This is a genomic window from Occultella aeris (genome assembly GCF_902703175.1).
Classification (GTDB): domain Bacteria; phylum Actinomycetota; class Actinomycetes; order Actinomycetales; family Beutenbergiaceae; genus Occultella; species Occultella aeris.
Genome location: NZ_CACRYJ010000069.1, coordinates 1 through 56669 on the forward strand (window position 1 = coordinate 1; position 56669 = coordinate 56669).

Annotated in this window: 51 protein-coding genes (1 of these 51 running past the window's edge); 30 read left to right on the forward strand and 21 right to left on the reverse strand. The window is 71.1% G+C overall.

Going from position 1 to position 56669, the window contains the following annotated elements; all coding sequences use genetic code 11:
• Positions 1-57: 57 nt before the first annotated feature.
• On the forward strand, positions 58-1083 hold the full coding sequence (locus HALOF300_RS25120; protein WP_156743628.1) for a quinone-dependent dihydroorotate dehydrogenase: 1026 nt from the start codon (positions 58-60) through the stop codon (positions 1081-1083).
• 115 nt (positions 1084-1198) lie between these two features.
• Here the strand turns inward: HALOF300_RS25120 and HALOF300_RS25125 are convergent, their stop codons facing one another.
• Positions 1199-1336: a hypothetical protein gene (locus HALOF300_RS25125; RefSeq protein ID WP_156743629.1), complete on the reverse strand. Its 138-nt coding sequence runs from the start codon at positions 1334-1336 to the stop codon at positions 1199-1201.
• A 334-nt stretch (positions 1337-1670) separates the two neighbouring features.
• On the opposite strand from HALOF300_RS25125, the gene sigJ reads away from it, so the two are divergent.
• Positions 1671-2624 carry an RNA polymerase sigma factor SigJ gene (gene sigJ / locus HALOF300_RS25130; protein ID WP_156743630.1) on the forward strand — a complete coding sequence of 318 codons (954 nt, stop codon included), beginning with the start codon at positions 1671-1673 and terminating at the stop codon, positions 2622-2624.
• Between the two features lie 84 nt (positions 2625-2708).
• Complete coding sequence (locus tag HALOF300_RS25135) at positions 2709-3953, forward strand: NAD(P)/FAD-dependent oxidoreductase (protein WP_231955762.1); 1245 nt, start codon at positions 2709-2711, stop codon at positions 3951-3953.
• Here HALOF300_RS25135 and HALOF300_RS25140 read toward each other — a convergent pair.
• From HALOF300_RS25140 to HALOF300_RS25150, 3 genes are read right to left on the reverse strand one after another with little or no spacing between them, the layout of a single operon-like run.
• On the reverse strand, positions 3920-4933 hold the full coding sequence (locus HALOF300_RS25140) for an aldo/keto reductase family protein (RefSeq protein WP_156743631.1): 1014 nt from the start codon (positions 4931-4933) through the stop codon (positions 3920-3922). The genes HALOF300_RS25135 and HALOF300_RS25140 overlap by 34 nt on opposite strands.
• 20 nt (positions 4934-4953) lie before the next feature.
• A complete protein-coding gene (locus tag HALOF300_RS25145; RefSeq protein ID WP_231955763.1) occupies positions 4954-5547 on the reverse strand; it encodes a DUF3043 domain-containing protein in 594 nt (197 codons plus the stop codon).
• Between the two features lie 39 nt (positions 5548-5586).
• Entirely contained in the window at positions 5587-6180 is a 594-nt protein-coding gene (locus tag HALOF300_RS25150; protein ID WP_156743632.1) for a DJ-1/PfpI family protein, read from the reverse strand.
• A 45-nt stretch (positions 6181-6225) separates the two neighbouring features.
• Between HALOF300_RS25150 and HALOF300_RS25155 the strand changes: the two genes are divergently transcribed.
• From HALOF300_RS25155 to HALOF300_RS25180, 6 genes are all read left to right on the forward strand, one after another.
• Positions 6226-7491: a glycerate kinase gene (locus HALOF300_RS25155; RefSeq protein WP_156743633.1), complete on the forward strand. Its 1266-nt coding sequence runs from the start codon at positions 6226-6228 to the stop codon at positions 7489-7491.
• A 118-nt stretch (positions 7492-7609) separates the two neighbouring features.
• A complete protein-coding gene (erpA, locus tag HALOF300_RS25160; protein WP_156743634.1) occupies positions 7610-7963 on the forward strand; it encodes an iron-sulfur cluster insertion protein ErpA in 354 nt (117 codons plus the stop codon).
• A 101-nt stretch (positions 7964-8064) separates the two neighbouring features.
• The gene (locus HALOF300_RS27650; RefSeq protein ID WP_156743635.1) at positions 8065-9036 is read left to right on the forward strand and encodes an FKBP-type peptidyl-prolyl cis-trans isomerase; all 972 of its coding nucleotides are present in this window, start codon (positions 8065-8067) and stop codon (positions 9034-9036) included.
• A gap of 255 nt (positions 9037-9291) precedes the next feature.
• A complete protein-coding gene (gene ctaC / locus HALOF300_RS25170) occupies positions 9292-10122 on the forward strand; it encodes an aa3-type cytochrome oxidase subunit II (protein ID WP_456299653.1) in 831 nt (276 codons plus the stop codon).
• Positions 10122-11909 carry an aa3-type cytochrome oxidase subunit I gene (gene ctaD, locus HALOF300_RS25175; protein ID WP_156743637.1) on the forward strand — a complete coding sequence of 596 codons (1788 nt, stop codon included), beginning with the start codon at positions 10122-10124 and terminating at the stop codon, positions 11907-11909. The genes ctaC and ctaD overlap by 1 nt, the downstream gene beginning before the upstream one ends.
• The gene (locus tag HALOF300_RS25180) at positions 11906-12346 is read left to right on the forward strand and encodes a cytochrome c oxidase subunit 4 (RefSeq protein ID WP_156743638.1); all 441 of its coding nucleotides are present in this window, start codon (positions 11906-11908) and stop codon (positions 12344-12346) included. Before ctaD ends, HALOF300_RS25180 begins: the two co-directional genes overlap by 4 nt.
• A 187-nt stretch (positions 12347-12533) precedes the next feature.
• On the opposite strand, the gene HALOF300_RS25185 is transcribed toward HALOF300_RS25180, so the two are convergent.
• From HALOF300_RS25185 to ctaE, 5 genes are all read right to left on the reverse strand, one after another.
• On the reverse strand, positions 12534-13157 hold the full coding sequence (locus HALOF300_RS25185) for a superoxide dismutase (RefSeq protein ID WP_156743639.1): 624 nt from the start codon (positions 13155-13157) through the stop codon (positions 12534-12536).
• Between the two features lie 135 nt (positions 13158-13292).
• Positions 13293-14978, reverse strand: a complete 1686-nt coding sequence (qcrB, locus tag HALOF300_RS25190) for a cytochrome bc1 complex cytochrome b subunit (RefSeq protein WP_156743640.1) — start codon at positions 14976-14978, stop codon at positions 13293-13295.
• On the reverse strand, positions 14975-16015 hold the full coding sequence (gene qcrA / locus HALOF300_RS25195; protein ID WP_156743641.1) for a cytochrome bc1 complex Rieske iron-sulfur subunit: 1041 nt from the start codon (positions 16013-16015) through the stop codon (positions 14975-14977). The genes qcrB and qcrA overlap by 4 nt, the downstream gene beginning before the upstream one ends.
• On the reverse strand, positions 16012-16791 hold the full coding sequence (qcrC, locus tag HALOF300_RS25200; protein ID WP_156743642.1) for a cytochrome bc1 complex diheme cytochrome c subunit: 780 nt from the start codon (positions 16789-16791) through the stop codon (positions 16012-16014). The genes qcrA and qcrC overlap by 4 nt, the downstream gene beginning before the upstream one ends.
• Before the next feature lie 49 nt (positions 16792-16840).
• Positions 16841-17479, reverse strand: coding sequence for an aa3-type cytochrome oxidase subunit III (gene ctaE, locus HALOF300_RS25205; protein WP_231955765.1), 639 nt, complete (start codon positions 17477-17479; stop codon positions 16841-16843).
• 297 nt (positions 17480-17776) lie between these two features.
• On the opposite strand from ctaE, the gene HALOF300_RS25210 reads away from it, so the two are divergent.
• Positions 17777-18211: a response regulator transcription factor gene (locus tag HALOF300_RS25210; protein WP_156743644.1), complete on the forward strand. Its 435-nt coding sequence runs from the start codon at positions 17777-17779 to the stop codon at positions 18209-18211.
• 4 nt (positions 18212-18215) lie between these two features.
• Positions 18216-19280, forward strand: a complete 1065-nt coding sequence (trpD, locus tag HALOF300_RS25215) for an anthranilate phosphoribosyltransferase (protein WP_156743645.1) — start codon at positions 18216-18218, stop codon at positions 19278-19280.
• A 12-nt stretch (positions 19281-19292) separates the two neighbouring features.
• Here trpD and HALOF300_RS25220 read toward each other — a convergent pair whose 3' ends face one another.
• The 4 genes from HALOF300_RS25220 to HALOF300_RS25235 form a co-directional block, all read right to left on the reverse strand.
• On the reverse strand, positions 19293-19574 hold the full coding sequence (locus HALOF300_RS25220; RefSeq protein ID WP_154794366.1) for an Lrp/AsnC family transcriptional regulator: 282 nt from the start codon (positions 19572-19574) through the stop codon (positions 19293-19295).
• 133 nt (positions 19575-19707) lie between these two features.
• Positions 19708-21666, reverse strand: a complete 1959-nt coding sequence (locus HALOF300_RS25225) for a DEDD exonuclease domain-containing protein (RefSeq protein ID WP_156743646.1) — start codon at positions 21664-21666, stop codon at positions 19708-19710.
• Between the two features lie 99 nt (positions 21667-21765).
• Positions 21766-23601 (reverse strand): AMP-dependent synthetase/ligase, encoded by a 1836-nt coding sequence (locus HALOF300_RS25230; protein ID WP_156743647.1) that lies wholly within the window; start codon positions 23599-23601, stop codon positions 21766-21768.
• A gap of 114 nt (positions 23602-23715) precedes the next feature.
• Entirely contained in the window at positions 23716-24267 is a 552-nt protein-coding gene (locus HALOF300_RS25235; protein ID WP_156743648.1) for a hypothetical protein, read from the reverse strand.
• A gap of 87 nt (positions 24268-24354) precedes the next feature.
• Between HALOF300_RS25235 and HALOF300_RS25240 the strand changes: the two genes are divergently transcribed.
• From HALOF300_RS25240 to HALOF300_RS25255, 4 genes are all read left to right on the forward strand, one after another.
• Positions 24355-25104 (forward strand): lysophospholipid acyltransferase family protein, encoded by a 750-nt coding sequence (locus HALOF300_RS25240; protein WP_156743649.1) that lies wholly within the window; start codon positions 24355-24357, stop codon positions 25102-25104.
• A gap of 81 nt (positions 25105-25185) precedes the next feature.
• A complete protein-coding gene (locus tag HALOF300_RS25245) occupies positions 25186-26424 on the forward strand; it encodes a pyrophosphate--fructose-6-phosphate 1-phosphotransferase (RefSeq protein WP_156743650.1) in 1239 nt (412 codons plus the stop codon).
• 84 nt (positions 26425-26508) lie between these two features.
• A complete protein-coding gene (locus tag HALOF300_RS25250) occupies positions 26509-27861 on the forward strand; it encodes a class II 3-deoxy-7-phosphoheptulonate synthase (RefSeq protein ID WP_156743651.1) in 1353 nt (450 codons plus the stop codon).
• 3 nt (positions 27862-27864) lie between these two features.
• Positions 27865-28512 carry a molybdopterin-dependent oxidoreductase gene (locus HALOF300_RS25255; protein WP_231955766.1) on the forward strand — a complete coding sequence of 216 codons (648 nt, stop codon included), beginning with the start codon at positions 27865-27867 and terminating at the stop codon, positions 28510-28512.
• On the opposite strand, the gene pknB is transcribed toward HALOF300_RS25255, so the two are convergent.
• Positions 28490-30421 carry a Stk1 family PASTA domain-containing Ser/Thr kinase gene (gene pknB / locus HALOF300_RS25260; RefSeq protein ID WP_156743652.1) on the reverse strand — a complete coding sequence of 644 codons (1932 nt, stop codon included), beginning with the start codon at positions 30419-30421 and terminating at the stop codon, positions 28490-28492. The genes HALOF300_RS25255 and pknB overlap by 23 nt on opposite strands.
• A gap of 89 nt (positions 30422-30510) precedes the next feature.
• Positions 30511-31845, reverse strand: coding sequence for a lytic transglycosylase domain-containing protein (locus HALOF300_RS25265; RefSeq protein WP_231955767.1), 1335 nt, complete (start codon positions 31843-31845; stop codon positions 30511-30513).
• A gap of 139 nt (positions 31846-31984) precedes the next feature.
• Here HALOF300_RS25265 and HALOF300_RS25270 point away from each other — a divergent pair, with 139 nt between their 5' ends.
• The gene (locus HALOF300_RS25270; protein WP_231955768.1) at positions 31985-32368 is read left to right on the forward strand and encodes an Rv2175c family DNA-binding protein; all 384 of its coding nucleotides are present in this window, start codon (positions 31985-31987) and stop codon (positions 32366-32368) included.
• Between the two features lie 30 nt (positions 32369-32398).
• Here HALOF300_RS25270 and HALOF300_RS25275 read toward each other — a convergent pair whose 3' ends face one another.
• Positions 32399-33511 (reverse strand): polyprenyl synthetase family protein, encoded by a 1113-nt coding sequence (locus HALOF300_RS25275; protein ID WP_197522835.1) that lies wholly within the window; start codon positions 33509-33511, stop codon positions 32399-32401.
• 160 nt (positions 33512-33671) lie between these two features.
• Here HALOF300_RS25275 and HALOF300_RS25280 point away from each other — a divergent pair, with 160 nt between their 5' ends.
• Complete coding sequence (locus tag HALOF300_RS25280) at positions 33672-34841, forward strand: DUF4192 domain-containing protein (protein WP_197522836.1); 1170 nt, start codon at positions 33672-33674, stop codon at positions 34839-34841.
• Between the two features lie 56 nt (positions 34842-34897).
• On the opposite strand, the gene HALOF300_RS25285 is transcribed toward HALOF300_RS25280, so the two are convergent.
• On the reverse strand, positions 34898-35641 hold the full coding sequence (locus HALOF300_RS25285) for a hypothetical protein (protein WP_231955769.1): 744 nt from the start codon (positions 35639-35641) through the stop codon (positions 34898-34900).
• 145 nt (positions 35642-35786) lie between these two features.
• Between HALOF300_RS25285 and HALOF300_RS25290 the strand changes: the two genes are divergently transcribed.
• The 5 genes from HALOF300_RS25290 (at position 35787) to HALOF300_RS25310 (ending at position 42354) form a co-directional block, all read left to right on the forward strand.
• Positions 35787-36176 (forward strand): universal stress protein, encoded by a 390-nt coding sequence (locus HALOF300_RS25290; RefSeq protein WP_154794355.1) that lies wholly within the window; start codon positions 35787-35789, stop codon positions 36174-36176.
• Between the two features lie 39 nt (positions 36177-36215).
• Positions 36216-37358 carry a glycine cleavage system aminomethyltransferase GcvT gene (gcvT, locus tag HALOF300_RS25295; RefSeq protein ID WP_231955770.1) on the forward strand — a complete coding sequence of 381 codons (1143 nt, stop codon included), beginning with the start codon at positions 36216-36218 and terminating at the stop codon, positions 37356-37358.
• A gap of 43 nt (positions 37359-37401) precedes the next feature.
• A complete protein-coding gene (gene gcvH, locus HALOF300_RS25300; protein ID WP_156743655.1) occupies positions 37402-37773 on the forward strand; it encodes a glycine cleavage system protein GcvH in 372 nt (123 codons plus the stop codon).
• A gap of 10 nt (positions 37774-37783) precedes the next feature.
• Positions 37784-40681, forward strand: a complete 2898-nt coding sequence (gene gcvP / locus HALOF300_RS25305; RefSeq protein WP_156743656.1) for an aminomethyl-transferring glycine dehydrogenase — start codon at positions 37784-37786, stop codon at positions 40679-40681.
• Positions 40682-40893: 212 nt separating this feature from the next.
• Entirely contained in the window at positions 40894-42354 is a 1461-nt protein-coding gene (locus HALOF300_RS25310; RefSeq protein WP_408637038.1) for an RNA polymerase sigma factor, read from the forward strand.
• 79 nt (positions 42355-42433) lie between these two features.
• On the opposite strand, the gene HALOF300_RS25315 is transcribed toward HALOF300_RS25310, so the two are convergent.
• From HALOF300_RS25315 to HALOF300_RS25325, 3 genes are all read right to left on the reverse strand, one after another.
• Positions 42434-42976 carry a ferritin gene (locus HALOF300_RS25315; RefSeq protein ID WP_156743658.1) on the reverse strand — a complete coding sequence of 181 codons (543 nt, stop codon included), beginning with the start codon at positions 42974-42976 and terminating at the stop codon, positions 42434-42436.
• 51 nt (positions 42977-43027) lie between these two features.
• Positions 43028-43252: a class I SAM-dependent methyltransferase gene (locus tag HALOF300_RS25320; RefSeq protein ID WP_156743659.1), complete on the reverse strand. Its 225-nt coding sequence runs from the start codon at positions 43250-43252 to the stop codon at positions 43028-43030.
• A gap of 386 nt (positions 43253-43638) precedes the next feature.
• Positions 43639-43863: a DUF7455 domain-containing protein gene (locus tag HALOF300_RS25325; protein WP_231955771.1), complete on the reverse strand. Its 225-nt coding sequence runs from the start codon at positions 43861-43863 to the stop codon at positions 43639-43641.
• A gap of 119 nt (positions 43864-43982) precedes the next feature.
• Here HALOF300_RS25325 and HALOF300_RS25330 point away from each other — a divergent pair, with 119 nt between their 5' ends.
• The 4 genes from HALOF300_RS25330 to HALOF300_RS25345 all read left to right on the forward strand — a co-directional run bounded on the left by HALOF300_RS25330 (position 43983) and on the right by HALOF300_RS25345 (position 49045).
• A complete protein-coding gene (locus HALOF300_RS25330; RefSeq protein ID WP_408637036.1) occupies positions 43983-46154 on the forward strand; it encodes a DNA gyrase/topoisomerase IV subunit B in 2172 nt (723 codons plus the stop codon).
• A complete protein-coding gene (locus HALOF300_RS25335) occupies positions 46154-47113 on the forward strand; it encodes a GNAT family N-acetyltransferase (RefSeq protein WP_231955774.1) in 960 nt (319 codons plus the stop codon). The genes HALOF300_RS25330 and HALOF300_RS25335 overlap by 1 nt, the downstream gene beginning before the upstream one ends.
• Positions 47114-47195: 82 nt before the next feature.
• Positions 47196-48242 carry a GNAT family N-acetyltransferase gene (locus HALOF300_RS25340; protein ID WP_156743662.1) on the forward strand — a complete coding sequence of 349 codons (1047 nt, stop codon included), beginning with the start codon at positions 47196-47198 and terminating at the stop codon, positions 48240-48242.
• A complete protein-coding gene (locus tag HALOF300_RS25345; protein ID WP_156743663.1) occupies positions 48239-49045 on the forward strand; it encodes a lysoplasmalogenase family protein in 807 nt (268 codons plus the stop codon). Before HALOF300_RS25340 ends, HALOF300_RS25345 begins: the two co-directional genes overlap by 4 nt.
• 27 nt (positions 49046-49072) lie before the next feature.
• Here the strand turns inward: HALOF300_RS25345 and HALOF300_RS25350 are convergent, their stop codons facing one another.
• Complete coding sequence (locus HALOF300_RS25350; RefSeq protein ID WP_156743664.1) at positions 49073-51550, reverse strand: DNA gyrase/topoisomerase IV subunit A; 2478 nt, start codon at positions 51548-51550, stop codon at positions 49073-49075.
• An 82-nt stretch (positions 51551-51632) separates the two neighbouring features.
• Between HALOF300_RS25350 and HALOF300_RS25355 the strand changes: the two genes are divergently transcribed.
• The 4 genes from HALOF300_RS25355 to HALOF300_RS25370 all read left to right on the forward strand — a co-directional run.
• Positions 51633-54320 carry a bifunctional acetate--CoA ligase family protein/GNAT family N-acetyltransferase gene (locus HALOF300_RS25355; protein WP_156743665.1) on the forward strand — a complete coding sequence of 896 codons (2688 nt, stop codon included), beginning with the start codon at positions 51633-51635 and terminating at the stop codon, positions 54318-54320.
• A gap of 76 nt (positions 54321-54396) precedes the next feature.
• The gene (locus tag HALOF300_RS25360; RefSeq protein ID WP_156743683.1) at positions 54397-54963 is read left to right on the forward strand and encodes a DUF5998 family protein; all 567 of its coding nucleotides are present in this window, start codon (positions 54397-54399) and stop codon (positions 54961-54963) included.
• The gene (locus tag HALOF300_RS25365) at positions 54960-56147 is read left to right on the forward strand and encodes an alkaline phosphatase family protein (protein ID WP_231955772.1); all 1188 of its coding nucleotides are present in this window, start codon (positions 54960-54962) and stop codon (positions 56145-56147) included. Before HALOF300_RS25360 ends, HALOF300_RS25365 begins: the two co-directional genes overlap by 4 nt.
• Positions 56147-56669: the 5' portion of a thymidine kinase gene (locus HALOF300_RS25370; RefSeq protein WP_156743666.1), read on the forward strand. It continues 125 nt past the right edge of the window; 523 of the gene's 648 nt are visible here — the first part of the coding sequence; the start codon lies at positions 56147-56149; the stop codon falls past the right edge of the window. The genes HALOF300_RS25365 and HALOF300_RS25370 overlap by 1 nt, the downstream gene beginning before the upstream one ends.

The window sequence follows — 56669 nt, forward strand, 5'->3', positions numbered from 1 at the left end:
TGGTGGGGCAGGGGGCTGACGGGCCGGGCGGTGGCCCGGGATCGGTAGGGTGAGGGCGTGCCGAGCCCGTATCGCTTCGTCTTCGACAATCTGCTCACCAAGGTCGACCCGGAACGGGCGCACCACGGGGCCGCGACGCTGTTCCGGATCCTCGGACGGACCCCGGTGCTCCGGGACGCGGTCCGGGCCACGCTCGGGCGAGCGCCGGTGGCCGGAGCGCCGCAGCTGTTCGGCCGGCCGACCACCGGTCTGCTCGGGCTTGCCGCCGGCTTCGACAAGGACGCGACGATGGCGGCCGGGCTGGACGCCGCCGGGTTCGGGTTCGTGGAGATCGGCACCGTTACCGCGCACCCCCAGCCGGGCAACGACAAGCCGCGCCTGTTCCGGATCCCGGAGCGGAAGGCCCTGGTGAACCGGATGGGCTTCAACAACGCCGGGGCCGCTGCCGCCGCGACCCGGCTGCGCAAGCTCCGCAGGACCCGGCACGGGCGCCGGCTCGTGCTCGGGGCGAACATCGGCAAGTCCAAGATCACTCCGGCCGCCGATGCGGTGGCGGACTACCGCACGTCCGCCCGTGCGCTGGCCCCGTACGTGGACTACCTCGTTGTGAACGTGTCCTCTCCGAACACCCCGGGTCTACGGGACCTGCAGCAGACCGAGGCGCTCCGTCCGATCCTGGTCGCCGTGCTGGAGACTGCCCGGGCGGCTGCGGCGCGTGAGCTGCCCGTGCTGGTCAAGATCGCGCCGGACCTGGCCGACGCCGACGTCGACGCCGTCGCGGACCTGGCCCGGGAGATCGGCCTGGCCGGCGTGGTCGCGGTGAACACCACCATCAAGCACGACCTCGGCGCCGGCGGCATGTCCGGACCGCCGGTGCGCGAACGTGGCATCGAGGTGGTCGCCCGGGTGCGGGCCCGGCTCGCCGAGGACCAGGTGATCATCGGTGTCGGCGGCATCTCCACCCCGGAGGACGCCCGTGCCTACCTGGCCGCGGGGGCGAACGCCCTCCAGGCCTACACGGCGTTCATCTACGGCGGGGCCACCTGGCCGGGGGCGATCAACCGGGCGCTCGGCCAGGGCTGAACCGCCCCGGCAAAGGGCCAAGCCGACGCGGTCGTGCCCGAAGTGAGGCTGCGGTGTGGTTCCGACGTACCGGGTAAGTCGAAACCAGACCGCTCCCACGAATGTGGCCGCCGACCTAGCTGGGGCAGATCTCGCCCGCCGCCGCCACCGCCATGGCCACCTGCGTCTGCACCAGGTAGGTGATGGTGGCGCCCGCGACCTGGTACACGATGGCCAGGGCGGCTGCGGAACTTCCGGCCGGATCGGCCACCACCAACGCCACCTTTGCGGCGAAGAACCGCACGCCACTGCGCGGCCGAACCCCCCTTGCGGTGTGGTTGCGACGTACCCGACACGTCGGAACCACACCATCAGCGCTGAGCGGGGTCCGGTGCGCAGCGCGGACACGGGTGGGCTCGCCGGCCCAGCCGCGATGGTGAAGGATCTCGGGGATCCATCGGGCGGTCCGGCACGGCGGTGAAGGCTAGTCCGTAGCCCGTGGATGGGTTGTTCCTGCGGGAGCTCTGCCGAGGTTTCCCGCGGCCGAGCCCAGCACCGGGGGCGAGCGGGCCTCGGCAACGCAAGCTCCGCCGTCGTAGTCTCGAACCATGACCGCAGAACCGCTGCGCGCGGAGGACGTTGAGCTGTTCGAGGACTTCCGGGGTCGCCTGGAGGCGATCGCGTACCGGATGCTCGGATCGGCCAGCGAGGCCGAGGACGCCGTCCAGGAGACGTTCCTGCGGTGGCAGGGCGCCGATCGTTCGGGGATCCGGGTGCCGCGGGCCTGGCTGACCCGGGTGCTCACCAACCTGTGCCTGACGATGCTGACGTCCGCCCGGGCCCGGCGCGAGGTCTACGTGGGGGAGTGGCTCCCGGAGCCGGTCCTGGACGGGGACCCGATGCTCGGTCCGGCCGAGACCGCGGAGCAGCGTGAGTCCGTCTCGACGGCGATGCTCACCCTGCTCGAGCGGCTCACCCCGAACGAGCGCGCCGTGTACGTGCTCAGGGAGGCGTTCGGCTACCCGCACGCCGAGATCGGCGAGATCCTCGACATCTCCGAGGCGTCCAGTCAACAGGTGCTGCACCGAGCCAAGGCGCACCTGGACGTGCCCAAGCCCCGCACCGCCGTCGACCGGGTCGCCGCACGGGAGGTGGTCGAGGAGTTCCTGACCGCCGCTGCCAGCGGCCGCACCGAGCCCTTGGTGCGGCTGCTCACGGCGGACGTGCTGGGCGCGGGCGACGGCGGCGGGCGGATCCCGGCGCGGCGCAAGGCATTCTCCGGTGCCGCCACGGTGGCGAAGTTCCTGCGCGGGCTGTTCCGACCGACGGAGGCGAAGTTCGCCATCTTCGGCGGCGTACCCGAGTTCTACCCAGCCGTGGTCAACGGCAGCCCCGCGGCCATGGTCGTCGTGGCGGACCGGGTCGTCGGGGTGATGATCCTGGAGCTGACCGACGACGGTGTCGACGCGGTGCTGAGCCAGGTGAACCCGGACAAGCTCGGCCGGGCGGCCCGGTGGTGGGCGCAGACCGAGCACGGGGAGCCCATCGACGTCGGACTGTGAGCCGCGTCACATCGACAGGTTGTCAGGGATCACTGGCGCACCCGGTTCAGGAGGGACATCCCATCCGAAGGAGTTGAGTGACCCATGAAGCCGATGAAGCACAAGATCGTGATCCTCGGTGCCGGTTATGCCGGTGCCTCCGTGACCGGACGCCTGGTCCGCCGCCTGCACGCCGACGACGTCGAGATCACCCTGGTCAACGCTGAGAGTGACTTCGTCGAGCGGGTCCGGATGCACCAGCTCGCGACGGGTGCGGACCTGCCGCTGCTTCCGCTGCGCGATGCGTACGCCGGCACCGGTGTCCGGGTGCGCGTGGGCAGGGTGGAGTCCGTGGATGTCGAGGCGAGGACGGTCTCGTTGACCGCGGACGACGGCGAGCACCTGCTCGGCTACGACACGCTCGTCTACGCTCTCGGCAGCACCCAGAACGACGGCGGTGTGCCCGGTGTGGCCGAGCACGCCCATGAGATCGCGAGCAGGCCGGGCGCGCTGCGGCTGCGTGAGCGCCTCGCCGCGCTCGGACCCGGTGGCCGCGTGGTGGTGGTCGGCGGCGGGCTGACCGGGATCGAGGCCGTCACCGAGATCGCGGAGTCCCGGCCGGACCTGCAGGTGACGCTGACCGCCCGCGGCCGGCTCGGCGACTGGCTCTCACCCGCGGGCCGGCGGCACCTGCGCCGGGTCGTCGACCGGCTCGGCGTCACCGTCCACGAGGGCGCCGACGTGTCCGGCGTCGGCGAGGCCGGCGTCGTGACCACCGACGCCGTCGCGATCGGCGCCGACGTCACCGTCTGGACTGGCGGGTTCACCACCCACCCGATCGCGGCGGCATCGGCGCTGACCGTCACCGACCATGGGCGGATCGTCGTGGACGACGCGATGCGCTCGGTCTCCCACACCGACGTCTACGCCGTCGGCGACGCCGGGCAGGCCCGCGGACCCAAGGACAACCTGCTGCGGATGTCCTGCGCGTCCGGCATCCCGATGGCCTGGCGGGCAGCGGACTCGATCGTGGCGGAGCTGACCGGGGCCTGGGCGCCACGGATCACGCTGTCCTACGTGCAGCAATGCATCAGCCTCGGTCGGCGCGACGGCCTGATCCAGCTGGTCACCTCCGACGACCGGGCCCGATCCTTCGCCCTGACCGGACGGTTCGCCGCCCGGTACAAGGAGATGATCTGCTGGGGCGCCGGACTGGTCGGGCGCGGTGTACCACTGCCCTACCCGGCGCGACGGCGCCGCCTGAGCCAGGCGACGCCGTCGACGGTGCTTTCGGCTCGCGGTGAGCCGGTTGTGGCTCAGACCAGCCGGGACTTCGGCGAGACGCTGTAGGTCTTCTCGGAGTCGCGGACCACGGTGTCGCCGAGGACGTCGTCGATGCGGGTCAGCACCCCCTGATCCAGGGTGACCCCGGAGGCGGCGACGTTCTCGGCCACCTGCTCCGGCCGGGACGCCCCGATCAGGGCGGCCGCGACGTTGTCGTTCTGCAGCACCCACGCCACCGCGAGCTGGGCCATGGTCAGGCTCAGCTCCTCGGCGATCGGGCGCAGGTCCTGCACCCGGCGGAGCAGCTCCTCGCGACCGAGCATCCCGGAGATCATCTGCGCGCCGCCCTTGTCGTCGGCGGCCCGCGAGCCCTCCGGCGCGGGGGAGCCCGGCAGGTACTTGCCGGTGAGGATGCCCTGGGCAACCGGGGACCAGACGATCTGAGAGATGCCGAGCTCGGCGCAGGTGGGCACCACCTTCTCCTCGATGACCCGCCACACCATCGAGTACTGCGGCTGGGAGGAGATCAGCTGGACGCCGAGGTCCTTCGCGAGGGAGTGCCCGGCGCGCAGCTGTTCCGCGGTCCACTCGCTGACGCCGATGTAGAGCGCCTTGCCGGAGCGGACCACGTCGGCGAACGCCTGCATGGTCTCCTCGAGCGGCGTCTCGTAGTCGTAGCGGTGCGCCTGGTACAGGTCCACGTAGTCGGTGCGCAGCCGGCGCAGGGAGCCGTTGATCGACTCCATGATGTGCTTGCGGGACAGGCCGGTGTCGTTCGGGCCCTTCGGGCCGGTCGGGAAGTAGACCTTCGTGAAGATCTCCAGGGACTCCCGGCGCTGCCCGGCGAGGGCGTCCCCGAGCACCTCCTCGGCCTTGAGGTTGGCGTAGGTGTCCGCCGTGTCGAACGTGGTGATGCCCGCATCCAGGGCGGCGTTCACGCACGCCGTTGCGGCGTCGTTCTCGACCTGGGAGCCGTGGGTGAGCCAGTTGCCGTAGGTGATCTCGCTGATCTTCAGGCCGGAGTTACCGAGGTATCGAAATTGCATCCCCCGATCCTACGGGTGGCTCAGCGGGGGTACTCGCCGCGCTTGACCTGCGGCTTCGGCATGCGCGTGCGGCGCAACTGGAAGGCGCGCATGACCGTGTACATCATGGTCCGCTTGGCGCGGTCCTCGCCGAACTTCTCGCGCAGCTGGCGGCGCACCCGGAACGCGGCGATCAGGGCGTCGACCAGTGCGATCGCGACGATCGCGTACAGCGCGAGGATCGCGGTGACGCCGATCGCGGCCCAGCTCGCGTTGAACGTGGAGATCAGCAGAATGACCACGATCGCGCCGGACAGCGGCAGGAACAACTCGCCGAGGCTGAACCGGGCGTCGATGTAGTCGCGCACGTACCGGCGCACCGGGCCGCGGTGCTGGGCGGGGAGGTCCTCCTCCTTGCCCGTGATCATCGCCTCGTTCATCCGCGCGCGGGCGGCGTTCATCTTCTCGCGCTCGGCCCGGCGGGCGGCGCCGCGGTCCGTCGGCACGAGGGGACGCTTGTTGGCGGCCTCAGCGACCTTCCGTCTGGGCGTGGGCCGTCCCTTGCCGGATGGAGGCGCCTCGATCTCCTCAACGATGGGGGCTTCCTCGTCCTTCTTGCGTCCGAACACGATCATGAGTTTAGTCGAGGCGGACCGGTGCCACTGCCGACGTCGTCACGGCCCGGGATCGAAGGTGAGGGTCCCGCGTACCAGGGCGGCCATCGGTGCCCCCTCGTACCGCTCGACGACGGCCAGGGCCAGGTCGATCCCATGCATGCCACCGGTGGAGGTGAGCAGGTCGCCGTCGTCCAGGGTGGTCGCGCCGACGTCCAGCAGCGCGCTCGGCTCGAGGCCGAGCAGCGTCCGCCGGGAGTCCGGGTGCACGGCGACCGCCCGGCCGGCCAACAGCCCCGCGGCCGCGAGCGCGAGGCTCCCGCTGCCGACGCCGACCAGAAGGGCCGTGTCCGCCCGGGTTCGCCGCAGCCAGGCCAGGTGCTCGCGGTCGCGGGTGAGGCGACGCACACCCGGTCCGCCGGGGTGGATCAGCACGTGCATGGTGCCGGCGTCGTCGGTATCCCCGGCCGGGACCAGATGCAGCCCGGTCGAGGACCGCACCGGCAGCCCGTCGCGGGAGAACAGGATCACGTCGGGACGGAGCGTGCTGCGCGCACCCCAGGTGCTGAGCACCCGGTGCGGGCCGACCACGTCCAGCTCGTCCACGCCGTCGAAGACCAGGATGCCCACCCGGATCGGTGAGGCCGTCGTCACAGGCCCGATGATCCCACCAACCGCGCCCGGCGCCCAGTGGGCAGGATGGGCACCCGCACCTGGGAGACTGGCCGGGTGCGCGTCGTGATCGCCCCCGACCATCTCGGTGGCCCGTTGAGTTCTCCGGTGGCCACTGCCGCCCTCGCCCACGGCTGGACCGAGCGGGGGCACGAGGTGGTAGCCGTGCCGATGAGCGACGGCGGGGCGGGCCTGGTCGAGGCCGTGCACGCCGCCCGGGGCGGGGACCTGGTGGCCCTCACCCTGCCCGGCGCGAGCGGAGGCGCGGACCGTCCCGCGACGGTGCTGCACGTGCCCGGCCGCAGCGGCGGCACTGCCTACGCCGAGGCCTCCGTGGCCCTCGACGGCGTGGGCACCGCCGCGGACCCGCTCACCCTCGCGCGCAGCGGCTCGAGCGCCGCAGCCGCGGACCTGCTCGTGGGTGCGTTGGGCACCGGGGCACGCCGGGTGGTGCTGGGCGTGGGTGCCGTCGCGGTGCACGACGGCGGAGCGGGCTTCCTGAGTCGGCTCGCCGATCTGGTGGGGGAGTCGGGCGAAGCGGCGACCACCCAAGGCAGCGCCCTCGGGGCGCGGCTGCCCGCGCTGCGCCGCGCCCTGGCCGGTACCGAGATCGTCGTGGCCGCGGCCACCGACATCCCGCTCCTCGGCCTGCACGGCGCCGGGGCCTCCCTGAGTGAACGACCCGGCATCGACGCGGCCGACGCCCAGGAGATCGAACGAGGCGTGGCCGCGTTCGCCGCAGACCTCGAGGAGGCTGCGGCCCGTGCCCCCGAGGGCGCGGCCACGCCGGGCCCCGGCGGCACCGGCGCCGGGAATGACCTGCTCGCCGGCGCGCCGGCCCATGCCAGCCATCGGCATGCGGAGCGGCCGGCGCCGGCGCGCCGGGCCACGTATTCCGGGGCAGGTGGCGGCCTCGCGTTCGCCCTGGCCCTGCTCGGGGCGCGAGTCCTCGCCGGATCGGACGTGGTGGCGACCGAGGTCGGCCTCGACGACCGGATCGCCGACGCGGACCTCGTCGTGACCGGCACGGCCGTCCTCGACGGTGACGCCCTCCACGAGGGGGTGCCGGCAGCCGTCGGCAGCCGTGCCATGACGCACGGCCTGCCCGTGGTGGCGATCGCCCACGAGGTGCACGTGAACCGGCGCGAGCTCGCCCGGGTCGGCATCAGCGCCGCCTACCCCGTTCTCGACACGCCGCTGTCGCCGTCGGGCGGGACCGAGGCCGGCAGGACCGACGCACTGTCCGCGCTGCGGGCGCGCGGGGACCGGGTGGCCCGCTCCTGGGGTAGGTGACGTACTCTGGTCTGGACGCCATGAGCGGACGCGGGAACAACTTCGCCCGATCGGTGCGTTACCACTGAGGAGAATGCCGGCGACCGTGTCCGGCGGGCACACCACATCGGAGATGACGATGACCGAGACCACCACCGAGACCCTCGAGCACGAGGTCGCCCTGACCGACTTCGCCGCGTCAAAGGTGAAGTCGCTGCTGTCCCAGGAGGACCGCGACGACCTGCGCCTGCGCGTGGCCGTGCAGCCCGGCGGCTGTTCCGGCCTGATCTACCAGCTCTACTTCGACGACCGCTACCTCGACGGCGACGCCGTCCGGGACTTCGAGGGGGTCGAGGTCATCGTCGACAAGATGAGCGTGCCCTACCTCTCCGGCGCCACCATCGACTTCGCGGACACGATCGAGAAGCAGGGCTTCACGATCGACAACCCGAACGCCGGCGGCTCCTGCGCATGCGGCGACTCGTTCCACTGAGCCGCCCCCAGAGCTAACGGCTGCGCCCCTCGTCCGCAGCGGACGAGGGGCGCAGCCGTGTGCTGTCCCGACCCGACCAACAACGAATCGAGCCCACCCACGTGAGTCTGTCCCGCCGTCGTCCCCTTCCGCTCCTGATCGCCGGTGCCACGGCGGCCGCCCTGCTCCTCGCCGGCTGCTCCGGCGGCGGCGACGACGGCGGTGGCGACCCCACGCCGTCGGCTTCCGAGAGCACCGGGGCCGAGGTCACCGAAGGTAGCGAGGGCATGCCGCAGGCCTCGGGTCAGTTCGGGGAGTCGCCGACCTTCACGTTCCCCGACAGCGCTCCGCCGGAGGGCCTGCAGGTCGACGTCCTCTCGGAGGGCGACGGACCCGTGGTGGAGCCGAACGCCGTCGTGACCGCGAACTACTACGGCATCGTCTGGGGCTCCGACACGCAGTTCGACGACTCCTACAGCCGCGGCGCCCCGAGCATGTTCGGGCTCACCCAGGTGGTCCAGGGCTGGACCGACGGGATCCCCGGCCATGCCGTGGGCTCCAGGCTGCTGATCAGCATCCCGCCGGACCTGGGCTACGGGCCGCAGGGCGGGAACCCGGACGCGGGCATCGGCGCCGAGGACACCATCGTGTTCGTCATCGACGTGGTCGAGACGTACAACCCGGGCGACGCAGGCCAGCCCGACGCGGCGCCGACGCCGGAGGCGGCCGACGCCCCGGTCGTCATCGACGGCGCACTGGGAGAGCCGGTGACGTTCACGATCGCCGAGGGCGCGGCCGAACCGACCGAGCTGACCGTCATCGTGCTGGCCACGGGCACCGGTGAGCCCGTGGCGAGCCAGCAGAGCGTCGCCGTCGCGTATGCGTTCTCGTACTGGGACGGCAGCGGGACCGGCTCCAGCTGGGGATGGGACGGTGCGGACCCGGAGGGCCCGTTCTCGGCGTTCGCCGGCCAGGGCACGATCGTGGACGCCACCCTGGACGTGCCGGTGGGCTCACGGGTGCTGGTGCTGGCACCGGCGACCGAGCAGGCTCCCGCCAGCGCTGCCGTCATCGACGTGCTCGGCACCGCCTGAGCGACGATCTCGACGCCACGCACCCGGAATCCGACCCCGGGGCGTGGCGTCCGAGCGGGTCCTGACGCACGCACCGGCCCGTTGGGGATAGGGTGGGCGAGGTTGGTGAGAACTTCGTGACGGACACCCTGAAGGTGTCCAAAAAACCTAGTGATCACGCGGCCGAACTTGCAGATCGTTGTGACGTCGGAAGGCTTGAAGATCGTGTCATCGCCCTCTTCTCGACACCCGAAACGCCGCGCTGCGGCGCTCGGCGTGGTCGGGCTCGTTACCGCCGCGGTTCTGGGTGGTTGCTCCGCCGAGCAGGTGGGTCGCGGTTGGATGCCGACGGTCCCCGGTATGACCGAGCACACCGACGACGTCGTCGCGTTGTGGACCGGTTCCTGGATCGCCGCGCTCATCATCGGCGTGCTGGTGTGGGGGCTGCTCATCTGGTGCGTGATCGTCTACCGCAAGCGCAAGGACGACAACCGTCTGCCCGTCCAGCTGCGCTACCACCTGCCGCTGGAACTCCTCTACACCTTCGTTCCGATCGTCATGGTCGGCGTGCTCTTCTACTACACGGCAACCCTGCAGGAGGAGATCACCGACACCTCCGCCGAGGCCGACGTCCACATCGAGGTGTACGGACGGCAGTGGTCCTGGGACTTCAACTACACCGACGCCGACGTGTGGGACTCCGGTGAGCCGGCCCCGCTGGACCTCAGCGACATGGCCGTGACCGAGGAACTGCCCACGCTGTACCTGCCCGTCGACCAGACGGTCGAGTTCACGATCCGCAGCCGCGACGTGGCGCACTCGTTCTGGGTGCCGGCGTTCCTGTACAAGATCGACATGCTGCCCGGCGAGGTGAACACCTTCCAGGTGACGCCGGGCGTCGAGGGCGAGTGGCTCGGCAAGTGCGCCGAGCTGTGCGGCCAGTATCACGGCTACATGCTGTTCAACGTGGCCGTCGTCTCCCAGGCGGAGTTCGACGCGCACATGGCCGAGCTGGAGGAGGCCGGCCAGACCGGCCAGTTGGGGCCGGAGTACGACCGGCAGAACCCGGCGAACCTGACCGGCGCCGACGAAGGAGCTGACCACTGATGGCCACCATCGAGGACACGCCGCAGGCGCACGTCGAGACGGTGCCGGGCCTTCCCCCCGAGCGTCAGAAGCTCGGTCGGACCGTCATCAAGTGGGTCACGTCCACCGACCACAAGACGATCGGGTACCTGTACCTGATCACCTCCTTCATCTTCTTCTGCATCGGCGGCGTGCTCGCGCTGCTGATCCGGGCCGAGCTGTTCGAGCCGGGCGTGCAGATCGTCAGCAGCGCCGAGCAGTACAACCAGCTGTTCACGATGCACGGCACGATCATGTTGCTGCTGTTCGCGACGCCGCTGTTCGTCGGGTTCGGCAACGTCCTGGTGCCGCTGCAGATCGGTGCCCCGGACGTGGCGTTCCCGCGGCTGAACATGTTCGCCTACTGGCTGTTCCTGTTCGGCGGGATCATCGCCTGCGCCGGCTTCCTCACCCCGAAAGGTGCGGCGAGCTTCGGCTGGTTCGCGTACGCGCCGTTGTCGAACGCGACCTATTCCGACGGCCTCGGTGGTGACCTATGGGTCATGGGCCTGGCGATGACCGGGTTCGGCACGATCTTCGGGTCCGTCAACTTCATCACCACGATCCTGTGCATGCGCGCCCCGGGCATGACCATGTTCCGGATGCCCATCTTCACCTGGAACATCCTGCTCACCTCGGTGCTCGCGCTGATGGCGTTCCCGATCCTCGCCGCGGCCCTGTTCGGCCTCGGCGCCGACCGGATCCTCGGCTCCCAGATCTTCGCCGCCGAGAACGGTGGGGCCATGCTCTGGCAACATCTGTTCTGGTTCTTCGGACACCCGGAGGTCTACATCATCGCCCTGCCGTTCTTCGGCATCGTCTCGGAGATCCTGCCGGTGTTCTCCCGCAAGCCGATCTTCGGCTACAAGGGCCTCATCTTCGCCACCATCTCGATCGCCGGCCTGTCCGTGACTGTGTGGGCCCACCACATGTTCTCCACCGGCCAGGTGCTGTTGCCCTTCTTCTCCGTGATGACGATGGCGATCGCGGTACCCACCGGTGTGAAGTTCTTCAACTGGATCGGCACGATGTGGCGCGGGAAACTCACGTTCCAGTCGCCGATGCTGTGGTCCATCGGGTTCCTTGCCACGTTCCTCTTCGGCGGCCTCACCGGCGTGATCCTGGCCAGCCCACCGCTGGACTTCCACGTGACCGACACCTACTTCGTGGTCGCGCACTTCCACTACGTCGTGTTCGGCACCGTGGTGTTCGCGATGTTCGCCGGGTTCTATTTCTGGTGGCCGAAGTTCACCGGCCGGATGCTGGACGACAAGCTCGGCAAGCTCCACTTCTGGCTGTTGTTCGTCGGCTTCCACGGCACCTTCCTGATCCAGCACTGGCTCGGCGTGCTCGGGATGCAGCGCCGGGTCCCGGACTACCTGCCCGAGCCCGACTTCGTGCTGTTCAACCAGATCTCCACGGTCTCCTCGGTACTGCTGGCGCTGTCCACGCTGCCGTTCCTGTGGAACGTCTACAAGACCTGGCGGCACGCGCCGCTGGTCACCGTCGATGACCCGTGGGGCTACGGTGCCTCGCTCGAGTGGGCCACCTCCAGCCCGCCTCCGCGGCACAACTTCACGTCCCTGCCCCGGATCCGGTCCGAGCGTCCCGCCTTCGACCTGCACCACCCGGAGGTCGCCGCGCTCGACCACGCAGAACCGGACAAGGACATCCTCGATCAGATCTACGGCAACGCCGAGATGGCAGGTCACAAGGCCCAGGTCGACGAGAGAGCGGCCCGGCAGCGGCAGGAAGGGACTGACAAGTGAGCAGGGGTCACACGCCCAAGGGGCCGAAGAAGGGTTCCCCGCTCGGGGTGGAGAAGTGGTTCTTCCTCCTCGGCCTGCTCTTCTTCGTGCCGGTCTTCCTGCTGTACGGCCTCTGGTCCCACTGGGAGCCGATCGGTTCGATGGCACTCGGTCTGATCATCGGCATGTGGGGCATGGTCGGTGTCTATCTGTGGCGCGTCGGGTCGCGGATCGACGAGCGGCCCGAGGACGACCCGTATGCCGAGGTCACGGCCGACTCCGACTACGGCGTGTTCTCCCCGTGGAGCTGGTGGCCGCTCGTGCTCGGCCTCGCCGCGGCCCTGGTGTTCCTCGGCGTGGCCGTCGGCTGGTGGCTGACCGGTATCGGCGTGGCGCTGGGCGTCATCGGCCTCGTCGGCCAGGTCCTGGAGTTCAGTCGCGGGCAGCACGCCCACTGAGCGGCGCCTGAGGCCACGTTCGCCGAAGGGTCCGTACCGAGATCGGTACGGACCCTTTCGCATACCACGGAGACCAGGGCGGAGCCGGAGCGGTACACCGCGCTCTCGCGGATGCCCTGGGACGATGAAACGGGCCCACAACCGGATCGCTCCGGTGTGGGCCCGCCGTACGTGCCTGCGCTGATCGTCAGGGGACGATCAGGCCCGCCGTCTGGGTGCGGGCGCGCTCGAAGCGGGCGGCCACGTCCTGCCAGTTGGCGATGTTCCAGAACGCCTTGACGTAGTCCGCCTTGACGTTCAGGTAATCCAGGTAGAACGCGTGCTCCCACATGTCCAGCAGCAGCAGCGGGATGATCCCGACCGGGATGTTGCCCTGCTGGTCGAAGAGCTGGAAGATCGCGAGCCGCTGGCCGATGCTGTCCCAGGCGAGCACGGACCAGCCGGACCCCTGGATCGCATTGGCGTTCGCACCGAACTGCGCCTGGAAGGCCTCGAAGGAACCGAACTGGTCCTTGATGGCCTCGGCGAGTTCGCCCTCGGGCTGCCCACCGCCCTCGGGGGAGAGGTTGTTCCAGAACACGGTGTGGTTGGTGTGGCCCCCGAGGTGGAACGCGAGGTTCTTCTCGTGCAGGTTGACCGCGGCGAAGTCGTTCTTCTCGCGTGCCTCGGCGAGCTTGTCCAGCGCGGCGTTCGCACCGGTCACATAGGCGGCGTGGTGCTTGTCGTGGTGCAGCTCCATGATCTTGCCCGAGATGTGGGGCTCGAGAGCGGCGTAGTCGTACGGCAGGTCAGGAAGCGTGTACTGAGCCATGTGGTCCTCCCGGTCGGTGCGGCGCAGTGATTCCGTGCCGCGGTTTATCACCGCGGCCCCGGTATGGGGCCGCGGGACGTTGTCAGCATCAGACCCGTCAGCGAGCGGCGGGTCTCCTCCACCGTATCCCGAAGGTCAGTGGCTACGCGCTTCGAGTTCGTGGACGTCCCGACCCTCGGACGCGGGCAGTTCGTCGTGTGCGCCGGTGGCGTGCGCGGCGGCCAGTTCGGCCGGGGTGACAGGTTCGACCCGGTCCTCGTAGAAGAAGCGGGAGAGCTTCTGCCGGCGCAGCTCCTTGGCGTGTCCCGGGCGACGGACGCCGTTGGCGTCCTCGGCGGGCTCGATCTCGAGGGGGCGTTCCCGCTGCGGGCCGACCAGCACCCACCGCTCGAACTCGTCCAGCGGCTGGTGCACCTCCGCATACTCGCCGGAGGCGAACCGGACCACGCGGCCGGTCTCGTGGCCGTGCAGGACCAGTTCGCGGTCCTTTCGCTGCAGACCGAAACAGACTCGCTTCGTCACGATGAACGCGACCACCGGGAGGACGAAGAACAGCACCCGGAACGCCCACGTGATCGCATTCAGGGACAGGCTGAAGTGCGTGGCGATGAGGTCGTTCGAACCGGCCCCGAGGAGCACGAAGAACGCGCTGAGCACGGCCACGATGATCGCGGTGCGCGTCGGTGCGTTACGCGGCCGGTCGAGCACGTGGTGCTCGCCGGTGTCCTTGGTGACGAGGTTGTGGATGAACGGGTACGCCCCGAGGATCGTGAACAGCAGGCCGGGCACCACCACGGCCGGGATCAGGACGTTGAGCGACAGTGTGAAGCCGCCGATGACCACCTCCCAGCCGGGCATCAGCCGCAGGGACCCCTCGAGGAAGAGCATGTACCAGTCCGGCTGGGCACCGGCGCCCACCAGGGCGGGGTCGAACGGGCCGTAGTTCCAGACGTTGTTGATGCTCATCGTGGCGCCCATGAGGCCGAGGATGCCGAACACGATGAAGAAGAAGCCGCCGGCCTTGGCCACGTAGATCGGGAACAGCGGGAAGCCGACCACGTTCTTGTCCGTGCGACCGGGGCCCGGGTACTGGGTGTGCTTGTGCCAGAACACCAGGAACAGGTGCACGGCAACGAGCGCGAGGATCAGCCCGGGGATGAACAGGATGTGCAGGGCGTACATGCGGGGGATGACGTCCATGCCCGGGAACTCGCCGCCGAACACCATGAAGCTCAAGTAGGAGCCGATGATCGGAATGGACCGGACCACACCGTCGGTGATCCGCAGGCCGTTGCCGGAGAGCACGTCGTCCGGGAGGGAGTAGCCGGTGAGGCCGGCCAGCAGGCTCGTGATCAGCATCAGGAAGCCGACCAGGTAGTTCAGTTCCCGTGGCTTGCGGAACGCACCCGTGAACAGGATGCGGAGCATGTGGATCACCATGGCGCCGACGAAGATCAGCGCGGACCAGTGGTGCAGCTGGCGCATGAAGAGGCCGCCACGCACATGGAACGAGAGGTTCAGCGTGGACGCGAAGGCCTCGGACATCGGCTGGCCCTGCATGGTGACCGGGAGCGCGTCGTGCGGGTAGTGGATCTCGTTCATGCTCGGCACGAAGAACATCGTGAGGAATGTGCCCGAGATGATCAGCACGATGAAGCTGTACAGCGCGATCTCACCGAGCAGGAACGACCAGTGGTCGGGGAAGAGTTTGCGGCCGAGTCCCTTGAACATCTTGGAGATGCCGAGACGGGTGTCGAGGAAGTCCGCCGTTGCGGCGATCTTCGGGTCCACCTTGGGGCCGGGGGCCAGGTCGGTGGTCATCGTTCACGCTCCCAGAAACTCGGGCCGACGGGTTCGTCGAAGTCACGCTGCGCCACCAGATAGCCGTTCTCGTCGACGTCGATCGGCAACTGGGGCAGTGCCCGCCCCGCGGGTCCGAAGACCACCTTCGCCTCGTCGGTGACATCGAACGTGGACTGGTGGCACGGGCAGAGCAGGTGGTGGGTCTCACGCTCGTACAGCGCCACGGGGCAGCCGACGTGCGTGCAGATCTTCGAGTACGCCACGATGCCGTCGTAGGACCAGCTGGCGCGCTCCTCGGTCTCCTTCAGGTCCTGCGGGTCCACGCGAACCAGGAGGACGACGGCCTTGGCCTTCTCGTCCAGGTAGTCCGGGTGCTCCGGCAGGTTCCACGGCATCACGTGGAAGAGGCTCCCGATGGTCACGTCGGAGGCCTTGATGCGGCGGTTGGTCGGGTCCGTGGCGAGGTAGACGCGGTCCCCGTTGGCGGCGGGCGCCCACGCGGTCCTCTTGAACCTCGAGATGTCCCAGTCGCCACCGAGGTTGCCGATCAGCGGCACCAGGAACGGCAGCGGCGCGAGGGCGAGGGCACCACCCAGCGCGCCCTTGATGAGTGGGCGACGGGCGATGTCGGTGTCCTTGGCGCCCTCGTTGAACATCTCGATCGCCGTGCTCCGCGTCTGCGCGTCTCCGGCGATCTCGTGCCTCTCCTCGACCTTGTCATGGTCGTTCATGAGCGACTTGGCCCAGTGGATCGCGGCGGTCCCGATGCCGAGCATCCCGAGGCCGAGTCCGAGCCCGATGATCAGGGTGGACAGGTGGGTGTTGCCCATGCTGCCGGCTTCTGGGTCCACCGGGATGGCGAAGTAGCCGACGATGGCGGCGATGCTGGCCAGCACGGACACGGTGAACAGGAGGAGGACGAGGCGCTCGGAGCGCTTCGCGGCCTTCGGGTCCTCGTCGCCGAGGCGCGGCCGGTGCGGGGGCAAGCCCGGGTTCGGGAACCTGTCCGGGTGTTCGGTCAGCTCGGTGGAGTGGTCGGACTGCTCGATAGTCATGAGGAGCGCGCTCCGATCCACACTGCGGCCCCGATCAGGAGGCCGAATCCGACGAGGAATGCCCAGACGCCCTCGGAGACGGAGCCGAGTGAGCCGAGGCTGAAGCCACCGGGATTGGGCTCCCGCTGGGCCATCAGGTAGGCGATGATGTTGCGCTTGTCCTCTTCGTTGAGGTTCGCGTTGTTGAACACCGGCATCGACTGCGGGCCGGTGATCATGGCCTCGTAGATCTCGATGGGCGTGCTCTCATCCAGTGCCGGCGCGTACTTGCCGTTGCTGAGGGCGCCACCGGCGCCGACGAAGTTGTGGCACATCGCGCAGTTGGTCCGGAACAGCTGCATGCCCTCCGCCGCGTTGCCCAGCTCGGGGTCGACGACGTCCTCGCCGGGAATGCCGGGGCCGGGGCCGAGGGTGGCGATGTAGGCAGCGATCTGCCGGGCCTGCTCGTCGTTGAACTGCGGCGGCTTCGCGCCGGCCTGCGGGGAGTCCGCGTCCATCGGCATCCGGCCGGTGATGACCTGGAAGTGCACGGACGCCGCACCGACGCCGATCAGCGAGGGCACCGTCTCCGAACCCTCGGCGTCCATACCGTGGCAGGTGGAGCAGTTCGTGATGAACAGCCGGCGACCCTCTTCGATGTCATCGGCGGACGCACTGTTCGCCTGCGCCGAACTCGGGGCGAGAGCGGCGTAGACCGCGCCGGTGAGGAACAACGCCAGGGTCATCAGGATGACCGGCGCCAACCGGTGCCGTCTGCTGGCCGCTAATGCCTTCACTTCGTCAGATCCTTCGCTACGTCAGGTATGGGTGGTTTCGGGGGAGCCGCTACTGCAGGAAGTAGATGGTGAAGAACAGCGCGATCCAGACGGCGTCGACGAAGTGCCAGTAGTAGGAGACGACGATGGCCGTCGTGGCCTCGTGCTCCCCGAACCGCTTCGCGGAGAATGACCGCAGCAGGACGAACAGGAACGCGATGAGCCCGCCGATGACGTGCAGGCCGTGGAAGCCGGTCGTGAGGTAGAAGACCGAGCCGTACGTCGAGTTCTGGAACGTGAGGCCGTGCTGGGCGAGCTCGGCGTACTCGAAGATCTGGCCGGCGACGAAGAACGCGCCCATCAGGTAGGTGAGGATGAACCACTCGTTCATGCCCCACTTCCAGAACGCGAACACGCCCGCGGACCGGCGCGCCTGGAGCCGCTCGGCGGCGATCACACCCATCTGGCAGGTGACCGAACTGAGCACCAGCACCAAGGTGTTGGCGCCGGAGAACAGGAGGTTCAGCTGGCCGGCACCCTCGGCCCACACTTCGGGTCCGGCGACCGAGCGGTGCGTGAAGTACATCGCGAAGAGACCCGCGAAGAACATCAGTTCGCTGGACAGCCAGACGATCGTGCCCACCTGCGCGAGGTTGGGCCGATTCACCGACAGGTGGGGGGTGCTGAGCTCAGTGGTTGCAGACGACACGATGTCATTATGGCGCGAATGGCAACCGCGTGGAGCCTCCGGCACGCCCGGATCCGACTTTGCCGCACGATGATGCCCCAAAGTGACTTCGGAGGGCATGGAAACCTAGGCGGGTACTGACAAAAGTGCTGGTGGCGTCACGTCCCAGTGGCGGGTCCCGTGGTGCTTCGCGGAGGGCGCCGTCGGGGTCGCCGCGCGGCCCCGGTGGCGCCGCTGGAGGCGGGGGACGCACTAGCATGTTCGGCAGGACTTCGGCGGCGGTGGGATCCGCGCCGCTTCTCGATCTGGAGGACCACGATGACCGCTGCGCCGCACGAGGCTGCGCCCGCACCGCAGAAGCAGGAGACCGTGTCGGTCCTGCTGTACAGCGACGACTACACGACCCGGGACGCGGTGAAGGTCGGCGTCGGCCGCCGCGCGTCGATCGACACCCCGAAGATCGCCTGGACGGACGCTGCGACACCGGCCGCGGTGATAGAACTCGTGGAGAACAACGCCTACGACCTCCTCATTCTCGATGGTGAGGCGGCCAAGCACGGTGGCCTGGGTCTGTGCCGCACGCTGAAGTCGGAGATCTACAAGTGCCCGCCGGTCATGGTGCTCATCGCCCGGTCGCAGGACGCCTGGCTCGCGTCCTGGTCCGAGGCGGACGCGGTGGTCACCTACCCGCTCGATCCGCTGGAGCTGCAGGAGTCGGTCGCGGACGTGCTCCGGGCGCGCCTCGTACGCTGAGTCGATGACCGCCGACGAGGGCCGCACTTGGCCGGACCTGATCGTGCGGCTGCTCGGTGGGTCCGATCTGTCCGCGGCGGAGACGTCCTGGGCGATGGATGAGGTGATGTCCGGGAACACCTCACCGGCCACACTCGCCGGGTTCCTCGTCGCCCTCGCGGCGAAGGGCGAGACGGTGCCCGAGGTCCGTGGTCTCGCGGACTCGATGATCTCCCACGCCGTCCCCATCGAGGTGCCCGGGGACGCCGTCGACATCGTCGGAACCGGCGGCGACCGGCACCGCAGCGTCAACATCTCGACCATGGCGGCGATCGTGGCCGCCGGCGCCGGGGTTCGCGTCGTCAAGCACGGCAACCGGGCGTCATCGTCGGCGAGTGGATCGGCGGACGTGCTCGAGGCACTCGGGGTCCGGCTCGACCTCGACCCACCGGCGGCGTCCCGGGTCGTCGTCGAGGCCGGTATCACGTTCCTGTTCGCGAACCACTACCACCCGGCGATGCGGCACGCCGCGGTCGCCCGGCGGGACCTCGGCATCCCGACGGCGTTCAACGTGCTCGGTCCGTTGACGAACCCGGCTCGGCCGCGGGCCGGCGCGATCGGGGTCGGCAACGCCCGGATGGCCCAGATCATGGCCGGGGTGTTCGCCGAGCGGGGCACCCGCACGCTCGTGTTCCGCAGTGCGGATGGCCTCGACGAGCTGGCGACGACGGCGCCCGCCACGGTCTGGGAGGTCACCGCTGCCACCGGTGGTGTGGTGCGCGAGCATGTCCTCGACCCGGTCACGGCGTTCGGGATGCCCCGGGCCACGCTCGAGGACATCCGCGGCGCGGACGCGACCTTCAACGCGGGCGTGGCCCGTGACCTGCTCGCCGGACGCACCGGCGCGGTCCGGGACGCGGTGCTGCTGAACGCGGCCGCCGCTCTCGTCGCGGACGGCAGCAGGCCCGGGACCGACGACGGAGACCTCCTCGATAGGCTCGGCGTCGGTCTGGCCCTGGCCGCCGCGTCCATCGACGACGGCGCCGCGGCCGCGGTCCTCGAACGCTGGATCGCCGTCAGCAACGCCTGAGGGGCCGGCGCGTCAGTCCGCGAGGCCGAGGTCGAAGGCGGCCTCGAGGTCGTGGCCGGAGTAGGTCTGGAACGCGATGTAGGACTGTGTGCGCAGCACACCCTCGACCTTGCTGATCCTGTCCGCGATGACGCCGGCGAGTTCCTCGTGCCGGCGGACGCGGACCATGGCCACGAGGTCGATGTCCCCGGTGACGGAGTAGGCCTCGCTCACGCCGTCGATGTCCGCGACCTCCTTGGCGACTTCGGGGATGCGGGCGGCGTCGGCGTCGATCAGGACGATCGCGGTGATCATGGGTCCTCCGTGGGTGGGGCAGCTTCGGGTACGGATCCATCATGCCGCGCCGACCCCGCGCGGCGCGTCGGCGAGCGCCGACCGGGAGCCACTCGTGGGCTCGGGCCCCTGTTCGCCGGCGTGCGCCCAGGGGTCAGCCGGCGTCTGCCCGACGGTCAGTGGTTCGTGCGGCCGCGCCCGGACGGTCGGACGCCGGGACGACGGGGACCTCGCCGGCGCGGCGGCCGAGCGCGGCCCGCTCGGTGTCCCGGGCCTGCGCCGCCTCCAGCTCACGCAGGTGCGCGGTAGCGCCGCCGATCGGCATGGCCCAACCCTGCGCGTCGGCCGCGTCGAACTCGATCAGCCGGGTGCCGTCCCGCTCCAGCCAGGTGGTGACCAACTCAGTCTCCTCGGCCGTTGCCGCACCACCGGCGACGTCCGGCTCGGCCACCTGTTCCCCGCCGGCGACGAGGGCGGAGATGGTCAGGTACGGGCTCGTGTCCCGTGGGCTGATCGCGGTGGCCGCGAGCCGCCCGTGACGCACGACGACGATCTCCCAGCCGCCTTCGGCGTGGGCGCGGGCAGCCACGATCTGCCGGGCTCGCTGGATCGGGGCCAGCCGCTGGGTGCGTGCCGCGCCGCGCAGGAACGCCAACAGCCGGTCCCGGTGCACGGCCGCCTCCTCGTACCGCTGCTGCAGACTCAGGTGGCTGATCGAGCGCCGCAGCGCGGCCACCACCGGGGCCGCGTCGCCACGCATGATCTGCTCGGCCGCCGCCACGGTGTCCTCGTACCGCGGCAGGCCTCCGCGGATCTCGGGTCCGCCGACCCCGGGTAGCCCGAGCGTCGCCACCCCGTCGGCGGGTGCCACGCACGGCGCACTGCACCGGCCCAGCTCGGCCAGCACGCAGGCGGAGGCGGCCGCCGCCGGGATTCGCGGCAGGCGCGTGCTGCACTGCCGCAGCGGCACGGTCGCCAGGATCGCCTCCACGGCCTGCTCGGCCCCGCGCCGGGACGCGAACGGGCCGATCGCCCGGTCCCGGGCCGAGCTGGGAACCGACCGCACGATGGACAGCCGGGCGTGCGCCTCGTCGGTGAGCCGGATCCAGGGGCGTCGCTCGGGGGCGCGCGAGCGCCGGTTGTACGGCGGCTTGTGCTCGGCGATCAGGCGCAGCTCGCGCACGCTCGCCTCGAGCGGGGTGGCGCAGGGGATAGGGCGTACCCCGGTGGCCAGGTCCACCATCTCCCCGATCCGGGCCCGCTTCTCGGCGGCGGTGAAGTAGCTGCGCACCCGCCGCTTGATGTTGACGGCGGTCCCGACGTAGAGGACCTCGTTCTTGGGGCCGAGGAACTGGTAGACGCCGGCGCCGGTGGGTAGGCCGTCCGCGAGGGTGGATTTGCGGCGCCGGGCGTGCGGGACCGGGTCGGCCGCCGTGGTCAGGTCCTCCAGGTGGGTGACCCCGAGCCCACTCATCCGGCCGAGCAGCGCGTGCAGCACGTCGACGGTTGCGCGGGCGTCGGACAGGGCCCGGTGGTCCGGCGTGGTCTCGGCATGGAACAGCGCCGCGAGCGTGCCCAGCTTGTGGTTGGGCGCCTCGTCCCGGGTGACCACCCGGCGGGCCAGCGCGACAGTGTCCACCACCTGCGGTCGCGGCCAGGCAAGGTCCATCCGGGCCGTGGCCGCCTTGAGGAATCCGACATCGAACCGGGCGTTGTGCGCCACCAGCACGCCGCCACGGGCGAACTCCAGGAACGCGGGCAGCACCTCGCTGATCGGCGGCGCCTCGATCACCATGGCGTTCGTGATCCCGGTCAACACGGTGATCATCGGCGGAATCCCGGTGCCGGGGTTCACGAGCGTCTGGAACTCGCCGAGCACCTCGCCGCCACGCACCTTCACGGCGCCGATCTCGGTGATCTCGCACGCGGTGGGGGAGCCACCGGTGGTCTCCAGGTCCACCACCACGAACGTCGCCTCGTAGAGGGGCGTGCCGACCTCGTCGAGGGCGAGCTGCACCGCTGACTGCCCGGACGCCAGGTACGGGGACCGCCCGGCGTCGATGAGGTCGAGGCGCCGGCCGGGGCGGGGCGGGTGCAGGAGGTTCTCGGCCATCCGTTCGAACGTTACGGCCCGGCACCGACAACGCCGGTGCGGCCACGCCGGGAGAGTCCCGGACGCGGCCACACCGGCGTGGGTGACGGGTAGCGTGCGTCAGTCGGCGCTGGCGCCGGCCCCGTTCGCCGCACGCGCCTTGGCGGCGTTGTCGTACATCGCCTCGATCCGGTCCGCGAAGTCGCGCAGCACCAGGTTGCGCTTCACCTTCAGCGACGGGGTCAGGTAGTCGTTGGCGATCGTGAAGTCGTCGAGCAGGATCTCGAACGTCCGGATCGACTCCGCCCGGGAGACCTTCGAGTTGGCCCGGTCCACCGCGCTCTGGATCGCGGCGACGACCGTCGGGTCCTTGGCCGCCTCCGCGACGGACAGTTCGCCGACCTCGTGGTTGGCGAGCCACGTCGGCAGCATCTCGGTGTCCAGGGTGACCAGCGCCGCGATGAACGGCTTCTGGTCACCGACCACCACGCACTGGCTCACCAGGGGGTGGGACCGGATCCGGTCCTCGAGCTGGGACGGCACCACGTTCTTCCCGCCGGCGGTGACGATGATCTCCTTCTTCCGACCGGTGATCTTCAGGTAGCCGTCGGCGGTGAGTTCGCCGAGGTCTCCCGTGTGGAACCAGTCGTCGGTGAACGACTCGGCGGTGGCCTCGGCGTTGTCGTGGTAGCCGCGGAAGACCGCGATCCCGCGGGCGAGGATCTCGCCGTCGGCGTCGATCTTCAGGCCCACGCCCGGCAGCGGCGGCCCGACGGTACCGATGACCGACTTGGACGGCACGTTGACGCTCACCGGCGCCGTCGTCTCGGTCAGCCCGTACCCCTCGAGAACGGTCAGGCCGACGCCACGGAAGAAGTGGCCGAGCCGCTCCCCGAGCGGCGCACCACCGGAGATCGCGAACTCGGCCTGGCCGCCGAGTGCGTTGCGGATCTTGTGCAGCACGAGTTTGTCCGCGAGCTTGTGCTGCAGCTTCAGCCCGAGCCCGGGTCCGCCGGTGTCGAGCGAGCGCGAGTAGTCACCGGAGACCTTCGCCGCCCAGCGGAAGATCTTCACCTTGCCGCCCGCGGCCGCCTTCTGCTCGGAGCTGTTGTAGACCTTCTCGAACACGCGCGGCACGGACAGGATGAACGTCGGCCGGAACGTGGCGATGTCCGCCATCAGCGTCTTCGTGTCCGGGGTGTGCCCCTGCGGTACGCCGGCGGTCACGCAGAGCACCTCGACGAACCGTGCGAACACGTGTGCCAGCGGCATGAACAGCAGGGTTCGCGACGCCTCGTGCAGGATCGAGGGCCCGAGCGCACCGACTGCATTGCGGGTCAGCTCCACGAAGTTGGCGTGGGTGAGCTCGGCGCCCTTGGGTCGGCCGGTGGTACCCGAGGTGTAGATGATCGTGGCCAGGTCGTCGGTGCGGAGCGCGTCGTAGCGAGCCCGGACGTCCTCGTCCGAGACCTGGGCGCCCTCCGTGGCGAGCTTGTCGAGGGCGCCGTCGTCGATGACCCAGGCCCGCCCCAGGTTGGGTGCCTCGGCGCGGGCCTCGTCGACCACGGCCAGGTGGCTGGCGTTCTCGACGACGATCGCCTTCGTGTCCGAGTTCGACAGGATCCACGCGGTCTGGTCGGCCGAGGAGGTCTCGTAGACCGGCACGGTGACGGCGCCGGCGTACCAGATCCCGAAGTCGAGGAGCACCCACTCGGCGCGGGTGCGGCTCATCACCGCGACCCGGTCCCCAGGTCCGATGCCCGCGGCGATCAGGCCCTTCGCGATGGAGGACGCCTTCTCGTGCATCTGCTGCGCCGTGATCGGGTGCCACGTCGAACCGCGGAGTTCCTCGATGAGCACTCGTCCGGGCTCCTTCGCGGCCCAGTCGGCGAGGATGTCCGGCGTGCTCATCTCCGGCGGGGTCTGGACGAGGAGGGGTGCCTCGTTCTGGTCCATATGTCTGGCTCCTTCGGCAGTGGTCGAAACTAGCTCAAGAGTACGTGCGCCCGACGGCTGCGGCGGGCAGCGGCGCGGCGATCGGCGGTGATCGTACGCTGATCCACTCAGGGCTCAGACTACGGCGCCGTCGTCGTCCGAGGGATCTTTCGGCATCCGCCAGAGCAGGATGCCCCATCCGATGAGCGAGCAGACGAGGGCGCCGACGTAGAACAGCTGCGGTGCCCCCGCCCACAGGATCAGGGCGAGCACGGTCGCCACAGGCCCTCCGATGGCGCCGATCCAGGCCATCGTGACGAGCGGGTCGGAGGTGTCCAGCGGTTCCGGCTCGGGCGGGACATAGCCGTGGTCGTCCTCGGTCTCGTCCACGCCGTAGTCACGGGGTCCGGGCCCGACGGCGGAGGTCGCCTCAGTCCGGTCCGGATCGTCGTCGAGATCGTCGTCCGGTTCGTCGCCGGCGTCGCCGGCGTCGTCCGCCGCTCCGGCGAGGCCGGGCTCGGCCGACCGGTTCAGCCGCTCGAGGTCCGCGGCCTGTTCGGTGAGTCCTTCGCCGAGCGGCCCGAGACGCGCGGTGATCTCGGCCCAGCTCGCCTCGACGTCCGCGTCGCTGGGCTCGCGGGCGCCGTCGCCGGGTCGCGGCTCTCCGCCCGAGGTGGGACCGTTCATCCCTTAACTCTAGGGTGAGTTCGACCCGTTCGTGTCGGCGGCGGGTGTCGAGCCGAAGGAAGGGACCGGCGCGTGTTCTATCGGTTCATGAAGGCGACCCTCGGCCGGTTCCTGCGGTGGTACTACCGGCCGTGGATCCGCGGGACGGAGCACGTGCCGCCATCCGGGGCCGCGATCCTGGCCAGCAACCACCTCGCCGTCATCGACTCCTTCTTCCTACCCGCGCTGCTCAAGCGCCCCGTCGTCTTCCTGGGCAAGGACGCGTACTTCACCGGACGGGGGATCCGGGGCCGGATCGTGGCCACCTTCATGCGCGGCGTGGGTACCATCCCGGTCGACCGCAGCGGGGGCTCCGGGGTGGAGGCAGCGCTGCGGACCGGGCTGGCCAGATTGGCGGCGGGGGAGTTGTTCGGCATCTATCCCGAGGGCACCCGCAGCCCCGACGGGCGCCTGTACCGGGGCAAGACCGGGATCGCACGGCTCGCGCTCGAGTCCGGGGCGCCGGTCATCCCGGTGGCGATGGTGGACTCCCACATCGCCCAGCCGATCGGGAAGCGGGTCCCGTCCCGGCACCGGGTCGGTGTGGTGATCGGGGCGCCCCTGGACTTCAGCCGCTACCAGGCGATGGCCTCGGACCGGTTCGTGCTGCGCACGGTCACCGACGAGATCATGTACGCGATCATGGGCCTGTCCGGCCAGGAGTACGTGGACGCCTACGCGGCGTCCGAGAAGTCGCGGATGGCCTCTCGCAGCGGCGAGCCGACGCCGACCGCCCCCGGCGGGCCCGGTGGCCGCCCGGCACCCGGTGGGCCCGGGAGCCGCGTCGCGGAGGCCTGAGCCGCGACGTCCCCTGACAGCCGTGTCCCTCAGTAGCATGGACGCCGCAGGTCCCGCCCCGCCCGAGTGAAAGGCACACCCATGTCCGAGTCCAAGCCGATCCGCCGGATCGCACTCCTCACCGCGGGCGGTTTCGCCCCCTGCCTCTCGGCCTCCGTCGCTGGGCTCGTGCGCCGCTACACCGAGGTGCTCCCGGACGCCGAGATCATCGCCTACCAGTACGGCTACCACGGCCTGCTCACCGGCACCTTCGTGGTGGTCGACGAACAGGCGCGCGCGAACATCGACGTCCTGGACGACTTCGGGGGCTCCCCGATCGGGAACAGCCGGGTGAAGCTGACGAACGCGAAGAACCTCGTCGAGCGCGGCCTGGTCACCGAGGGTCAGGACCCGCTGCAGGTCGCGGCCGAGCAGCTGCGCAAGGACGGCGTGGACGTCCTGCACACGATCGGCGGCGACGACACGAACACCACTGCGGCGGACCTCGCGGCCTACCTCGAGGACAACGGCTACCACCTGACCGTGGTCGGCCTGCCGAAGACGATCGACAACGACATCATCCCGATCCGGCAGTCCCTCGGCGCGAACACCGCCGCCGAGCAGGCCTCGATCTTCGCGCAGAACATCATCGGCGAGCACCGGTCCAACCCGCGGATGCTGATCGTCCACGAGGTCATGGGCCGGCACTGCGGCTGGTTGACCGCGGCCGCCGCCCAGCGTTACCGGTCCTGGTGGTCGGAGCAGCAGTGGAACCCGGCGCTGGGCCTGGCCAAGGAGCGTTGGGACGTCCACGCCGTGTTCCTGCCCGAGCTGAAGCTGGACATGGCGGGTGAGGCCGAGCGGCTGCGGGGCATCATGGACGAGATCGGCAACGTCAACATCTTCCTTTCCGAGGGGGCCGGGGTGCCCGAGATCATCGCCGAGATGGAGGCTGCCGGCGAGGAGGTCCAGCGCGACCCGTTCGGGCACGTCAAGCTCGACACCATCAACCCGGGCGCCTGGTTCGCGAAGCAGTTCGCCGCCCTCATCGGCGCCGAGAAGACCATGGTCCAGAAGAGCGGCTACTTCTCCCGCTCGGCCCGCGCCAACGATGAGGACCTCGCGCTGATCCGCCTCATGACGGACCTGGCCGTAGACAAGGCGATCGCCGGTGAGTCCGGCGTGATCGGCCACGACGAGGAGAACGACGACGAGCTCACCGCCATCGCGTTCCCGCGGATCGCCGGCGGCAAGGCGTTCGACATCTCCACACCGTGGTTCGGCGCCCTGCTCGGCGACATCGGCCAGAACGCCGTGGCCGCCGAGCCCGCCGAGCACTGACCTCGTCCAGCCCGAACCCCGGGCCCGCGCCGCCGGCCGGACCACGGTCCGGTCCGGCCCGGCGCGGGCCCTATCCTTGGTGCCGTGAGTGTTCTCCCTGATCCCGCGGTACTGGCCGGCCTCGACACCTTCCGCGACCTGGAGGCGAAGCAGCAGCCGAGCTGGCCCGACGCGCAGGCCCTCGCCGACGTGACGGCGAAGCTCTCCTCGGTGCCGCCGCTGGTCTTCGCCGGCGAGGCCGACAATCTGCGCGAGCGCCTCGGTGCCGCGTCCCGCGGGGAGGCGTTCCTGCTCCAGGGCGGCGACTGCGCCGAGACGTTCAGCGAACTCACCGCGGACAACATCCGGGACAAGATCAAGACGATCCTGCAGATGGCCGTGATCCTCACCTACGGGGCGTCCCTGCCGATCATCAAGATGGGCCGGATGGCGGGCCAGTACGCGAAGCCGCGCAGCTCGGACGCCGAGACCCGTGACGGCGTCACGCTGCCCGCGTACCGCGGGGACATCGTCAACGGGTTCGAGTTCAGCGAGTCGGCCCGGATCCCCGACCCGAACCGGCTCCTGGACGCATATCACAACTCGGCGACGACGCTGAACCTGATCCGGGCGTTCACCCAGGGCGGGTTCGCGGACCTGCGCCGGGTGCACGAGTGGAACCGCGGGTTCATGGCCAACCGTGCCTACGCCCAGTACGACACGTTCGCCGCCGAGATCGACCGGGCGATCCGGTTCATGCACGCCGCCGGTGCCGACTTCGAAGCGTTGCGCACCGTGGACTTCTTCTCCAGCCACGAGGGCCTGCTGCTGGACTACGAGCGTCCGCTGACCCGGATCGACTCCCGCACCGGGCTGCCCTACGACTGCTCCGCGCACTTCCTCTGGATCGGTGAGCGCACCCGCCAGCTCGACGGCGCGCACGTGGACTACTTCTCCCGGGTCCGGAACCCGATCGGGGTGAAGCTCGGCCCGACCAGCACCGGTGACGACGCGCTGGCGCTCATGGACAAGCTCAACCCCGACGGCGAGGCGGGGCGCCTGACGTTCATCACCAGGATGGGCGCGGGCAAGGTCCGCGACCTGCTCCCGGCCCTGGTCGAGCGGGTCCGCGCCGATGGCCGGCCGGTCGTCTGGGTGTGCGACCCGATGCACGGCAACGGGTTCACGTCGGAGAGCGGCTACAAGACCCGACGGTTCTCGGACGTGATCGACGAGGTCCGCGGCTTCTTCGAGGTGCACGCCGCGCTGGGCACGGTGCCGGGTGGGCTGCACGTGGAACTGACCGGCTCGGACGTGACCGAGGTGCTCGGCGGCAGCGAGGAGATCGACGACCTCGCCCTGGCACGCCGGTACGAGACGCTGGTGGATCCTCGGCTGAACCACCAGCAGTCCCTCGAGATGGCGTTCCTGGTCGCGGAGATGTTGCGGGGCGGGTGACCGGTGAGCACCCCCCACCATCCCGACCCGCCGCTGGAGCGGTCATTGCCGCCCGGGCAGTACTGGCGGCCCGAACCGCTGGTGATGCACTACGGCCGGGTGCCCAAGCCCCGCCCGGAGCGGTGGACGTTCACGGTCGGCGGCGCCACCGCGAGCGGCACCGAGCAGACCTTCGACCTGGACGCGATCCGAGGCCTGGAGTTCGTCGAGGAACTCGCGGACATGCACTGCGCCACCCGCTGGTCGGCCCTGGACCTGCGCTGGTCGGGCTACCGCGCCGCGGAGCTGCTCGAGCTCGCCCCGCCGGACCCGCGAGTGCGTGAGGTCCTGGTCTTCGCCGAGTACGGCTACGCCGCGAACCTGAGCCTCGACGATCTCGTCTCACCCCGGTCGCTGCTCGCCACCCACCTCGACGGCGAGGAGCTCACCGCCGAGCGTGGTGCCCCGCTACGTCTGGTTGTCCCGCACCTGTACACGTGGAAGGGTCCGAAGTGGGTGCGCGGCTGGAACTACCTGTTGCCCGATGACGGTGACCTCGGCTTCTGGGAGGAGCGCGGCTACCACGCCCATGGGGACGCCTGGCGGCAGGAACGGTACGCCTACCAGTCCGAGGACGCCAGGGACGAGGTCACACCACCGTCAGCACGATGACCGTGCCGGCGGGATGCATCTCGCCGGCGGGGACCGACTGGATGCGCACGGTGCCGAAGAAGGCACCGAGCACGTCCTCGCGCTGAACCTCGAACCCGAGGGCGGTGAGCGTGGCCGCGGCCTCCTCGTACTGTTTGCCGACCACGTTCGGCACCGCGAACAGCTCCGGCCCGAGCGAGACGATCACCTCGACCACGTCGCCGCGCAGCGCCGGTCCCTCGAGGGACTGACTGATCACGTCCCCGGCAGCGACGGAGTCGCTGTACGCAGCCGGCCCCAGTTGTGCGACCGCGCCCGCGGCCTCCAACTGATCGACCGCCGTCGCCTCATCGGCACCGACCACGTTCGGGACCGTGATCGGCTCCCGACCCGCGGAGACGACTAGCGTGAGCGGGGTGTTGTGCGCGATCGTCTCCCCGATGGCCGGGTCGGTCCCCATGACGGTACCCTCGGCGACCTCGGCGTCCCAGGGCCGACGCACCTCGGCCGAGACCTCGAAGCCGGCACCGGTCAGCGTGTCGAGCGCCTCGGCCTCTGGCGAGCCGGCGACGTCGGGCACGGTGAGCATCTCGATGCCGAGGGAGACCAGCACGGCGACCTCACCACCGTCGCGCAGCACGTCCTCGCCCGGACCCGGATCGGTCGAGATGACCTGCCCGGCTGGCACCTCGTCGTGGTACGCGGAGTCGGATGCCGGGCGCAGTCCGTGCCCCTCGAGCTCAGCGAGGGCAGCGGCCTCCTCGGCCCCGGTCACGTCCGGCACCGCGGTGTAGGCGCCAGGGCCGACGCGCAGGTACCACCAGCCGCCGGCGCCGAGCGCGAGCAGCACCACGAGGACGATCGCAACCACCCGCAGCCGACGCCGGCGCTTGCGCCGACGGGTGGAGCGGTGCTCCGCCGCGGCGGCGTCGGTGGCCGCGACCGCCCCGATCGGCAGCGCGATCGTGCCGGTGTGCCGGCTCACCGAGACGGTCTCGTCGCCGTCGGACTCCGCGTGGGCGTCGGCGACGATCTCGCCGACCTCGTCGGCCGGGGTGTCGGCCCGCACGGCCAGGGCCGCGGGGTCGAGCGTGGCTCTGGTGCGTCGCACCAGCGCGAGCGCGGCGCCGGCGTCGACCGGGCGGTCGCCCACCTCGCGGGCGGTCAGTGTGGCGATCAGGTCATCGATCTCGAGCGGCAGCCAGGGGACGTCGTCGGAGGCGGCCGGGATGGAGGAGTGCACGTGCTTGTACGCGACCTGGATCGGGGTCTCGCCCTCGAACGGCGGGTGCCCGGTGAGCATCTCGTAGAACAGCACCCCGACGGCGTACACGTCGGCACGGGCGTCGGCGTTGCCCGAGGTGACGATCTCGGGGGAGAGGTAGGCGACGGTTCCGAGCAGGTTGCCGGTGCTCGCCGCCGTCGCCTCGGTGACGGCGCGGGCCAGGCCGAAGTCGGCCACCTTGACGCGCCCGTCGGCGGCGATCAGCACGTTCTCCGGCTTCATGTCCCGGTGCACCAGGCCGGCACGGTGCGCCGCGGCCAGAGCGTCAAGGATGGACTCGAGGATGTCCAGCGTCTCACCGAGGCTGAAGGCGCCCTTGGCCCGCAGCGCGCGCCGGAGGTTGCGCCCGTCGACGTATTCCAGGGTCAGGTAGTTGAGTTCGCCCTCACTGCCCTGGTCGTAGACGCCGACGATGCCCGGGTGGGTGAGCCGTGCCGCGGCCCGCGCCTCCCGCCGGAACCGCGCTGCCACGTCCACGCCCTCGGCGAGGTGCGGATGCATGATCTTCAGCGCCACCTGCCGGTCCAGGCGCCGGTCGGTGGCCAAGTACACGGTCGCCATGCCACCACGGGCGATCCGTGAGGACACCTCGTACCGACCGTCGACCAGGCGGCCGATCATCGGGTCGGTGAGGGTGCTGGCCATGGCCGTGAGTTTACGGTGCTACCTCGCCGATCCCGGCGCTTGCCGCGTGCGTGTCACCGCACCGTGCACACGGCCTGCCCAGGTTGGCCTCAGTAGCGCGCCATCAGCGTCTGCACATTCGCCACATACCGGCGGGTGTCGTCGTACAACCCGTTGCGGTTGACCGATCCGAGGCCCTGGTAGTAGCCGCCGATCGCGGACTGCAGGTCCGGCGCGGTACGGACCAGGGCGCGCAGGATCGCGACCCCCGCGGTCACGTTGTCCTGTGGGTCGAGGAGGTTCAACCTCCGCCCGACCAGGTCGGAGGCCCACTCGCCGGAGGACGGGATGACCTGCATGACCCCGACCGCGTTCGCGGGGGAGACGGCTCGCATGTTGAAGCCTGACTCCTGCTGGGCGACCGCCAGCGCCAGCGCCGGGTCGACGCCCATGGAGACGGCCGTGGCCCGGATCATCTCCTGCATGGCCGCTCGGCTGGGCACGGACACACCGAGCAGGGTGGCCGCGTTCGCATTGGCGGCGGCGTTGACGTCGTCGGAGTAGGTGTAGTGCAGGAACGTGTTCGGCACGAGTTGGGTGGAGCCCGGGATGGTGAGGGTCTGCCCGATGCGGATCAGGGCCCGGGAGTCGAGGCCGTTCGCGGAGACGATCGCGGACGCCGTGGTGCCATAGCGGGACGCGATTCCCGAGACGGTCTCGCCCGGGCGCACGGTGTGCGAGGAACCGCCCGACGGCGCCGGAGCAGCCTGGGTGGGTGCGGCAGCCGGGGTGCCCGAGACGGCCCCGCTGCCGGGGATGGTGAGGGTCTGTCCGATGCGGATCAGGGCCCGGGAGTCGAGGCCGTTCGCGGACACGACCGCCGAGACCGTGGTGCCGTGCCGGGCCGCGATCCGGGAGACCGTGTCGCCGCTGGTCACGGTGTAGGAACCGCCGGAGGTCGCGGGTGCGGCCGGGGCAGGGCTGCTCGGAGCTGGGTTGTTGGAGCTGGTTGCGGCGCCCGGGATGGTGAGGGTCTGCCCGATCCGGATGATGGCGCGGGAGTCGAGACCGTTCGCGGACACGATCGCCGAGACCGGCACGTCGAACCGAAGCGACAGGTGGCCGACAGTGTCACCGGCGCGGACGGTGTAGAGGCTGTCACCAGCGGCCCGGGGTGCAGGCGCGACGTTGCGGAGCGTGGGCGACAGGCCCGCGCCTGCGCTCTCCGTGGTGATCCGGGTGGCTCGGCCGTCATGCTTGCCGAGCAGGTGTGTCGGCAGGTGGCCCGGGCTGCGCTGCGGCTGTTCCTCACTGTGCGGCTGTGCTGCCGCTGGAGCCACCGATGAGGCGAGCCCCATCGCGGCCACGGCGCTGAGCGCTCCGGCGGTGGTCAGGGCTGAGCCCCAGCGGGCTGAGGCGTGTCTTGGCCGTGCGGTGCGATCCATGGGTTCCCCCGGGTGTTTCGGACGGACATCACGGCGTGTCGCCCGTGACTGATGTGGCAATTGAGGTATATGTGCCAAAAGTGACAGTAGCGTGGCCGTCTGGTGACGACAACCCCAGTCGCGCCCGTAGGCTCTGCGGGTGACTACCGCGGACCCCCAGAACATCACGTGGCTGAGCCTGCCGGAGGCGGCCGAGCTCCTCGAGGTCGAACTGCGTGCCGTGCGCGGCATGCTGACCGAGCGCCGGATCGTCGCCGTGCGGCGAGGCGAGAACAAGGCGCTGAGCATTCCGCGCGATTTCCTCGTACTGCCCGGGGACGATTCCGTCATCGCGGACCCGCCGCTGGTCATCCCCGCACTGCGGGGGACGATCATCCAGCTGGCCGACGCCGGCTACGACGACGAGGACACGCTGCGCTGGCTCTATGCCGACAACGAGGAGCTCGGCGAGACCCCGATCGCCGCGCTCCGGGCCGCCCGGACCCATGCGGTGCGGCGGGTCGCGCAGGCGCTCGCCTTCTGACGACCTTCCGCGAGGAGCCGCCGACGCGGGTCAGAAGGAGCGGGAGATCGCCGCGCGGGCGAGGGTCCGCAGTCGGTCCCGTGCCGGCTCGGCGTAGCCGGCGGCATCGATCGCGGCCAGCGCGGTCTCGGTGCGTTCGCCGATGAGCTCCTCGACACTCGCGAGCGCCCCCGTGCCGGTGAGCAGTTCACGTACCTGGGCGACCGTGCCGGCGTCGAGGTCGGCGTTGCCGAGCGCGGCTCGGAGCAGGTCGACGCCGGCGGCGTCCGCACGGGTCATGGCCAGCGTCACCAGGACCGTGCGCTTGCCCTCCCTGAGGTCGTCCCCGGCCGGCTTGCCGGTGACGTCCGGGTCGCCGAACACGCCGAGCACGTCGTCCCGGAGCTGGAACGCCTCGCCGAGTGGCAGGCCGATCCGGCTGGCGGCCTCGAGCTCGGTCGCGGCTGCGCCGGCCATCGCGGCGCCGAGTGTGAGTGGGTGCTCGACGCTGTAACGGGCCGACTTGGAGCGGATAACCCGCCGGGCGCGGTCCAGGTCGAGCGCGGGGTCGGCGCTCCAAGGGGCGGACTGCGCGTAGATGTCGAGATACTGGCCCACGGTGACCTCGGCCATCATCCGCTGCACGATCTGGCGGCCCGCGGTCCGGGCGGACTCCGGGAGCCGGTCCAATGCGTGCTGGAGCTCACCGGCGGCGGCGACGAGAAGGAGGTCTCCGAGGAGTACCGCCCCCGCCGCGCCGAAGTGCTCACCCGTGTCGAGCATGGCGCGTTCGTCGTGCAGGGCGCTGAACTGCCGATGGGCGGCCGGGAGCCCACGGCGGGTCAGCGAGCCGTCGATGAGGTCGTCGTGGACCAGGGCAGCGAGCTGGAACAGCTCCAGCCCGGAGCCGGCCAGCACGATCTCGGGGGCACGCCGGAGGTCGTCCGGGCCGCCGAGCGCGAACCACCCGGCGGCGGCGAACGAGGCCCGGAGCCGCTTGCCGCCCGGCAGCATGGTGCCGGCGACGTCGAACAGGTCCGCCACCTCGGGCCCGATGTCCTGGAAGGAGCCGCCGAGTTCGTCGACGGTGGTGCGGACCCGGTCGGACACCGCCTCCCGCAAGGACCTCAGTGGATCGGCGGGCGACGTGGGGGAGGCAGACACCATCGCAGCCTATCCGTGTGGATCCGCGCGTTGTTGCCTCACGATCCCCAGGGGTGAGGGCCGATCACCGGGGATCCCGCGCCTACGGTCCGGGGTACTCGGGTCCAGACAGCAGGTCGGCGCCCACCCGCGCGGCGGTGTGCGCGGCTGCACTGGTCGGATGAGATCACACGAACCAGCACCCGACCCTGGCCCCGACGACACCGAGGTGCCGACGTTGCGCCTCGACGACCCGCCCGAACTACTCGCCTATCTGCCGTTCCGGCTCGGATTCCTCCCGCAGGAGTCCCTCGTACTGCTGGCGATCAGGGCCGACCCCGACGGTGGGCCGGAGATCGGCGTGGTCGCTCGGGTGGACCTCGCGGACCTGTCCCACCCTGGCCTCGGCCTGGGTGAACATGTACTCGGGCAGTTGGCGATCGATGGCGCCGTCGCGGTGTTCGCCGCCGTCTACACCGAGTCCTCCTGGCCGGCGGTCCTGTCCGGGCGGGGCGCCGCCGGTGCGGCGCTGGCGTGGTGGCTCGCCCAGATCCCGCTGGCCCACCCGACGCGTACCTGGCTTGTCGGCAACCTGTACTACCGCTGCATCGAGTGCACGAGCTCGCTCTGCTGCCCGCCGGCCGGCCAGCGCGTCGATGACCTCGCCACGGCGCGGATCCGGGCCCACCTCGTCTACCAGGGCGAGTCCTACGTCGCCTCGCGCGCGGACCTCCTGCCTGACCTGCGCTGCGGGGCGACCGACCGCAGGACCGCCGCCGGCGCCGCCACCCGGGAGCGACGCCGTCGGGAGCGGTTGACCGGGCCCGAGCTGGCGCACTGGCGTGCGGATATGCGCGCCCGCTGGCGCCGTCTGCTCGGCGCCGCCGCACCGGGGGGCGAGCGGCGTGGCACTCGGGAGATGCTCGCCGACATCCCCGCCGCCGAGTACGGGCACCTGCTCGCCGGCCTGGAGGACACCCAGGTCCGGGACGCGATCCTGCTCTCGGTGGCCGCGGTGACCCGGATCGAGGACCCGGCCGACGCCGACTCCTCACGTATTCTCGAGGCAGTGTTCACCGGGGACCTGATGCCGGACCAGGCGACCCTCGCGATGGCCGAGGCGGCGCTGGTCGCGGTGGCCGCACATGCCGCCACGGGACGCGCCGCGCCGGCGTTGGCGACCCTGGCCTGGCTCGCCTGGTGGAACGGTGACGGGGCCCGAGCCGATGTGCTCGTCACCGCCGCGCTGGAACGTGACCCGTTGCACCGGTTGGCCCGGCTGCTCCGGCACGTCGTCGACCGAGCCGTGGCGCCGGGCTGGGCCCGACGGGCACACTCAGCGACGGCGTGAGCGGTGCGGGTGGCGACCGGCGAAGGTCACCCCGGCGCGATCACCCACGCCACGTCCTAGATCTTCACCGGATACGTCAGCATCGTGACGATGCACCCGACCGCCACGATGACGGCCAGACCGAGCATGGCCCGCTGCATCCAGGCGGCGTTCACGCGCTGGGACATCGCGGTCAGGAACAGCACCAGGGCGAACAGCACGGTGAGCAGGGTGTAGTTGTCGCCGCGCTGGTTGTAGTCGAGCGCCTCCTCGAACTTGGCGTCGGCCCGGTCGGCGAGTGCCACCGACTCAAGGGTGCCGGGTGGCACGTACTCGGGGACCGTGAACGGTCCGAGGGCCTCGCGACCGCCGGCCTCCCAGGCCTCGAACGCCACGGCGAACTCCGGACTGAACCGCTCCTCGATGAAGTCCCGCAGTTCCGTGTCCTGCGCCTCGACGGCGAGGACCCACTGCGTGTAGACGGTGAGGTCGTACTGGCGCGCCGCGTTCGCCTGCGCCTCGGCCGCCGTGGACTGGATCCGGGCGCTCGACGCCTGACTGAACGCGATCGACATCTCGCCGCCCCACTTCGACGACTCGAACCCGCACCAGGCGGTCAGCACAGCGATGAGGGAGAGCAGGAACACCGTGAGGATGTCTGCGGGGCTCTTGCCCTCGGCCTCATGCTTCGAGCTGCCGCTGGGTCCGGCCCGTTCCGCCTCGGCCCCGTCGGTCGTGACGTCCTCGGACCCGGTCTCCTCGAGGTCGCCGGACCGGTCGGGTGCGTGCGAGCGTTCGCCGGGTGTGGTCTGGTCACTCACAGGCACTGCCCTTCTCCGTGCGGGTCGCGATCTCAGGCGTGAGACTAGCGCCGCCGCCGACCCGGGGCCCGACGACTGCGACGACAGCGCACGGAAGCGCTAGTGTCAGAGGCGGACGCATTGTTGTGTGACGAGGGAGTACGTCGTGGCCATAGTGGTCGGGTTCATCGCCACCGCCGAGGGACGTGCGGCGCTCGATGCCGCGATCGTGGAGGCGCAGCGACGCTCCGACCGCCTCCTGGTGATCGTGCACGGCAGCCGCGGCGCCGACGAGGACGAGATCGACCGGGCCGTCGAGGAGGCCAGGGACCTCCTGGACACGTCCGGCTTGGGCTACGACGTGCGGCACCTGCAGCGCGGCAACGACGTCGCCGAGGCCCTCATGGGAGCCGCCGAGGAGGCAGGTGCGGAACTGATCGTCATCGGGCTGCGCCGCCGGTCCCCGCTGGGCAAACTCATCCTCGGCTCGAACGCGCAACGTATCCTGCTGGACGCGCCCTGCCACGTGCTCGCGGTCAAGCCCGCGCAGGCATAGCCGCGCCCAGCCGTCACCACCCTGAACGGAGTCCCCCAAGTGCAGGCAGCAGATCCCGGGTCCTCGACCGCGCCCTCAGGGCCGTCCAGCCCTCTCGAGGCCACGCACCGCGCGGCCGGCGCCACGATGACCGACTTCGCCGGCTGGCAGATGCCGCTGCGGTTCGCCGGCGATCTGGCCGAGCACCGGGCCGTTCGCGAACGGGCGGGTCTGTTCGACCTGTCCCACATGGCCCAGCTCGAGGTGACCGGTCCGGAGGCGGCGCCCGCCCTCGACGGCGCGCTCGTCAGCGCCGCGTCCCGGCTGCGCATCGGCCGTGCCCGCTACACGATGATCACCGGCATCGATGGCGGGATCCTCGACGACCTGATCGTGTACCGGCTCGACGAGCACGAATTCCTGGTGATCGCGAACGCGGCGAACCGGCTCACCGTCCTCGATGAACTCACGAACCGGGGCGAGGGCCGCCAGGTGGCGGTGGTCGACCGCACCCCGCACCGCGCCCTGATCGCGATCCAGGGGCCGGCCGCCGCCGGGGTGCTCGCCCCGCTCATCGACGCCGACCTGGGCGAGCTGAAGTACTACGCGAGTGTGTCCGCGTCCTTCGGCGATGGTGTCCCGACCCTCGTGGCGCGCACCGGGTACACCGGCGAGGACGGGTTCGAGCTCGCCGTCCCCGCGGCGGCCGCCGTCGACGTGTGGGCCCGACTGCTCGACGCCGGCGCCGAGGCCGGCGTGCAGGCCTGCGGCCTGGCCAGCCGGGACTCCCTGCGCCTCGAGGCCGGGATGCCCCTCTACGGCCAGGAGCTGACCGCCGCGCTGACACCCTACGAGGTCGGCCTCGGCCGGGTGGTGCACCTCGACCACGACTTCATCGGACGGGAGGCGCTGGCCGAGCGCTCCGAGCACCCCACCGGGACCCGCCTGATCGGACTGAGCGGCGACGGTCGCCGTGCCGCCCGCGCCGGCAGCCCGGTCCTGGCCGCGGGATCGGTGATCGGCGCCGTGACCTCCGGTGTGCTGTCGCCGACACTCGGCCACCCGGTCGCGATGGCGCTGGTCACGCCCGCCGGAGAGGACGCCGTCGGCGTCGGCCAGGTGCTGGACGTGGACGTGCGCGGCAGGTTCCAGCAGATGACCGTCGTGGAGCTACCGTTCTACCGTCGCCCAGCGACCACCTGACCGAAGTCCCGACCCAGCCAGACGCATTGAGGAGCGAGCCGTCATGAGCGTCCCCGCCGACCGCCAGTACACCGCCGAGCACGAGTGGGTCACCGTCGCCGACGGCGTCGCCACCGTTGGCATCACCGCCTACGCCGCCGACGCCCTCGGTGACGTCGTCTACGTCGACCTGCCGTCCGTGGGGGACTCGGTCACCGCCGGCGGCACGTGCGGTGAGATCGAGTCCACCAAGTCCGTGAGCGAGCTCTACGCGCCGGTCACCGGCGAGGTGCTCAGCGTGAACTCCGAGGTCGTGGACAGTCCCGAGCTCGTGAACACCGCGCCGTACGAGGGCGGCTGGCTGTTCACGGTACGGATCGAGGCCGAGGGCGACCTCCTCGACGCCGCCGCCTACACCGAGATCACGAAGGCCTGATCAGCTCCCCATGACCGCCACCCCCGAGTTCCCCGCCCGCCACATCGGAATCGACGCCCCCGCCACCGCGCACATGCTGGGGGTGATCGGCCGACCCAGCATCGAGGCGCTGCTCGAGGCGGCCGTCCCGCCGGCCCTGCTCGGCGACGGCGTGCCCGCGCTGCCGGACCTGCCCGCCGCCACGTCGGAGGCGCAGGTGCTCGCCGAGCTGCGGGCCATCGCGAGCCGGAACACGGTCCGCACCTCGATGATCGGGCAGGGCTACTACGACACCCACACGCCCTCGGTGATCGGCCGCAACGTGCTCGAGAACCCGGCCTGGTACACGGCCTACACGCCATACCAACCGGAGATCTCACAGGGACGGCTCGAGGCGCTCCTGAACTTCCAGACCATGGTCATCGACCTGACCGGGATGGACGTGGCCGGGGCGTCCATGCTCGACGAGTCCACGGCGGTCGCCGAGGCCATGCTGCTCGCCCGCCGGGTGGTGCGGGGCGAGGGCGGCCGGTTCTACGTCGACTCGGACACCTTCGCCCAGACGAAGGCCGTGCTGGCGACCCGGGCCGAGGCGGTCGGCATCGAGCTCGTCGAGTTCGACGCCGCGGGCAGCCCCGACCTGACCGGCGCGTTCGGGGTGCTCCTGGCCTACCCCGGCTCCTCGGGCGTGGTCCGGGACCGCGACAACCTCGAACGCTGGATCACGGCCGCGCACGACACCGGTGCGCAGGTGGTCTTCTCCGCCGACCTGCTCGCGCTCACCCTGATCGAGGCGCCGGGCACGCTCGGCGCGGACATCGTCGCCGGCACCACCCAGCGGTTCGGGGTGCCGATGGGCTTCGGCGGCCCGCACGCCGGGTACCTCGCCGTACGGGAGAAGGCCCAGCGGCAGCTGCCCGGCCGGCTCGTCGGCCTGTCCAAGGACGCTGATGGCGCCCCCGCCCTGCGCCTCGCGCTGCAGACCCGGGAGCAGCACATCCGGCGGGAGAAGGCCACCTCCAACATCTGCACCGCGCAGGTGCTCCTGGCCGTGATCGCGTCCATGTACGCCGTCTACCACGGACCCGAGGGCCTGACGGTGATCGCTCGCCGGGTGCATGAGCGCGCCCTGGCCGTGGCCTCCGGTCTCACCGCCCTCGGTGTGCAGGTGCGCCACGCCTCGTTCTTCGACACGGTGACGGTCGAGGTCCCCGGCCACGCCGACGCGCTCGCCGCCGCCGCCCTCGAGCGCAACATCACGCTCTGGCGCGCCGGCGCCGACACCGTCGGCATCGCCTGCGACGAGACCACCACCGAGGAGACCGTCGCGGACCTGCTCGACGCGGCCCGCGCGGTCCTGCCCGGCGCCACCCCGGACGCGACCGCCGCCGCCGGCACCACGGGCGGCTCCGCCGTCGGGCCTTCGGCCCTCGGCCTGCCCGCGGACCTGGCCCGCAGCACCGAGTTCCTGACCCACCCGATCTTCTCCAGCCACCGCTCCGAGACGCAGATGATGCGGTACCTGCGCCGGCTCTCGGACCGGGACTACGCACTCGACCGCGGCATGATCCCGCTCGGCTCCTGCACCATGAAGCTGAACGCGGCGACCGAGATGGCCGCGGTCACGTGGCCGGAGTTCTCCCGGATCCACCCGTTCGCACCGACCGCGGACGTGGCCGGTTACCTCGAGCTGATCGATGGGCTCGAGACCGCCCTGGCGGGGCTGACGGGGTATGCCGCGGTGAGCGTGCAGCCGAATGCCGGGTCCCAGGGCGAGCTCGCGGGGCTGCTCGCGATCCGCGACTACCACGCCGACCGCGGCGACGACGATCGCCGGGTCTGCGTGGTGCCAGCCAGCGCGCACGGCACGAACGCGGCGTCGGCGGTGCTCGCAGGTCTGGAGGTGGCCGTCGTGCGGACGGCGCCGAACGGGGATGTCGACCTCGACGACCTGCGCCGGGTGCTCGCCGCGCACGAGGGCCGCGTGGCCGCGATCATGGTCACCTATCCGTCCACGCACGGTGTCTACGAGCACGGCATCACCGAGCTCTGCGACCTGGTGCACGCTGCCGGCGGGCAGGTCTACATCGACGGGGCGAACCTGAACGCGCTGGTGGGCGTGGCCGGTCCCGGCGCGTTCGGCGGCGACGTCTCCCACCTGAACCTGCACAAGACGTTCTGCATCCCGCACGGCGGCGGCGGGCCCGGCGTGGGCCCGGTGGCCGTGGCCGAGCATCTGGTGCCGTTCCTGCCCGGGCACCCGCTCGCACAGGCGAGCCGCCGGGTGCTCCGCACCACCGGCACGATCAGCGCGGCCCCGTACGGTTCGCCCTCGATCCTGCCGATCAGCTGGGCGTATCTGCGGCTGATGGGCACGGCGGGCCTACGGGCCGCGACCGGCGCCGCGGTGCTCTCGGCGAACTACGTGGCCGCCCGGCTCGACGAGAAGTACCCGGTGCTCTACCGGGGTGAGCACGGCCTGGTGGCGCACGAGTGCATCCTCGACCTGCGCCCCTTGACGGCGGCAACCGGAGTCACCGTGGACGACGTCGCGAAGCGTCTCGTCGACTTCGGGTTCCACGCGCCCACGATGAGCTTCCCGGTCGCGGGCACCCTCATGGTCGAGCCGACCGAGTCCGAGGACCTCGGCGAGGTGGACCGGTTCATCGCCGCGATGCTCGCCATCCACGCCGAGGCGAGCGCGGTCGGGGACGGGACCTGGCCGGCCGACGACAACCCGCTCGTGAACGCCCCGCACACCGCAGTCTCGGCACTGGGGGAGTGGGACCATCCGTACTCGCGCACCCAGGCCGTGTACCCCGCGGGCGTGACGCCGGACAAGTACTGGCCGCCGGTCCGCCGGATCGACGGGGCCTACGGGGATCGCAACCTGGTGTGCGCCTGCCCGCCCATCGAGGCGTACGCCTAGAGGGCGGGAACAATCCGGGGGGCCCGGCACGTTGAGACAAGAGTGGCCGAACCGCCCTGTCATTGGACGGGCCTACCGGGCCACTCCGGTTATAATTGTAGGGCTGCGACTTACAGAACACCGGTCGCCCTCCATCCCCCGCCGAAAGGTTCTCTGTGTCGTCGCCTCTCAGTCCTGATGTCGTGCTGCCCCGCGAATACGAACATACCGCTCTGCAGAACGCCTTCAGGTCCGGCCTGACGAGGGGATACGTCACAGCCGCCGAGTTTCGCGCGGCCTGCGAGGACGCGAACGTCAAGCCCCGCCGTCTCAAGGAGGTCCTGGGCGCAATGCACGAAGCCAAGATCAGCGTGACCGAAGTTCCCGACCGAGCGGTCGCCAACGCCGCGACCCGTTCCGGTGCCACCACCGCGACCGTCGAGAAGCCGAAGACCACCACCCGCAAGACCGCCGCGAAGTCGACGGCGCCGGCCACGACCGACGCCCCCGCCGAGGCGGAGGCCGCCGAGCAGACCCCGGCCAAGGCCACCCGCGCGAAGCCGGCGACCAAGGCGTCCACGGCGAAGGCGAAGACCACCCGGGCGAGCAAGGCCAAGCTGGCCGCCGTCACGTCGGCCGACGAGGCCGAGCCGGAGGAGGCGGAAGCCGAGGCGCCGGCGGAGGGCGAAGCCACCACGAAGTCCGGCGACGAGGACAAGGGCTTCGTCTACTCCGACTCCGACGACGATGACGCTCCGGCCCAGCAGGTCGTCACCGCGGGCGCCACCGCCGACCCGGTCAAGGACTACCTGAAGCAGATCGGTAAGGTCGCGCTGCTGAACGCCGAGCAGGAGGTCGAGCTCGCGAAGCGGATCGAGGCCGGCCTGTTCGCGGACGAGAACCTCGCCGAGTCCGGCGACGGCATGGACCGCAAGCTCAAGCGCGAGCTCGAGTGGATCGCCATGGACGGCCGCCGCGCCAAGAACCACCTCCTCGAGGCGAACCTGCGGCTCGTGGTCTCCCTCGCGAAGCGGTACACCGGCCGCGGGATGCTGTTCCTGGACCTGATCCAGGAGGGCAACCTCGGTCTGATCCGCGCCGTCGAGAAGTTCGACTACACCAAGGGCTACAAGTTCTCCACGTACGCCACCTGGTGGATCCGGCAGGCCATCACCCGCGCCATGGCGGACCAGGCCCGCACCATCCGGATCCCGGTGCACATGGTCGAGGTCATCAACAAGCTCGCCCGCGTGCAGCGCCAGATGCTCCAGGACCTGGGCCGCGAGCCCACGCCCGAGGAACTCGCCAAGGAACTCGACATGACCCCCGAGAAGGTCGTCGAGGTGCAGAAGTACGGCCGCGAGCCGATCTCGCTGCACACCCCGCTCGGCGAGGACGGCGACTCCGAGTTCGGTGACCTGATCGAGGACTCCGAGGCCGTGGTGCCGGCGGACGCGGTGAGCTTCACGCTCCTGCAGGAGCAACTGCACGCCGTACTGGACACGTTGTCCGAGCGGGAGGCCGGCGTGGTCTCCATGCGGTTCGGGCTCACCGACGGCCAGCCGAAGACCCTCGACGAGATCGGGAAGGTCTACGGGGTCACCCGGGAGCGGATCCGCCAGATCGAGTCCAAGACGATGTCGAAATTGCGTCACCCGAGCCGCTCGCAGGTGCTGCGCGACTACCTCGACTGATACCGCCAGACAGACGAAGGGGCTGTTCCCGGGCGAACCGGGAACAGCCCCTTCGGCGTGTTCGGGTGGCTGCTGCGGCTCAGAGCGCGCCGCCGGCGGCCTCCGGCGCGTCCGTTGACGCGCCGGCGTCCCCGATGGACTCGCGGGCGACGAAGTTCTCGAGGTCGAACAGGTTCTGGCCGGCGCGCTGGGCCACGGTCAGCAGCGTGGACGCCGAGGCGACCTCCTCGACCTGTTCCTTGAGGAACCACAGCATGAACTGCTCGCCGAGGGCGTCTCCCTCGGCGCGGGCGGCCTGGAAGATCGCCTCGATCTGGCTGGTGACCTGCTTCTCCTGGTCGAGGGCCAACTTGATCGGCTCGACGGCGTCGCCGAAGTCGTTCTGGACGGTCGACCCGGCGGGGATGATCACGTTCAGGTCCCGGTCGAGCATGTACTGCACGATCATCATCGCGTGGTTGCGTTCCTCGACGGACTGCCGGTAGTAGTGCGCGGCGAGCTGCGGCAGGTCGTGGCTGTCGAACCAGACGGCGATCGCGACGTACTGCGTGTGGGCGTCGAACTCGTGACCGATCTGCTCGGTGAGGAGTCGGACGTAGGTGGATCCTTCAGCGGTGGTCATGGTGCCCACGCTAGTTCGCGCCGGGCCGGCCGCGCCAGGTGGCGCGGCGCATCAGGGCGTGTCGCGGCGGGCACTCAGGATGAACCGGGGCGCGACGTTCAGGCGGGTGCCGTCGGCCGAGCCGACCTGCTGGGTGAGGAAGCCCCCTCCTGGCGCCAGCACACGGCTCACCTCGGCGGGGTCATACGCCTCGTGCCGATCGAGGACGACGGCGAAGGTTGCGTCGGGCAACGGCAGCCGGGTCGCGTCGTCGGGCGGCAGGGCGTGGACCCGCACGCCGTGCGGTGCCAGGGTGGCACGGGCAGTGACTGTTCCCGACTGGTCCGCGGCCAGCCCTCGGTGGCCGCGGACCCGGGCGGGAACGGGCCGAGGTCGGCCGGGAACTCACCGCCGCCGGTGCCGAGGTCCAGCACCGGGCCGCCTGCCTGGGCGACCGCCGCACGGGCCAGCCCGGCGAAGTCCCAGGGCATGGTGCCGTCGACCACCCGGCCATGGACGGGCGTGAAGTCGAACCCTTCGGTCGGTGTGCTCAACGCCCACTGCACGTGCTGCTCGAAGGAGGGCATCGGTGCCTTCGCCGGTCGGTACGGGTCAGGGCCGGCTGCGGCCGGGCACTGCCGGGCGGGCGGCGGGCCACCGTCTGGCGGCCGCGCCCCGCCGGGTCAGCGCTGGTCGGACTTCGGCTCGGAGAGGAGCCGGTCGGACTCGTCGTGGATGTGGGTGGCCACCTGACCTAGCGCCTCGGCGTGCTTGCGCCCGTGGTGGGCGCAGAAGAGGAGTTCGCCGGTCGGCAGGAGTACACGCACGTAGGCCTGGGCACCGCATGCGTCACAGCGGTCGGCCGCGGTCAGCTCGGGGGTCACTTGGTCTGCTGTCAGTACGCTCACAGTCACATGTAACCATCGCCTTCCGACATTCCATCCGTTCTTCGGGGTGAGTTCGCTCACCGCGTATCCCGGCCCGGTCCGGGCCGGCGGGTCTGCACCGTCTCGTCCACCGAATCCGGATGGCAATACCCCGCTTCCGGGCCACCCACGCCTACGATGAAGGGGTGTCATCCACCTCAGCAGATTCCAGCTACACCGCGCGCCATCTCTCCGTCCTGGAGGGACTTGAGGCGGTCCGCAAGCGTCCCGGCATGTACATCGGCTCCACGGACTCCCGCGGTCTCATGCACTGCCTCTGGGAGATCATCGACAACTCCGTCGACGAGGCTCTGGAGGGTGCCGGGGACGCGATCGACATCGTGCTGCACCCGGACTCCTCTGTGGAGGTCCGCGACAACGGGCGCGGCATCCCGGTGGACAACGTCGCGAACCTGGGTCTGAGCGGCGTGGAGGTCGTGTTCACGAAGCTGCACGCCGGTGGCAAGTTCGGCGGGGGCTCCTACGCCGCCTCGGGTGGGCTGCACGGCGTCGGTGCCTCCGTGGTGAACGCCCTGTCCGCGCGCCTGGACGTCGAGGTGGACCGGTCCGGGAAGACGTACAAGATGTCCTTCCACCGCGGTGAGCCCGGCACCTTCGCCGACCGTGGCACGCCGTCGCCGGACGCCCCGTTCACTCCGTTCACCGATCACTCCGAGCTGAACGTGGGCGGACGGGTCAAGCGCGGGGTCAGTGGCACCCGGGTGCGGTACTGGGCGGACCGGCAGATCTTCCCGGAGTCCGCGACGTTCTCCTACGACGAGCTGGTCACCCGGGCGCGGCAGACGTCGTTCCTGGTCCCCGGACTGTCCCTGACCGTCCGTGACGAGCGTGGGCTGCCTGGCACGCCGGGGGCCGACGGCCCGGTGGAGGAGGTCTTCAAGCACGACGGCGGCGCCGTCGACTTCGTCGACTTCCTCGCCGCGGACGCATCCGTCACCGACACGTGGCGGCTGCAGGGGACCGAGACGTTCACCGAGACCGTGCAGCAGCTCGACGCCAAGGGGCACCTGCGCCCGGCCGACGTCGAGCGCAGTTGTGAGGTAGAGGTCGCGCTGCGGTGGGGCATCGGCTACGACGCCGAGGTCCGCAGCTTCGTGAACATCATCTCCACCCCGAAGGGCGGCACCCATCTGGCCGGGTTCGAGCAGGGCCTGCTCAAGTCCGTGCGCAAGCAGATCGACGCGAACGCCCGCCGCCTGAAGATCTCCGGCAAGGACGCCAAGGAACGCGTCGAGAAGGACGACGTGCTCGCCGGCCTGACGGCCGTGGTCACGGTCCGCCTGCCCGAGCCGCAGTTCGAGGGCCAGACCAAGGAGATCCTCGGCACCGCCCCGGTGCGGGCGATCGTGTCCAAGGTCGTCGACCGGGAGCTGGAGGCGCTGCTCACCTCGAGCAAGCGGCACGAGAAGGTCCAGGCCGCGGCAGTCCTGGACAAGGTGGTGGGGGAGATGCGTGCCCGGGTCGCGGCCCGCGCCCACAAGGAGCTCTCCCGCCGCAAGAACGCCCTGGAGACCTCCACCCTGCCGGCGAAGCTCGCGGACTGCCGCTCGGACGACGTGGAGCGTTCGGAGCTGTTCATCGTCGAGGGGGACAGCGCCCTCGGCACCGCGAAGCTGGCCCGCAGTTCCGACTTCCAGGCCCTGCTGCCGATCCGGGGCAAGATCCTGAACGTCCAGAAGGCCTCCCTGGCGGACATGCTCAAGAACGCCGAGTGCGCCTCGATCATCCAGGTGATCGGCGGCGGCTCCGGGCGCACGTTCGACCTGTCCACCGTGCGGTACGGCAAGGTGGTCCTGATGACGGACGCGGACGTGGACGGCGCACACATCCGGACGCTGCTGCTCACCCTGTTCTTCCGGTACATGCGCCCGCTCGTGGAGGACGGCCGGGTGTACGCGGCGGTGCCGCCGCTGCACCGGGTGGAGACGAGCGCGCAGGGCTCGCGCAAGGGTGAGATCACCTACACCTATTCCGAGGCGGAACTGCACAAGTACCTGGCGAAGCTCGAGCGGTCCGGACGCCGCTACAAGGAGCCGATCCAGCGGTACAAGGGCCTGGGGGAGATGGACGCCGATCAGCTCGCCGAGACCACGATGGACCCCGCGCACCGCACCCTGCGCCGGGTCACCATGGCGGACGTCGAGGCCGCGGAGACCGTGTTCGAGTTGTTGATGGGCAACGATGTGGCTCCCCGGAAGGACTTCATCATCGCCGGCGCCGATGACCTTGACCGGGACCGGATCGACGCGTGATGACGACGACGGCCCCGCCCCCTGGGGCCCATCTCGGCCTGACCTGGCGTGCCCTCACGGCGGCGGACGTTGACACGGCCGCGGAGCTGGCCTCCCGGGCCGAGGCCGTCGACCGGTCCTTGCACCCGTTCACTCGGGGCCGGATCGAGGGCCTGCTGCTCTCACCCGGCACCGAGCCTGAGCGCGACTCGCTGGCCGGGTTCGACGGCGCCGGGGTGCTTCGCGCCGCTGGCCTGCTCCAGGCCGAGTCCTCCCATCCGCGGGTGATGCTGTGGGCGACCCTTGACCCGGCCTGGCGTGGCCGCGGCGTGGGGCGTGCGCTGCTCGGCTGGCAGGAGGGCCGGGCCCGGGAGATCCTCATGGCCGCGTCCGGGCGCCGGGGCCGGATCGGCGTGCTCGTGGACGAGCACCTCGCGGACCGGCGGCGCATGTGCGTCGCTGCCGGATACGCCCCGACCCGCACCGTGCAGAACCTCGAACGTGCCCTCTCGGGCGACGAACCTCCGACGGCGCCGGGCGCTTCCGGTCCGGCCGGAGTGCGCATCGTCGGTTGGTCCCCGGCCGCCGGCGATGGCGCGAGAGCGGTCCACGACGTGGCGTTCGACCGGGTCGCGGCACAGGACCCGCAGATCTGGTCGGGGCTGCTGCGGCGGCTCCGCCCGGCGTGGTCGTTCGTCGCGATCGACGGAGCCGAGGTCGTCGGATTCGTGATCTCCAGCCACGACCCGCAGGACGGCCACGGGCGCGTGGCATACAGCGATCTGCTCGCGGTGCGGCCCGACCGGGCCGGTGCCGGGATCGGGCGCGCTTTGCTCACCACGGCCCTGCACGCATACTCTGCCGATGACATGGACGTGGCCCGGCTGGATGTCGATGCCAGGAACCCGGCGCGTGACCTCTACGCGGGGTTCGGGTATCGGCTCCGCGGCTCCGGCGTGCTGTATTCGATCGAACTGTGAGACCTGACGTGTACCTGATCCACCACTCCCACCTGCCGCGTGCGCGGACCACTTCCTCTCCTGCGCCCACCCCGGCGGCCGGATGACCCAGGAGAACGCGCCCGACCTCGCCCCCCTCGCCGAGCGCGCGCGGGCCCCGCGCCTGCTCACGCTCCCCTCCGCGGAGACCGGGCTGACCTGGCGGGCCCTCGACGTCGGTGACGTGCAGGAGCTGCACGCGTTGTTCGCCCGGGTCGAGTCCCACGACAACCCGCCCTACCGGACCACGCTCGAGGAAGCCGCGGAGACGTTCCAGGGCGACTGGAAGGATGCGCCGAACAACACCCTCGGCGGGTTCGACCCCGCTGGGACGCTCCAGGCCTACGGCACCGTGACCGCGCAGCCCGGCGACGTGCGTTCGGTGCGGGCGTTCCTCGAAGGGGGCGTGGACCCCGACTGGCGGCGCCGGGGCATCGGTTCCGCGGTGCTCCGGTGGCAGGTGGACCGGTCCCGCCAGGTGCTCGCCGCGTCCGGAAAGGACGTCCCGGGCCGGATCGTGGTGCACGTGGAGGACGGCATGACGGACTCGGTGCGGATGCTGACCGAGCAGGGCTTCAGCCCGCGGCGCTGGTACACCGAGATGCGCCGGGACCTGAACCTCGAGCTGCCGGCCGTGAAGTTGCGGAGCAGCCTCGACCTGGTGCCGTGGTCCGCCGAGCTCGACGACCAGGTCCGGCTTGCCCACAACGAGTCCTTCCGCGACCACTGGGGTTCCGAGCCGCACACCGTGGAGACCTGGCAGGAGGGCCGCACCTACTTCGCGCCCACCTGGAGCTTCCTCGTGCTCGACCGCACGAGCGACCGCGCCCAGGTGGCCGGCTACCTGCTCTCCGGACGCTACGAACAGGACTGGGACTCCCTCGGCTGGACCGAGGGGTACATCGACATCCTCGGCGTCCGGCGCGAGTGGCGCGGCCAACGGATCGCGACGGCACTGCTCGCCCGTGCCATGGCCGCCTACCGGGAGGACGGCATGGAGTACGCCGGTCTCGGCATCGACACCGACCAGCCGACCGGTGCGTTCGGCCTCTACGGCAACCTCCAGTTCGAGCCCACCCGCGGTTCGACGATGTATACGATCGAGGTGTGAGTGCGACGGTGCGTCAGGTCCTGCGGGGACTGAGCCGCCGGACCAGGGTGCTCGGTGGCGCCTACGTCGCCGTCGGCGCCGTCCACCTCGCCTCGCGACTGGTCGACGGCGGCGCAGGCGTGGCCGGCGTCTCCCAGATCCTGCTGATGCCCGCGCTCGGCGCCGCCTTCTGCTCGGCGGTCGCCGACCTCGGACCGGTCCGGCGCCGCACCGTCGCGCTGGTGACGGCCGGCATGGCCGCGTCCTGGGCCGGGGACACCATCCCGAGGTTCGTCACCGGTGACGCCGGCTTCCTCGGCATGGTGGGCGGCTTCCTGGTGGCGCAGGCCTGCTACCTGGCCGCCTTCGCGCCATACGCCGCGAAGGCCTGGCGACGGCGGCCGGCACCGGTGCTCGCCGCCGGCGCCGCGTTCGCGGCCGGGTTCGGCGCCCTCACGGTGTGGTGCCTGCCCGAGGCCGGCTTCCTCGGCGGGCCGGTGGTCGGCTACGGGCTGCTCCTGGCCGCGATGGCAGCGGCGAGCACCACCGTGAACCGGGTCACCGCCGTCGGTGGCGCGTTGTTCTTCGTCTCCGACGCGATGATCGCACTGAACACGTTCTCGCTCTGGTACTCCTTCGGCGCCCACCACCTGGGCGTTATGAGTACCTACATCGCCGCCCAGGCGCTCCTCGCAACCGGCGTCGTGGCTGTCCTCGCGGCGGACCGGCCGGATCCCGCGCAACCAGCGCAGGCCCGCGCGACAGACCCCACCGCGGACCCCGACGTGGACAACGCGGCGGAACCGGCCGCCGTCGCCGACTGACCCAGGGCGACCGGAGCAGCCCCGGGCTCAGCCCAGGCCGGCCACGGGCGCGGCGAGGGCGGTGCCGGAGCCGTCGCGGCGGTCCACGGGCGCTGGGAGGTCGACGCTCTGCCCGCCGGAACCGACGGCCCGCACCGGGTCCGGGGCAACGGACGCCAGGTACAGGCTGTCCTCGCCCCGCAGGAACCGGTGCGCACGGACCCCTCCGGTGGCGCGGCCCTTGCTCGGGTAGAGCGCGAACGGCGTCACCTTCGCCGTACCCGGCACGGTGCCCGGCAGTGCGCCGGAGGACCCGGCCAGGGTGACCACCGACGCGGCCGCGGCCGCGTCGGGAGCGAGCGCCCCGAAGAAGACCACCGTGTCCCCGGCGGCCAGCTTGATCCCGGCCATGCCCTGGCCGCTGCGGCCCTGCGGGCGGACCGCGCTCGCCGCGAAGTGCAGCAGCTGGGCCTCGGCAGTGACGAACACGAGCTCGTGGTCGTCGGCGGCGTTCACGGCACCGACGACCTCGTCGCCCTCCTTGAGGGAGATGACCTCCCACGCGTCGCGGTTGCCCGGGCGGTCCGCGGTGACCCGCTTGACGACCCCGTCCCGGGTGCCGAGGGTCAGCGGCGGCGCGGCGTCGTCCAACGGCGCCAGGCCGACGACCCGCTCGCCCTTCTCGAGCAGCAGCACCTCGCTGGCCGGCACCCCGCCGGACAGGCTCGGCGGCCCGTCCGTCGGCGGCAGCGACGGGACCTCGATGACGGAGAGCTTCAGCATCCGGCCGGTGTTCGTGACGGCCCCGACCTCACCCCGGGCCGTTGCGGGGACCTCGGCCCGGAGGGCGTCGTGAGCCGCGCGATGCCCGTCCCGCCGGGGCGGAGCGTCGTCCGCGGTGCGCGCGAGCAGACCGGTCGCCGAGAGCAGCACCCGGCACGGAGCGTCCGCGACCTCGAGGTCCGGCATGGCCGCCGCGGACCGCCCGGACCGGGGGGCGCCGTCGGCCGCGGCGGTGGCGGTGGTGCCGCTGGACTCCAGCAGCACCGTGCGTCGTGGCGTCCCGTGCTCGGCAGCCACCTGGGCCAGCTCGTCGGAGACCACCTGCCGCAGCAGTCCCTCGTCGGCGAGGATCGCGCGCAGCTCCTCGATCTCCCGGGCCAGCTCGTCGCGCTCGGCCTCCAGTTCTATCCGGGAGAACTTCGTCAGCCGGCGCAGCCGCAGCTCGAGGATGTACTCGGCCTGGGGCTCGGACAGGTCGAACACCGCGATCAGGCGGGACCGGGCGGCCTCGGCGTCGTCGCTGCTGCGGATCACGGCGATCACCTCGTCGATGTCCGCGATCGCGACCAGCAGCCCCTCCACCAGGTGCAACCTGTCGATGCGCTTGCCGAGCCGGAACTCGGTCCGGCGGCGGACCACGTCGTAGCGGTGCTGCACGTACACGGTGAGCAGCTCGCGCAGACCGAGGGTGCGCGGCTGCCCGCCGACCAGGGCCACGTTGTTGATCCCGAAGGACTCCTCCAGCGGGGTCAGCTTGTACAGGTGCGCGAGGACCGCGTCCGGGTTGAACCCGTTCTTCACCTCGACCACGAGCCGCAGCCCGTTGGTGCGGTCGGTGAGGTCGGTGACGGCCGAGATCCCCTGCAGCTTCTTGGACTGGACCGCGTCCTTGATCTTCTCGATGACCCGCTCCGGCCCCACCAGGTAGGGGAGCTCGGTGAACACGATGCCCTTGCGCCGCGGGGTGAGGTTCTCGATCCGGGCGCTCGCACGGGTGCGGAATGAGCCGCGGCCGCTCGCGTAGGCGTCCCGGATGCCCTCGAGGCCGACGATCTTCCCACCGCCGGGCAGGTCCGGGCCAGGCACGAACCGCATCAGGGCCTCGAGGTCCGCGTCGGGGTGAGCGATCAGATGCCGGGCCGCCGCGATCACCTCGACCAGGTTGTGCGGGGGCATGTTCGTGGCCATGCCGACGGCGATCCCGCTGGCGCCGTTGACGAGCAGGTTCGGCAGCGCCGAAGGGAGCACCTCCGGCTGGGTGAGCTGATTGTCGTAGTTCGGGACGAAGTCGACGACGTTCTCGTCCAGGCCCGCGGTCATCACCATCGCGGCCGTGGCGAGCCGGGCCTCGGTGTACCGGGGCGCCGCGGGACCGTCGTCGAGCGAGCCGAAGTTGCCGTGCCCGTCCACGAGCGGCAGGCGCAGCGAGAACGGCTGGGCCATCCGGACCAGGGCGTCGTAGATGGCGGTGTCCCCGTGCGGGTGCAGCTTGCCCATCACCTCGCCGACCACGCGTGCCGACTTCACGTGCCCGCGGTCGGGCCGGAGCCCCATGTCGGCCATCTGGTAGAGGATCCGGCGCTGCACGGGCTTCAGCCCGTCCCGGGCGTCGGGCAGCGCCCGTGCGTAGATGACGGAGTACGCGTACTCGAGGAACGATCCCTGCATCTCCGCGGAGACGTCGATGTCGATGATGTTCGTGGGATCGGAGCCGGGGGTGGTGCCGGTGGTGCGTCGTGCCATGGGTCCATTCTCACCGATCATGGCCGCCAACCCCGCCGTCCCACACCGAGGAGATGGGAGCCGGCTGACTAGGATCGAGGACATGCACAGCCAGGAGCCCGCGGCGGCGAGCGAGCCCCGAGCGGCCGACGGCGTCGAGCCCGGCGCGCCGGAGTACCCGGCGCACTGGGAGGCGGACGTCGTGCTGCGGGACGGGTCCACGGCCCGGATCCGGCCGATCCGCCCGGACGACGCCGACGCGTTGCAGCGGTTCCACACCAGGCAGTCCCCGGAGTCCATCTACCTGCGCTTCTTCGCGCCCCTGGAACGGCTCCCGGACCGGGACCTGCACCGGTTCACCCACGTCGACCACTCCGACCGGGTCGCGCTGGTGCTGCTCCTCGGCGACGACATCGTCGCGGTCGGGCGGTTCGACCGGCTCGGCGGCGGGGACGCCGAGGTGGCGTTCAACGTCCTCGACGACGTCCAGGGCAAAGGGCTCGGCTCGGTCCTGCTGGAGCACCTGGCCGCGGCCGGCCGCGAGCTCGGGGTGCGCAGGTTCGTCGCGGACGTGCTGCCTCAGAACACCCGGATGGTGCGGGTGTTCTCCGACGCGGGCTACGACGTGGACCAGGCCCTCGACGACGGCGTACTCGCGGTCTCCTTCACGATCCGGCCGACCGACCGGTCGCTGGCCGTGCTCGCCGAGCGCGAACAGCGCGCCGAGGCGCTCTCCATGGCCGGGCTGCTCGACCCCGGCGCGGTGCTCGTGTACGGCGCAGGTCCCGACGGCGTCCGGTTCGGTGAGCGGCTGCGCGCGACCATCGAGGGCGGCCACTACGCCGGGACGGTCCGCTGCGTCGGGCTGCCGGGCGGCCCGGCGACGTTGGCCGACGTCGCCGACGCGGGCCCGTTCGACCTCGCCCTGGTCGCCGCGCCCGCCGTCGGGGTTCCGGCGATGCTCGGCGACCTCGCCGGCCTCGGCGTGCACGGCGTGGTGCTCTACTCCGGCGGGTTCACCACCGCCACCCACGAGGGCCGAGTGACCCAGCGGGTGCTGGTCCGAGCCGCCCGCGAGGCAGGGCTGCGCCTGGTCGGCCCGCACTCGTTCGGGCTGGTCACCGGCGGCGCCAACGGACACCTGAACGCGACCACGTCCCAGCGCCGCCTGCGGGAGGGCACCGTCGGGCTGTTCTGCCAGTCCGGAGCTGCGGGCCTGGCGATGGTCACCGGTGCCGCCGATCGGGACCTCGGGGTGTCCTCGTTCCTGTCCGCCGGGCACCGCGTGGACGTCTCGGGCAACGACACGATGCAGTTCTGGCTCGCCGACGAACGCACCCGCGTGAGTGCCCTGCGCTTCGAGTCGATCGGGAACCCGCGCAAGTTCTCCCGGGTCGCGCGCCGGCTCTCGGAGAAGGGGCCGGTGATCACGATGATCGCCGGCACCACCGGCCAGCTGAACCCACCGGGGCACGCCGTGCGGATCTCCCGGGAGCCGCGGCGCGCCCTCGACGAACTGATGAGGCAGGCCGGGGTGATCAGCGCCGAGACGATCCCCGAGCTCCTCGACCTGGCCACCCTGTTCTCAGAGCAGCCGCTGCCGGCGGGACGGCGGGTGCTGGTGCTGACCAACTCCGGCACCCAGGCGGCCGTGATCGCCGAGCTGCTCGGCGGCGGCGGGCTGCAGGTCGCGGGCACCCCGACCGCCCTCGTGCCGACCGCGGGCCCCGACGCCTACCGGGAGGTCATCGACGCGGCCCTGGCGCGGGAGGACTGGGACGCGGCCATCGTCGCGTACGTGCCGATCCTCGACGACGTGGGCTCCGCCGTCGGGCCCGAGATCGCCCGGCTCGCCGAGCGCTCCGGCCGCACCACGGTGGCCTGCGTGTTCGGGTCCGCCGGGTTGACGCCCGAACTGGCCACCGCCCAGGTGCGGGTACCGGGCTTCTCGACCGTGGAGGCGGCCACCCACGCGCTCGTCCAGGCGGCCCGCTACCAGGACTGGCGCAGCGCGGACCGGGGCCGCCGCGTCGACCCGGACGACATCGACCGACGCCGCGCGAAGGAGCTGGTCCAGGCCGAGCTGGCCGACCTGCCGCGCGGGTTGACGAAGCGACTCAGCCCGGAGCGGGCCGCCGAGCTGCTGGCCACCCACGGGCTGCAGAAGTGGCGTGAGATCACCGTCAAGGATGCCGACGGGGCCGTCACGGCCGCCGAGGAGCTCGGGTGGCCGGTCGCGCTGAAGACCTCGGACGAGGTGCTGCGCCACCGGGCCGACCTCGGCGGCGTACGGCTGGACCTGTCGAACCCGGCCGAGCTGCGCGAGGCGTTCGCGCAGAGCGAGGCCCGGGTGCGCGCCATGGTGGGCCGCGGCACCACCTTCGACGTGCAGTCGATGGCCCCGACGGGCGCCGCATGTGTGGTCCGGGCCACCGAGGACGAGCTGTACGGGCCGATCATCAGCGCCGGCCTCGGCGGGGACGCCGTCGAACTGCTCGGGGACGTCTCCTACCGGGTCCCGCCGCTGACCGACGTGGACGCCCTCGAGATGATCCGCTCCCTGCGTGCGTCCGCCCGGCTGTTCGGGCACCGCGGGCTGCCCGCCCTGGACATCGCCGCGCTCACGGACGCGATCGGCCGGGTCAGCATCCTCAAGGACGAGCTGGCCGAGGTCACCTCGATCACCCTGAACCCCGTGCTCGTATCCGAGACCGGCGCCGCCATCCTCGGGGCGAGCGTGGACGTCGGCCATCCGGCCCGGGGGGACGCTGCGCGACGGGTGCTGCCGTGACCTGCGAGGAGACCGTGAGCCCAGGATCGCCGTGAGGTGGGAGACTGGGGCGGTGCAGAAGTCACGAGCCCAACAGATGCGCCACCTGCGCAGCGATATCGAGCGCGCCGGTTACTACCCGTCGCTGGTCGCCGACGTCCTGGAGATCGCCCTCGCCGGTGAGGAGGTCGTCGCGCACCTGGTGCACCCCGAGACCGTCTTCGACCGCACCGAGGTGCGCCGGCACGTCACCGCGCTGACGCTCACGCCCACCCGGCTGATCGTCGCCCACGTGGACGACGTGCCGCCCGAGGAGGTCGACGGCGCCTCGACCGCCGCCGCCACCACGGAGGCCGTACCGATCGGTGCGATCCGGTCGGTGGCGCTCACCCACGGGGTCGTCGACCCGGCCGTCTACCAGCAGGGCAGTGGTGGCACCGAGCTGACGCTGGCCCTGAACTGGGGTTCGGTACAGCGGATCGATCTCGAGCCCGCGACGTGCCCCGACCCCAACTGCGAGGCCGACCACGGCTACACCGGCACATCGATGCCGGACGACCTGGTGGTCCGGGTCAGCGCTGAGGCCGAAGGGGCGGACGCGATGGCCGCGGCGGTCTCGTTCGCGGCGGCGCTGTCCGCCGCCACCGCACGCACCGGCGCGTGAGCGCACCGGCCGCCCCCGGCACCGCCGCCGAGCCGGCGGGCACGCTGGGTCAGGTCCTGTGGGGTGCCGTCGGCGCCTGCGGGATCGATCTCGCCATGCCCGACGGCGCAGCGACCTCGAGCATGGACGTGGCGGCCGCGCTCGGCCTGCCGCAGGCCCGCAAGGCGGTCGTCGTGCTCGTCGACGGCCTCGGCTGGCACAACCTCACCGACCGTGCGGACGTGGCGCCGTTCCTGACGTCGACGGGCCGGCTGGACGCGCTGACGTGCGCGTTCCCGTCGACGACCGCGACGAACCTCGGCTACTTCGGCACCGGCCGGGCCGGCGGCGAGACCGGGCTGCTCGGCTACACCGTCCGGGAACCCCGGGGCCGGCTGATGAACATGATCTCGTGGAACACCGGCGCGGACCCACTGGCCTGGCAGCGCCGGCCCACCGTGTTCGAACGTCTCGAGGAGGCCGACCGGTCCGCGGTCAGCGTCGGCCCGTGGCGGTTCGCCTCCTCGCCCCTGACCAGGGCGGCCCTGCGTGGCTCGGAGTTCCTGCCCGCCGAGACGCTTCCCGAGCGCGTGGACACCGCGCTGGGTGCGCTGCGGGAGGTGGACGTGGACCTCGTGTACCTGTACTGGGGCGACGTCGACTCGACCGGCCACCACGAGGGGTGGCGCTCGGGGGAGTGGGCGGACGCGCTCGCGCACACCGATGCCGAGCTCGCGCGGCTGGCCCGGCTCCTCCCGCTCGGCACGACGATGGTGGTGACGGCCGACCACGGGATGGTCGACATCCCCCACGGGCCGAGCACGCACGTCGCTGGGCCGGCGCGGGTCGACGTCGCCGACCGTCCGGACCTGGCCGCCGACGTGGACCTGGTGGCCGGCGAGCCCCGAGCGGTGCACCTGTACAGCCGTCCGGGCGCCGCGGAACAGGTCCGGGAGGTGTGGGCCGATGCCCTCGGCGACCGCGCCCGGGTGCTGTCCCGGGCCGAGGTGATCGAGGCCGGGCTGCTCGGCCCGGTCGACCCGAGGTTCACGGAGGTCATCGGAGACGTCGTGGTGGCCGCGCTCGGTGACCTCGCCGTGCATGACTCGCGAACCCAGACCGCGGCGTCGCTCACCCTGGTCGGGATGCACGGCTCGATCACCGCGGCCGAGCGCACCGTGCCGCTCGTGGTGCTGGAGGGCTGATGGCGGACCTGGTGTTCTTCTCGGGAACGATGGACTGTGGAAAGTCCACGCTGGCCCTGCAGATGGACTACACCCACGCCACTCGGGGCCGCCGTGGGGTGATCTTCAGCCGCAACGACCGGGCCGGTGCCGAGATGCTCTCCTCCCGCCTCGGCCTGGCCGTCCCCGCGGTCGAGGTCACCGAGCAGACCGACTTCTGGCGCGAGGTGGTGCACCGCCGCACCCGCGGCCAGGTGGTCGACTACCTCATCTGCGACGAAGCACAGTTCTATGCGCCCGAGCAGATCGAGCAACTGGCGCGCGTCGTCGACGACCTCGTCGTGGACGTGTTCGCGTTCGGGATCACCACCGACTTCCGGACGCGGCTGTTCCCCGGATCGGCGCGCCTGCTCGCGCTGGCCGACCGGGTCGAGGTGCTCCAGGTGCGTGCCCTGTGCTGGTGCGGGCGCCGAGCCACCCACAACGCCCGCACGGTCGGCGGCGTCATGGTTACCGAGGGTGAGCAGATGGTGGTCGGCAACA

Excerpts from the sequence above, each read along its gene's own strand:
- sigJ (WP_156743630.1), top strand. The coding sequence starts at position 1,671 with ATGACCGCAGAACCGCTGCGCGCGGAGGACGTTGAGCTGTTCGAGGAC.
- HALOF300_RS25135 (WP_231955762.1), top strand. The coding sequence starts at position 2,709 with ATGAAGCCGATGAAGCACAAGATCGTGATCCTCGGTGCCGGTTATGCC.
- HALOF300_RS25140 (WP_156743631.1), bottom strand. The coding sequence starts at position 4,933 with ATGCAATTTCGATACCTCGGTAACTCCGGCCTGAAGATCAGCGAGATC.
- HALOF300_RS25145 (WP_231955763.1), bottom strand. The coding sequence starts at position 5,547 with ATGATCGTGTTCGGACGCAAGAAGGACGAGGAAGCCCCCATCGTTGAG.
- HALOF300_RS25155 (WP_156743633.1), top strand. The coding sequence starts at position 6,226 with ATGGGCACCCGCACCTGGGAGACTGGCCGGGTGCGCGTCGTGATCGCC.
- erpA (WP_156743634.1), top strand. The coding sequence starts at position 7,610 with ATGACCGAGACCACCACCGAGACCCTCGAGCACGAGGTCGCCCTGACC.
- ctaD (WP_156743637.1), top strand. The coding sequence starts at position 10,122 with ATGGCCACCATCGAGGACACGCCGCAGGCGCACGTCGAGACGGTGCCG.
- HALOF300_RS25185 (WP_156743639.1), bottom strand. The coding sequence starts at position 13,157 with ATGGCTCAGTACACGCTTCCTGACCTGCCGTACGACTACGCCGCTCTC.
- qcrB (WP_156743640.1), bottom strand. The coding sequence starts at position 14,978 with ATGACCACCGACCTGGCCCCCGGCCCCAAGGTGGACCCGAAGATCGCC.
- qcrA (WP_156743641.1), bottom strand. The coding sequence starts at position 16,015 with ATGACTATCGAGCAGTCCGACCACTCCACCGAGCTGACCGAACACCCG.
- HALOF300_RS25210 (WP_156743644.1), top strand. The coding sequence starts at position 17,777 with ATGACCGCTGCGCCGCACGAGGCTGCGCCCGCACCGCAGAAGCAGGAG.
- trpD (WP_156743645.1), top strand. The coding sequence starts at position 18,216 with ATGACCGCCGACGAGGGCCGCACTTGGCCGGACCTGATCGTGCGGCTG.
- HALOF300_RS25220 (WP_154794366.1), bottom strand. The coding sequence starts at position 19,574 with ATGATCACCGCGATCGTCCTGATCGACGCCGACGCCGCCCGCATCCCC.
- HALOF300_RS25225 (WP_156743646.1), bottom strand. The coding sequence starts at position 21,666 with ATGGCCGAGAACCTCCTGCACCCGCCCCGCCCCGGCCGGCGCCTCGAC.
- HALOF300_RS25230 (WP_156743647.1), bottom strand. The coding sequence starts at position 23,601 with ATGGACCAGAACGAGGCACCCCTCCTCGTCCAGACCCCGCCGGAGATG.
- HALOF300_RS25235 (WP_156743648.1), bottom strand. The coding sequence starts at position 24,267 with ATGAACGGTCCCACCTCGGGCGGAGAGCCGCGACCCGGCGACGGCGCC.
- HALOF300_RS25240 (WP_156743649.1), top strand. The coding sequence starts at position 24,355 with ATGAAGGCGACCCTCGGCCGGTTCCTGCGGTGGTACTACCGGCCGTGG.
- HALOF300_RS25245 (WP_156743650.1), top strand. The coding sequence starts at position 25,186 with ATGTCCGAGTCCAAGCCGATCCGCCGGATCGCACTCCTCACCGCGGGC.
- pknB (WP_156743652.1), bottom strand. The coding sequence starts at position 30,421 with ATGGCCAGCACCCTCACCGACCCGATGATCGGCCGCCTGGTCGACGGT.
- HALOF300_RS25265 (WP_231955767.1), bottom strand. The coding sequence starts at position 31,845 with ATGGATCGCACCGCACGGCCAAGACACGCCTCAGCCCGCTGGGGCTCA.
- HALOF300_RS25280 (WP_197522836.1), top strand. The coding sequence starts at position 33,672 with ATGAGATCACACGAACCAGCACCCGACCCTGGCCCCGACGACACCGAG.
- gcvH (WP_156743655.1), top strand. The coding sequence starts at position 37,402 with ATGAGCGTCCCCGCCGACCGCCAGTACACCGCCGAGCACGAGTGGGTC.
- gcvP (WP_156743656.1), top strand. The coding sequence starts at position 37,784 with ATGACCGCCACCCCCGAGTTCCCCGCCCGCCACATCGGAATCGACGCC.
- HALOF300_RS25315 (WP_156743658.1), bottom strand. The coding sequence starts at position 42,976 with ATGACCACCGCTGAAGGATCCACCTACGTCCGACTCCTCACCGAGCAG.
- HALOF300_RS25330 (WP_408637036.1), top strand. The coding sequence starts at position 43,983 with ATGGCAATACCCCGCTTCCGGGCCACCCACGCCTACGATGAAGGGGTG.
- HALOF300_RS25335 (WP_231955774.1), top strand. The coding sequence starts at position 46,154 with ATGACGACGACGGCCCCGCCCCCTGGGGCCCATCTCGGCCTGACCTGG.
- HALOF300_RS25340 (WP_156743662.1), top strand. The coding sequence starts at position 47,196 with ATGACCCAGGAGAACGCGCCCGACCTCGCCCCCCTCGCCGAGCGCGCG.
- HALOF300_RS25350 (WP_156743664.1), bottom strand. The coding sequence starts at position 51,550 with ATGGCACGACGCACCACCGGCACCACCCCCGGCTCCGATCCCACGAAC.
- HALOF300_RS25355 (WP_156743665.1), top strand. The coding sequence starts at position 51,633 with ATGCACAGCCAGGAGCCCGCGGCGGCGAGCGAGCCCCGAGCGGCCGAC.
- HALOF300_RS25360 (WP_156743683.1), top strand. The coding sequence starts at position 54,397 with ATGCGCCACCTGCGCAGCGATATCGAGCGCGCCGGTTACTACCCGTCG.